Genomic DNA, 52,943 nt, shown 5'->3' on the forward strand with positions numbered 1-52,943 from the left:
TATCGCGATCGCAGCCTTCGGCTGCTAGAAAAAATAAACCCCTCCGAAAAAAGAGGGGTTTATCATCAATCTGAGCCCCGCTTCCAAGCGGGGCTTTTTTTATGCACTATTGTTCATTAAGTGACACTAAATTCTTATTAAAGTTGCATTTTTCATTAGACGAAAAGATTAAAAACTATACACAATAATTACTATCGTTTTCCCAAATACCTACTAAGCTGAAATTACGGGGTTCCGTATTTAAGGGGTATTCATGGGTATTTTTGAACACTATCAAAGTCGCTATGAAGAGCGAAAACAGGAAGAGTTCACCATTGGGGAGTTCCTTGAAATTTGTAAAGAGGATCAAACCGCTTATGCAAATGCGGCAGAACGTTTGCTACAAGCTATCGGTGAGCCTGAATTAATCGACACTGCCAACGACCCGGCACTTAGCCGCATTTTCTCAAACCGCGTTATTTCTCGTTATCCAGCTTTTTCAGAATTCTATGGCATGGAAGAAGCCATAGAACAAATCGTTTCTTACCTTAAACACGCCGCACAAGGTCTTGAAGAGAAGAAACAAATTCTCTATTTGCTCGGCCCAGTGGGTGGCGGTAAATCGTCTCTGGCAGAGAGACTTAAAGAACTGATGCAACACGTACCTATTTACATGCTGAAAGGCTCGCCTGTTAACGACCATCCATTCTGTCTGTTTGATGTCAAAGAAGATGGCGACATTTTACAAAAAGAGTACGGCATTCCTAAGCGCTACTTAAAAACCATTATGTCGCCGTGGGCACGCAAACGCCTGCATGAATTCAATGGCGATATTACCCAGTTCAAGGTGATTCGCGTTTATCCATCAGTGCTCGACCAGGTGGGTATCGCTAAAACCGAACCCGGTGACGAAAACAACCAAGATATTTCATCTTTGGTGGGTAAAGTTGATATTCGCCGCTTAGAACAATATGCACAAAACGACCCTGATGCTTACAGTTATTCAGGTTCACTATGTAAGGCCAATCAGGGCTTAATGGAATTTGTGGAGATGTTCAAAGCACCGATTAAAGTGCTGCATCCACTTTTAACTGCTACACAAGAGGGTAACTACAACCCAACAGAGGGCTTCTCTGCCCTTCCCTTCGATGGGCTTATACTTGCGCATTCAAACGAATCTGAGTGGCAATCGTTTAGAAACAATAAGAATAACGAAGCCTTCCTAGACCGTGTCTATATAGTAAAAGTACCGTACTGTTTGCGAGTACGTGAAGAAATTAAGATCTACAAAAAGTTACTAGACAGCAGCGAGCTTAACGGCGCGCCCTGTGCGCCAGACACGCTAGAGTGTTTAGCGCAGTTTACTGTGTTATCGCGCTTGAAAGAGCCAGAGAACTCCAGTCTGTTTTCTAAAATGCGCGTGTATGATGGCGAGAGCCTGAAAGACACCGACCCGAAAGCCAAGTCTTATCAAGAGTACCGCGACTACGCCGGTGTCGATGAAGGCATGGAAGGGTTATCCACCCGCTTTGCATTTAAGATTCTCTCCAGGGTTTTTAACTTCGATCATCAAGAAGTGGCGGCAAACCCAGTCCATTTGTTTTATGTACTGGAGCGTCAAATTGAACGGGAGCAGTTCCCTCAAGAAACCGCTGATAAGTATTTGGAGTTTTTGAAAGGCTACCTCATTCCTCGCTACGTGGAATTCATTGGTAAAGAGATTCAAACGGCTTACTTAGAATCGTATTCTGAATATGGGCAAAACCTGTTTGACCGCTATGTAACCTATGCTGATTTCTGGATCCAAGACCAAGAGTATCGCGACCCAGAAACCGGACAGCTGTTCGACAGAGCGTCACTGAATGCTGAGTTAGAAAAAACAGAGAAGCCTGCAGGAATAAGTAATCCGAAAGACTTCCGTAACGAAATCGTTAACTTTGTTTTGAGAGCCCGTGCAAATAACGGCGGCAAAAACCCAGCATGGACCAGTTACGAGAAACTTCGCACCGTGATTGAGAAGAAAATGTTTTCTAACACGGAAGACTTACTGCCGGTTATTTCTTTCAACACCAAAGGCTCTGCAGAGGAGCAGAAAAAACACGACGACTTTGTAAATCGTATGACCGAGAAGGGATATACGCAAAAACAAGTTCGGTTGCTGTGTGAATGGTACCTGCGCGTACGTAAAGCGTCTTAGCGCTAAACGCATGTGGTGCTGAAGCGCGTGTAATGCGTGCTTCAGCACGGGTATTTGTAGTTCACAACAAGACAAGCAGGTGTGTATGGCGCATTTTATTGACCGAAGGTTAAACAGCAAAGGTAAGAGTACGGTAAACCGCCAGCGCTTTATTAAGCGTTACAAACAGCAGATAAAGCGCGCTGTTTCTGATGCAGTGGGTAAACGTTCTGTTACCGATTTAGATTCTGGCGAGCAAATTAGCATTCCAGCCAGAGATATCTCTGAACCTATTTTTCATACCGGCCGCGGCGGCAGTAGAGATATTGTCCACCCCGGCAACGACCAATTCACAGCGGGTGATAAAATTGATAGGCCGCCAGGCGGCGGTGGCAAGGGCGCAGGCGAAGGCGACGCTAGCAATGAAGGCGAAGGCCAAGATGAGTTCGTATTTTCTATATCTAAAGACGAATATTTAGACCTACTTTTTGAAGATTTAGCGCTTCCCAACCTAAAGAAAAATCAATTTGATAAAGTCACCCAATACGAAACCTATCGCGCAGGTTATCAGACCGATGGCGTGCCAAGTAATTTAGATATTGTTCGCTCACTCAAAGGCTCTGTGGCAAGGCGTATTGCCTTAAGCGGAAGTGATAGAAATAAACTGAGAGAGCTTGAAGAAAAACTTGCACTGCTTATAGAAGACAAGCACGACAATACGTTAGCCATAAATGCATTAAAAGAAGAAATTGAAGCACTTAAAGCCAAAATAGCCCGAGTGCCTTTTATTGATACTTTCGATTTGCGCTTTAAGAACTATGACAAGCGTCCGCTTCCCTCAAGCAAAGCCGTAATGTTTTGCTTAATGGATGTATCTGGCTCTATGGACCAAGCCACCAAAGACATGGCTAAACGGTTTTATATCTTGCTGTATCTCTTTTTGACGCGAACCTACGAAAACGTAGACGTGGTGTACATTCGTCATCACACGCAAGCGAAAGAAGTAGACGAGCACGAGTTTTTCTACTCTCAAGAAACCGGCGGCACTATTGTTTCAAGTGCATTGAAGCTAATGGATGAAGTCGTTCGCGAGCGCTACAGCGATGGAAACTGGAATATCTATGCAGCACAAGCGTCAGATGGCGATAATTGGGCTGATGACTCGCCGCAGTGTCGTGACTTGCTTACCGCTAAACTGCTACCCGCAACCCGTTACTATGCCTATATTGAAATAACCGAGAGGCAGCACCAAAGTTTGTGGCGAGAATACGAGAAAGTGGCCGCCACTCACGACAACTTTGTATGTAAGCACATACAAACACAGGCCGACATCTATCCTGTGTTCAGAGAGCTATTCAAACGCTCTGAACAAGATGCGCAGCAAGGAGCCTAATATGACAACCGACGCTATGGCAAAAGAAAACAGCAAGCCTGAAACTTCAAAACGCCACTTATTAAGCGATGGGCCCGACTGGACGTTTCCACTTATCGAAGAGTATGAGCAACATATCGATCGCATCGCCAAAAAATTTAAGTTAGACACCTATCCCAATCAAATTGAGGTGATCACCGCAGAGCAGATGATGGATGCTTACGCCAGCATCGGCATGCCGCTTAACTACACGCACTGGAGCTTTGGAAAAAAGTTTATTCAAACTGAGCAACAATACCGTCGTGGACAAATGGGGCTGGCTTACGAAATCGTCATTAACTCTGACCCCTGCATTGCGTATTTAATGGAAGAGAACACCATTACCATGCAAGCGCTCGTTATGGCTCATGCGTGCTACGGTCACAACTCATTCTTCAAAGGCAACTACTTATTCAAAACCTGGACCGATGCCAGCTCTATCATCGACTACCTAGTATTTGCTAAAAACTACATTGCTAAATGCGAACAAAAATATGGATTTGACGAAGTCGAAAATATGCTCGACTCGTGCCACGCGCTAATGAATTACGGCGTTGACCGATACAAACGCCCGCAGAAAATTTCGTTACAGGAAGAGAAAAACAGACAAGAAGAGCGCGAGGCCTACCTGCAATCGCAAGTGAACGAGCTTTGGCGCACCCTGCCAAATAGCCCGCATAGCAAACACAAAGAAAAAATTCGTTTTCCACAAGAACCGCAAGAAAACCTGCTTTATTTTATTGAAAAAAACGCACCTTTACTTGAACCTTGGCAACGTGAAATTGTGCGTATTGTACGGAAAGTTTCGCAGTATTTTTATCCGCAAAAACAAACCCAAGTAATGAATGAAGGATGGGCCTGTTTTTGGCACTATCACATTCTAAATGAGATGTATGACGAGGGTTTGGTCAGCGACCGCTTCATGATGGAGTTTTTGCACAGTCATTCAAGCGTCGTTATGCAGCCAGAGTACAACAGCCCTTATTACTCTGGCATCAATCCGTATGCGTTAGGCTTTTCCATGTTCATGGATATTAAACGAGTGTGTCAGTCCCCCACTGAAGAAGACTATAAATATCTTCCAAGTATTGCGGGAAAAGACTGGCTTGAGACCGTGCATTTCGCCATGGAAAACTTTAAAGACGAAAGTTTTATCAGTCAGTTTTTATCGCCTAAAGTTATTCGCGACTTTAAGTTATTCGCCCTTGAAGATGACACCACCAAGCCCTTTATTGCGGTGAGCGCTATTCATGACGAAATGGGTTATCAAATTATTAAAGAGAAGCTGTCTGCTCAATACAATTTGAGTAATTTAGAACCCAACATTCAGGTACATAACGTTGATGTGAGGGGCGATCGTTCGCTTACTCTTCGCTATATTCCTCAGCGAGGAATTCCGCTAGGCGATTCAAAAGATGAAGTTATGCGCCACCTGCACAGGCTGTGGAAATTTGATGTACGTTTAGAGCAAGACAATGGTGATGATGGTATTGACGTGATATCAGAGTGTAAACGTGCACCGCAGGCGTAAGCCTGCGGTCAGCCCTCAGAACAAGATTTTAAGCCGCCTTTGCACTTTCCATTTCTTTTCTGGAACACAGTAACAATGACAGTGCGCCTATTGCTGCAAAAACGGCTGCGGTAACGAACGTCTCATAGGCGTTAGTGCCTTGCTGCCACTGCTGCCCTGCCATGTAGTTTCCAAATGCGCCACCTAATCCAAACGCTATACTGATGTATACCGCTTGCCCTCGGCTTTGATACGCCTTCGGCAGGAACTGATGGATAAAATGCACCGATACTGCATGCGTTAAACCAAAGCTTAACGCATGAATAAGCTGACTCAACACAATCACCATAAAGGTATCAGCGAATGCCGCCATGACATACCAGCGAAGCCCTGTCAGTGCGATGCTCACAAACAATAAATTCCACACGCCAAACTGGCTAATCAGACGGCGGGCAATAAGAAATATCCCCACCTCGGCAAGTACCCCAAGCGCGATAAAGATGCCAGTTTGTTGGCCGCTGTAATCAAGGTCGCGCATGTAAAGTGCGAAAAATCCGTAATACGCACCAAAGCTAATTTGCAAGCACGCTGAAGCGAATATAAAGATGGCGAAAGGTTTTTGTTTGGCGTATTTCCAAATACTTCCCGCCGTAGACGTTTCAGGTGCAGCTTCTTTGGGCGCACGTATGAACAAGGTACTGATGAACAGTAACGCGAGTACGCCAATACTGGCGTGCACTGGCGTGTCGGTAGAAAAAATATCTAGGGCTTTACCCACACCTACCGTCAAACAAATAAAGCCAACGCTCCCCCATAGCCTTACCTGCCCATACGTGGCATTGGTTTTCGCCACCGTGTTCATCGTGATAACTTCAAGTTGAGGCAACACCGCTGTCCAGAACATCATCATCAACCCGAAAGCCAACGTAAGCCCCCAAAAACTGGTGAAGTAAAACACCGAACTGAAAGTTAGTACGGTGAGCAAGCAGCCTAAACGCATTACGCCAATGGCATTACCCGTTTTATCGGCCACGCCAGCCCATAGGCCTGGCCCTAAAATACGCGCTAGCGTTATAACAGCAAAAAGTTCACCGATTTCGGCAGAGGAAAATCCCCGCCCATCAAGGAAGATACCTAAATAAGGCACAAGCACGCCAAGCTGACCGAAGTAAAGCCAGTAGGTGATAGCAAGAATAAAGAGGCCGGTTTTGCTGCTTGCTGGGCTCGCCGCAGTATTGTTGGCATCGTTTAGGCCATTTGGTGACAATTCACATCTCCATATGCAAAAACGCCACTAGCGCAGAACCGGCAGTGGCGAATGATAGAATTAATTAGCGCAACATGCGCTCATGCTGCGTGTATCTTTAATCCGCGTTAACGTCGCAGTCTTGGCATTGCGGTCTTGCGATTTAAAAAACTGCTATGCCTGACCCGCAATTGGTTTCGTGGTCGACTGCACACCGGCATTTTGCGCGCGGTGGCGTAGCAGATGATCCATCAATACCAGTGCCAGCATGGCTTCAGCAATAGGTACAGCACGGATACCCACACACGGGTCGTGACGACCTTTGGTGACGATATCGATTTCTTCATTGTCTTTATTGATAGTTTTACCGGGAACCGAAATACTTGAGGTCGGCTTAAGCGCCATGTGTACTTCAATATCCTGACCGGTAGAGATGCCGCCTAGCACGCCACCTGCATGATTAGATGTGAATCCTTCAGGAGTAAGCGTATCGCGGTGTTCACTGCCTTTTTGATTAATAACATCAAAACCATCACCAATTTCCACGCCTTTCACGGCGTTAATTCCCATCATGGCGTGGGCGATTTCAGCATCTAGCCTATCGAAAACAGGCTCGCCTAGGCCTACAGGCACATTCTTCGCAACAACCGATACTTTCGCGCCAATGCTGTCGCCTGACTTTTTAAGGTCTCGCATGTACTCGTCCAGCGCGTCTAGCTTAGACTCATCAGGACAGAAAAACGGGTTAGTGTTGGTTACGCTGTGATCAACCTTATCTACTGTTACCGGCCCAAGCTGAGACAAATAGCCTAATACCTCAATACCGTGCACTTCTTTAAGGTACTTTTTCGCAATACCACCTGCGGCTACGCGAATAGCCGTTTCACGTGCAGACGAACGACCACCACCGCGATAGTCACGGCTTCCGTACTTTTGATCGTAGGTATAGTCAGCGTGGCCTGGACGAAAGCGGTCCTTGATATTGCCGTAATCTTGGCTTCGCTGATCTTTATTTTTAATTAATAAACCAATACTGGTGCCAGTAGTTTTACCTTCAAATACGCCAGATAAAATTTGTACTTCATCGTCTTCTCTTCGCGCCGTAGTATAACGAGAGGTGCCGGGCTTACGTCTGTCTAAATCAACCTGAAGATCTTCTTCAGTGATCTCAAGTCCTGGAGGGCAACCGTCTACTACACCGCCAATTGCAATGCCGTGGCTTTCACCAAACGTGGTTACAGTGAAAAGTTTTCCGAAGCTGTTACCTGACATAATTAACTATTAATCCTTACTACTAAAATACTGTACTAGTGTGTCTTTGCGCACGGCGAAAATACCTGAACCACCGTTATCGAATTCAAGCCAAATCACTTCTAACCCGGGGAACCTTTCGCTCATGTGCACTTCGCTATTTCCAACTTCAACGAATAACCAGCCACCGTCATTAAGGTAAGTTGGCGCCTCTTTAAGCATGATATCAACCAGTTCCAGACCGTCTTCACCTGCGGCAAGGGCAAGCTCAGGCTCGTGGTGATACTCTTCAGGCAAGTCAGCCATGTCCTCTGCGTCAACATAAGGCGGATTAGACACGATAAGGTCGTATTTCTGCCCTTCTAAACTTGAAAACAGGTCAGACTGAATGGGATAAACACGGTGACTAAGACCATGCTCCTGAATATTAATATCGGCCACTTCCAATGCATCTGTGCTGATATCAACGGCATCTACCTGCGCCTCTGGGTATGCATGAGCAAGCGCAATAGCAATACACGCACCGCCCGTGCACATATCAAGAATACTGTTAGGCGTCGATTCTACAAATGGCGCAAACTCTTTTTGAATAAGTTCAGCAAATGGAGAGCGAGGAATGAGCACTCGCTCGTCTACGTAGAACGGCATACCGCAGAACCAGGCTTCGTTTGTGATATAAGGTAATGGCATGCGAGTTTGCACGCGCTTTAAAACAAGCTCTGCAATCTTCTCTCGCTCGCTTTTCGTTAAGCGAGACGTCATTACGCTGTCCCCAACTTGTTCCAATATAGGATGAGGCAAATGTAAGGCTTGCATAACTAGGCTTGTCGCTTCATCCCATGCATTGTCAGTACCATGACCAAAATACAAAGCCGCATCGTTAAAACGGCTGGTTGCCCATCGTGTCATATCTAACAGGGTATGCAGATCTTCAATGGCTTCTTCGAGGTAAAACTTATCGGTCATGGCGTTTGGGTACATCAAAAATTTCAAAGCTGGTATCATACCCAAACTTCATACCGATTCACATAATTAACTACGTACCGAATCTTTCTATTCGTTATAATTTAGGCGTTTTGAATCGTTAAACTCGAGTGTATTAACCCAAGCTATCGTTGATGAAAACCTTCAAAAAAGAACTCAAAGCCTTAAAGAGGCAGCTTTCTGAACCTCATCGCCATAAAAGTCAGGCGAGACAGGAGGGTGCCCGGAATGGAAATATGTCTACGAATACCGAGGAAGAGGCCTTTTCATTTGCCGATGCTATGCAGGGAGTGACGCCTTTATCACAGGATAAAGTTGAGCCTGATAAACAAGTTGAGTTATTTAAGAAGTCGCAGCAGGTAAAAGGTAAACACCTAAAACACAGCAAGCAATTAGCGGCAAGCTTCGACTTTTCTGATATGTATCAGGCAGCATTGCCTCAGGAAGGGCCAATGCGTTTTTGTCAAGAAGGTGAGTCGACGCATATTTTAAAGCAGCTGCGCCGCGGCGACTACTCGCCAGAAATGACCTTAGATTTACATGGCCTTACCCGCGAGATGGCGAAAGCCGAGCTTGCCGCACTTATTCACACCGCAAGAAAAGAACTGATAGATTGCGTGTGCGTAATGCATGGCTTTGGTCAGGGCGTATTAAAAGCCGCCCTGCCCCATTACTTAGTTCAGCACCCACAGGTACGTGCGTTTCATCAAGCGCCACTTGAATATGGTGGACAAGCAGCGCTACTGGTACTCATCGACATACCGCTTCAAAACAACAAGCGTTAATTTTCGCCTGAGCAGCCATACACGGTGATTTATTTGTCTTCATCTGCACTGTTGTGCATAAACAAATAAGTGTAATACATCATCATCGCTACAATAATGCCTATTCCTAGTAGTGAGCCCCATACCACGGGGTCTTTCATCATAGTCCACAACATAAGTAATCTCCTCTTCAACTAAGTGAATAGTAGAAGAGGCGTTAGATAGAGGATGTGATCCAGATCAAATTCGATTTCTAGTCGTTAGCTGTCGGCCTAATTATTTGATCCAGGTCAACATACAGTTAATACCAATCCGCATATTTGTCGCGCCATCACAATTGGGGCTTTGCCATACTTAGTTGTAACGATTGAATATGTTCAGGTTTCCCTCATAACCAAGCAACGCCTCCGCATTACGGCACAGCTGCTCCATCGACTCACTAACTTGTATATCAAAATTGGGGGGTGTTGCTCGAAGACTGTGTTGAAAGATTTTGGCGTTTACATGGTTCGCAAGCAAAAGAAAACCCAAACATCCATACGTTCTCAGAAAGGGAAGCCGTGAGCAAAGTTGAGATGCGGCAGTATGTGTAATCGTTAAACTTTTGTCGGGAATAGATAGAATTACCCACTTATCAAGTTTCTGACCCTCTCTTGCGATATTCCTAAACCATCCGTCGACAACGCTATCGTCGTATACATTGCTTGGTATATCAAATAGAACATTGTTGACGTTGAAAAAACGGTATTGATGCTGACTACCTACCATGGCTACCTCCTGTTATGCCTTCATTCAATTGGTAGAGTGGAGCACTGAGCAAAGATCAGTTTTGACAGGGCGAATTCGCCTAGTTAGGACTGTTATGGCTATCGTCTGGCATTATTGAACTGATTAACATTGTGGGCCTGCAGACAAGCAAGTACTTTTTCACTCAACCACAGTGTTGCCTGAGCAGTGTCGTCAAAGTATTCGAATGCTAGTGTTGAAGATTCATAAACACGAGACCAAAACTTCTTTTGCATTGCCACACCTTCTGGTTCATGAAGCACCACTGCCGTGGCAATTAGCCCCAATGCTACGGCTTTACTAACAATTTCTTGCCCAGCGTTAGTAGCCTCCATGGGCGCAAGTGCCAGACCATGCACATTTACTAAGCTTCCCCAACACGGTGTATCAATATTCTTTCTTTGTGCGCCAACCACACGCTCATACTTTTGCATGAACTCAAGATTAAACGGACCTACTAAGTCAATATGTAGAATATTTTGCTCTGCTTGAAAATGAGCGTGAACCTCTCCATGCGCACTAAACTTGTCTATATCCATACGTTCCTCCACTTGAAAAGTATAGAACAAGATCAGGGCCAGATAAATTTGTTGCATATTGAGGGATAGAATTAATTTACAAAAAGGTATTGCAAATCATTCTCATTTACACTATCTTGTAAATGCCTGTTCGACGTTGGGTAAAAAACGGTCTTGGCTTAGCGTCGCTGAGGGATAGACGCCCGTCTATCCCTCAATTTTTTTCTTCAATACATTTTTCTACTTATTTTAATCAACGTTCATAGACGCATAAAAAAAGCGACTATCACGTCGCTTTTTCTCGCTTCTTTAATTTAGCTAAACAGCTTCATAAACCAACCTTTTTGAAGATCTTCCTCGCAGGTTTTAAGTTGCGTAGCATAGCGCAGCGAGCGCGCTTTAACTTTTGACGCCACTTTCTTAAGCCACGGCTTTCTATCATAGCTTCTGCGTTTGTACCCGCCCCATCCTTCGTGATAGTTAAGGTATTGCGCGTAGGCATCCCATTTAGAAATACCGTTCACTTTTTGCGACTTGTAAATAAACCATCCCATAAAGTCGATAGCGTCCTCGAAATCATCACGATCTGCACCACTGTTATCTGTTTCTCTCATATAGTCAGACCAGGTAGGTGTTTTCGCTTGTGAATAGCCATAAGCCGAACTAACACGCCCCCAAGGAATAAGCCCGAAGAAAACGTAATCACGCGGTGGAAGCGCATCGTGGCGGAAGGAACTTTCTTGATACATCATGGCCATTGGAACATGTATAGGCACACCCCATTTATCGCGGGTATCAGCAGCTGCATCATACCAATCGTCCTTTTCGTAGAATATTTCGCACAAATTACTGATGTCTTTAGGAGGCGTAGTTGCACACCCAGCGATAAACAGCGGAAAAAGAACGATGAGAGTTGATAAAAAAACAACCAATTTTTTGAACTTTTGGTTCATAGCTTGTCTTAACTAATGTTCTAGTAAAATGTGTGTTTCCCTGGAACCCTTCGATGCCTGACCTATGTCAGGCATTTTTTTTTGCTGGGGCCTCAGCGAAATAATCACGAATAAATGTATCAAAGTCTTTAACATCAGCAGCTTCTATTTCTTTTTGAGCAGCAAACGACACGTCAGCTTGGGCAGCAAAACCAGCAGCATCCGTATCCGTGTATTCAAAAGACTTCATCTCAGCTTGATAAGCTTGTGCCAGTTCTAAGCCCAACACGCCATTATCTTTGTCACTTTCTAGCAAAGTAGCAAGTAGTTTACCTGACGGTGTTAGCGCCGGATCCGCCACTTTTTCAGCCTCGACGTTCACCGCTTGTGTATAACGCGACGTATCATTGGCTAAATCGAGTAATTCGGCCGCTTGCTCGAAGGACTTAAACAGAGAGGCACACCATTTAGGTAGTGAAATATTTTCTCCGCCATTTTGCAGGAGCAAATCAGGGTTTCGCCCTTCTAACACCACTTTATTCATATTCTCTTTAGCTTCTTTAAGCTGCGCTTCGTCAAGTTCTGCACTTGGCATTAGTAAGCACGCCACTAAGAAAACATCTAAGAAATCGAATTGCGTCTGTGAAATACCAATTGCCGAAAATGGATTTACATCTAGAGCGCGCACTTCAATGTAGCTGATACCGCGTCTAACCAAAGCGTCTGTTGGCTTTTCCATTGACTGAGTGGGCTGCTTAGGGCGTATAGGCGAGTACAGTTCATTTTCAATTTGAATGATGTTGCGACTTAACTGTTGATAATTGCCCTCTTCGCCTGCAGCAAACTGGCTGAACCGGGATGACGGCGTATTCATCGCATCGCGCAGCAAGGTGACATAGTTGTCTAGCTTGTTGTAACAAATCTTAAGCGACGATTGCTCTGCACTTGTGTAGCCTAAATCACTCATGCGAAGTGATGTCGCGTATGGCATGTATACCGTGCCCTTACCTACCTTTTTAAAAGGTAACGCATGCTGCTTTCCTTTTAAAAACGATCCACATAATGCAGGGGATGCACCGTACAAATAAGGAATAAGCCAACACAACCTGCGGTAGTTGCGGATAAGCCCAAAATAATCGGCTGAAGTCTGCTCTTGAGAATGTTCTTTTCCGTTCAGTTCAGCCCATAGCTTCCAAAACGTTTCGGGAAGAGAAAAGTTGAAATGCACGCCGGCAATTGCCTGCATCATACTGCCGTAGCGGTTTTTAAGACCAATGCGATATACACGCTTCATCTTGCCCACATTTGACTCACCAAAATAGGCGATGGGAATGTGCGCTTCATCATCTATAAAGCATGGCATACTTAGCGGCCATATTTGCTCTTCACCAATATTATCAATAACGAATTTATGGATATCTTTTAACTGAGAAATCGTTTTGGCAGCACTGTTTTCTGGCGGCGTAATGAATTCAAGCAACGATTCAGAAAAGTCTGTGGTGATTGAATCATGGGTTAGCGCAGATCCCAGCGGTTTAGGATGGGGTGTTTGTGCCAACGTACCGTTCGGGTTTATACGAAGGGCTTCGCGCTCAACACCGCGCTTAATATCTTTTAGCGCAGCAAGAAATTCGGGTGACTTAAGCGCAGCAATGCGCGCTTCAAAACGGGATGAGTCTACAGTCAAAATGGTGGTCCGTTATGTCAATATAGCCCCCTGTTATGGGGGGCAATAATGTAAATTCAACAAAAATCAATCTATCAGTTTAACGTTTCTCGGGTATTACTCTCTACTGATAACTCGATAATTGGCATCGATAGCGCGTTTAACTGAGGCAAAATTTTAGCTTTATCGCCTACTACAATAATTTGCATCTTATCAAGATTCAAATATTGCTTTGCCAAGGTATCCATCGTTTTCTCATCAATATTGTTGATAATAGCAAGCTGCTCTTCACGATAGCCTTTATCAAGACCATAGCTAAGCAATTGCCTTAAAAAGCGCGCTTTACTGGTAGGTGTTTCAAATTCAAGTGCGTCGCTTAACGTAAAGGCATTGCGCATGAACGCAATTTCTTCCTCGGTTACACCTTCAGTGCGGTAGCGATTAATCTCTTTTAAAATTTCAGCGATACCTTCACCTGTGTTAGCAGCAGTGAGGTCGGTACTTGCTTCAAACCAGCCAAGGGTTTTGCCACCAACGAAACCACTATTTGCTCCATAGGTGAAGCCTTTATCTTCTCGAAGGTTCAGATTTATGCGGCTATTAAATGCTCCCCCTAATGGGAAGTTCATAAGGCGAGACTTAAAGTGATCGCCTGTCGCATCAAAAGGTAAGCTTCTATCAACAATAAATACTACCGACTGAACCGCTTCTGGGCTATCCACTAGGAAGATTTGGTTTTCTTCGTACTTGGGAAAGTCGCTGTAATCAGCAAATTCATAGGTATTCCCCTTCCACTGACCAATAAAGTCTAGTGTATTCACCATGTCTTTTTTCGGTAAGTTACCAACAACGACGATACTCGCTTTATCTGGCGAATAGTAATTGGCATAAAACGTTTTAACATCTTCCAACGTGATATTCTGCACAGTTTGCAGCGTGCCTTCATCCGGCAGGCTGACACGATTCTCTTCACCAAACAAAACGAGGTCACGCGCGCGGCGGGCTAAGCTAGACGGCGTTTTCGCTTGTTGCTGCAAGCCTTGTACAACACGCTCTTTCATGCGGTCAAAATCTTCTTGAGTGAACGCAGGGTTGAACAGCTTTTCTTTTAATAGCGCTAGGGTTTCATCTAAATGCTTGGTTAAAGTAGACACGTAAACCTGTGAGTATCTACCTGCAGTACTAAATCGGATAGCGCTACCCAGTTTTGCAAGTTCGCTAGCTAATTCTTCATTGCTGTAATGCTTTGTAGTTTCATTCATAAGTAACGCGGTTAAGTAGGCCGTACCCGCTTTACCTTCAGGGTCTAGCAACATGCCGCCATCCATACCTAATGTAAGCGTTACCGTTGGCGTTTCGGTGCTGGTTACGCCAAGTATTTCAATGCCGTTAGCAAGTTCAGATTCCCAATAATCAGGAACTTCCACAACCGGTGCCTCACCGGCTTTCGGCATTACGCTTCTATCAAAGCTAGGGGCGGTATTGGTAGATAGGGCACTGGAAAAGGCTTCGTCATCAGACACATCTACCGTATCGATTTCAATATTTCTCACCGGACGTTCAAAGGTCTGCTTAGCCGCAGCGAGCTGAACCTGCCCTTTGGGCACCACGCTTAATACAACGCTATTGGCGTCTTTAATATATTTGTTGTAAACACGCATCACGTCTTCAGCAGTTACGGCGTTGTAGCGCTCAATATCTTCAGCAATCAAATCTGGCGTTTGGTAAAAGGTTTCGTTAGCAGCGAGGGCTGACACTTTGCCAGATACACTTTGTAAACCAAATACCGTACGCGCTTCAATTTGCCCTTTTGTACGCGCTAAATCATCTGCCGTTACACCACGTGTTTCAAACTCTTTAAGGGTTTCATTCAGTACGTTCTGGAGAGTAGAAAGCGAGGTGACTTTTGCTGGATTAGCCAAAGCGAGTAGCTGAAATTCACAGGCAAGTTCGCGGCAAGGGTGAGACACCACGGCTTGCACCGCCATGCCTTCTTTCACTAGGTTTTTGTAAAACAGTGAGGTTTTTCCACCGCCTAAAATATCGGCCAATACGTCCAGTGGCGCTTCGTCTTCATGGCGACCATACACTGTAGGATAAGTTATTTGCAGAAGCGGAAGATGAACTTTATCTTCTAACGTTACATAACGGGTTTCGTCTAGCGTTACTGGCTGAGGCTCAGGCTCTTCTACTTTCGGTCCTGTTGGGATTTCCCCAAAGTACTTATTCACCCACGCTTTGGTTTTGGCTACGTCGATATCGCCACCAATAGTTAGGACCGCATTGTTCGGGCCATACCAGCGCTTAAAAAAGGCTTTTAGGTCATTGACGTCAACGCGGTCTAAATCTTCTACATAGCCGATAGTCATCCACGAGTATGGATGCCCTTCGGGATATAACGCTTCACCATTAAGCTCGAAACGCAATCCGTAGGGCTGATTGTCCACACGCTGCGCACGCTCGTTTTTAACCGTTTCTCTTTGGTTTTCAAACTTAGTTTGGTCTACGGCTTCTAACAGATAGCCCATTCTGTCAGATTCTAGCCAAAGGACTTTCTCCAATTGGTTAGCCGGTACGGTTTCAAAATAGTTTGTGCGATCGGTATTGGTTGTGCCGTTTAAGTTACCGCCCGATTCCGTAACAACCTTAAAATGCTGCTCATCGGCAACGTGTTTTGAGCCTTGAAACATCATGTGCTCAAAAAAGTGAGCAAAACCCGATTTACCTACCTCTTCTCGCGCAGAGCCAACGTGATAGGTAACGTCAACATGAACCAGTGGATCAGAATGGTCTTCGTGGAGAATGACGGTAAGTCCGTTTTCTAATGTGTACTTTTCGTAAGGAATAGACACGGTGTTCGACGAATCAGCTACTGTGTTTAGTTGGTTATTCGTCTTCTCTTCCTGTACGTGCTGACACGCTGTTACTGCAATGACGCCTATGGTCATAACGAAGGTACGTAGGGTCAGTTTTCCTGACATGATGATTCCTTTTAAATTACTACACATTCTTCACTCTGCCTTTTCACTCTATATTCACTGAGTGGTACTTGGCTTATTGGGTGAAAACAGAGGTTGCTATCTCTATAGCGCAAGCGAATTTTCGAAGACTACCAGACTTTTTAGCGCTTTACTTGCTTCGACTTTGCTATGATTGTATTAATTTGTGTATTTCTGAAATACACTTACACTTCATAGTCTTTTGTAAAATAGGCTTTAGCCAGTTGAATTCGCTAAGTGGTACGAATGAACTGACAAACGGTTTCCATTTGGAATAGAAATAGCCCAATAGAAGTTGCGAAATAAAAAGGATAGTTGCATGGATCAGTCAACAACAGTAGTCGATATTGATTTTGGAATGTCACAGCTAAGTGGAAACAAAAAACTGTTGTTCACCCTACTTGGTAAGTTTACAGACGAATACCGTTCTCTTGATGCTGACTTGCAGGCGCATGTTGCTAAGGGCGATTTTAATGAGGCTTACTCTCTTGTTCACACACTAAAAGGCGTGACAGGAAACCTAGGGCTTTTTGCTTTGCACAATGCGAGCAAGCCTGTAGAAAGCGGCTTTAGAAACGACAAACGCGTTGCTGAACAATACCCTGCTTTTATCGCAGTACTAGATGAAACCATTGCTGCGGTTGATGCGTTGATCAAAGAGCCAGAAGTCACAGCTTCTGCCCCGGCACCGGCGAATGGAGCAGCAGCTGAGCAAGCGCGAAAACAGTTAATGACAGCGCTGAAAGCGAGCGAGTTTATCGCCCAGGACAAACTGGATGAATGGCTAGATGCCCTTGCCCTACCTCAAGAAAAGCGCTCGGCTATTATCGATGCGGTAGACGAACTTGACTATGAAGAAGCCATTTCAGAGTTAGAAAATAGCTAGTGCAGCCGATCCCCGTTCTCTTTGAAAATACAGACCTCATTATTGTTAACAAGCCTATTGGCATTGCTATGCACGATGCCACTAATGAGGCAGATGTTAGAGAAAATATTGCCGAAAACGGCGAACCAAAAAAAATAGACGGCATTGTCACCCGATTAAAAAAGCAGTTAGCCGTAACAGAACTGCATCTTTGCCACCGCTTAGATACGGGCACGTCGGGCTGTTTATGTCTTGCTAAAAATGCAGCTGTAGCCGGAGAAATTGGCGAGCTTTTCTCATCAAGACGCGTCAGCAAATATTACTTGGCTTTAAGCAGCCAAAAGCCCAAAAAAAAGCAAGGCACGATAATGGGCGACATGAAAAATCGTCGAGGCGGCCAGCGGATTTTGCTAAAAACCTCAGAAAACCCGGCTATCACTCAGTTTTTCAGTAGCGCGGCTAAGCCCGGCACACGAGGCTTTATCGTAAAGCCTCACTCGGGGAAAACCCATCAAATTCGTGTGGCGCTTAAAAGCATTGGCGCACCTATTTTGGGTGATACACTTTATGGGGGTGAGACATCAGACAGGCTGTATCTTCATGCATGGCATTTGCACCTACCTTTGTCTTCTGGTGAATTATCGGTTACGGCACCTTTCGATACAGGTGAAGTCATAAACGAAGCCGATGTGCAGACTTGGTACAACGGGCTTAATGCGCCTGAGACTTATCCATGGCCTTCCCTGCCCGCACGCTTTCTGCCGGCGTGCTAGGGGAAAACGCGAACGGCCTAATAGGTGCTAACCTAATAGGTGCTAATAGTCATAAGAAAATAGAAGCTACTTTCAATGTTTAATAGGTGCTAATGGGTAAACTACATATAGTTGGCGGCGGTGCCATAGGAAGCCTGATTGCTGCAAGCGCCCAGAAAAATGGCGTGCCGTATGACTGCTACCCCAGAGACATGAAAACCATGCCCTCTTGCGCACACTGGCAAAACGGCCAAACCACTGCGCTAAAACCTGCGAAGCCTTCACCTATCGTGTTACCTAAAAGTGATGTGCTGATAATCCCCTTAAAAGTATATCAACTTAAAGCAGCCCTATTGCAATGGCTTCCCTATCTCACACAACAACCTACCGTTGTGCTGCTTCACAACGGTATGGGCGGACTTGAGATCGCAAGAGATTTACTAGGCGGCGATTATCCGTTGCTTCTTGCTACAACCAGTCATGGCGCGTTAAAAGTAAGCGCGTCGAGCGGCGATTTTCATGTTAAGTATACTGGCGTTGGCGCAACGCAAATTGGCGCGCCTAATGTAGATAAGCCATCACCTCAAACATTGGCCGCCCTCTCACAAATAGCGCCACAGCTAGCCAGCGCAATTGCGACGTTAGATAACGCACTTCCGCCGGTGCAATACCAAAATAATATTCTAAGAGCATTGTGGACGAAGCTTTCCGTTAATGTTGTGATTAACCCACTAACGGCGCTTCACAATATCCAAAATAAGCACATTGCTAAGCCTGAATTTGAACAAAGCCGTATTTCAATTTGCAATGAGTTTACTCAGGTAGCGGATGCTTACGGGCTAGATTTTGATGCACTGTCAGTTCATGAAAATGTGCTGTCTGTAGCCAAGGCGACCGGAGAAAACTACTCAAGTATGCATCAGGATGTTGCTCACGGTAGACAAACAGAAATAGACGCCATCAACGGTTACATTGTAGATATGGCAACAAAAAAGGGTATTCCCGTTCCCGAGAATACCCTTTTAGTAGAGCGTGTTAAGGCGCTGAAGCTTTAACAGCGCCGAGCACCTAAATCACGCAATTTAAGGATTAAGATTATTCTTGTTCACCCGCTTCTTGCGCGTCTTTTGGCGCCTGAGGCTTCATGTGTGGGAACAAGATAACATCTTTAATTGTTGAGCTATCAGTAAATAGCATAGCTAGACGGTCAATCCCGATACCTTCACCCGCCGTTGGCGGCAAGCCATATTCAAGGGCGCGGATGTAGTCATCGTCAAAGTGCATGGCTTCATCGTCGCCAGCGTCTTTCTCTTCAACCTGCTTTGCAAAACGTTCCGCCTGATCTTCTGGGTCGTTAAGCTCGCTAAAGCCATTCGCTAATTCACGTCCACCTACAAAGAACTCGAAGCGGTCGGTAATGAATGGGTTGTTGTCGTTACGGCGCGCAAGCGGCGATACTTCCCACGGATATTCTGTAATAAACGTAGGTTGGATAAGCTTCTCTTCTGCTGTTGCTTCGAAGATTTCGCAAAGGTACTTACCCGCACCCCAAATGCCATCAACTTCAGGCTCTTTAATGTGAAGCTGTTTTGCCATTGCTTTAAGCGCGTCAAGGTTCGCCTCTGGGTCGCGAATAGCTTCTTCGTTAGCTTCTGGCCAGTACTTAAGAATAGCTTCGCCCATACTTAAGCGGTCAAACGGCTTACCAAAATCGTATTCAACTTCAGACGTTACGTTACCTTCAGCGTCTTTAGTTGTGTTTTTGATAATGCTTGTACCAAGAATATCTTCTGCCAGCGTGCGCAGCATATCTTCGGTAAGGTTCATCAGGTCGTTGTAGTCTGCATACGCTTGATAGAACTCAAGCATAGTAAACTCTGGGTTGTGACGGGTTGATAAGCCTTCATTACGGAAGTTACGGTTAATTTCGAACACACGCTCAAAACCACCAACCACTAGGCGCTTAAGATAAAGCTCTGGTGCAATACGCAGGTACATATCGATGTCTAACGCATTGTGGTGAGTCACAAACGGCTTCGCTGTCGCGCCGCCAGGAATAACCTGAAGCATCGGTGTTTCTACTTCAAGGTAGTCACGAGCGGTAAGATAATTGCGAATACCGTTTACGATCTTGCTACGGATCATGAACGTTTTGCGCGTTTGTTCACTTGTGATCAAATCAACGTAGCGCTGGCGATATTTCGTTTCTTGGTCACTCAAACCGTGGAATTTTTCTGGCAACGGACGAAGTGCTTTTGTTAGCAACTCGTATTGCTCCATGTTCACGTAAAGGTCGCCTTTACCTGACTTATGCAGGTCACCCGCCACGCCAATAATGTCGCCAATATCTAGTGCGCCATATTTTGCTTTAAGGGCTTTTTGCGTGTCTTTATCTGCGTATGCCTGAATACGGCCAGTCATATCTTGAAGCAACATGAAAGGACCACGCTTTGCCATAATACGGCCAGCGATGCTTACTTTGTTACCCTGCTCTTGTAGCGTTTCTTTGTCGAATTCACCGAACTTAGCTTGAAGCTCATCCGCATAGTTTTCGCGACGGAAGCTGTTTGGGAAACCGTTTGCACGGCACTGCTCGCGAATAGCGCTTAGCTTAGCACGGCGCTCTGCAATCAATTTGTTATCGTCTGTTTGTTGGTCAGTCATAACCTTTCACTTCGTTGTTCGGTTTACAGCCCAGATTTCAGGCTGGCTTCAATAAATTTGTCCAAGTCGCCATCCAGCACGGCTTGAGTGTTGCGTGTTTCCACGCCAGTACGCAAATCTTTAATGCGGGAGTCGTCCAAAACGTAAGAGCGTATTTGGCTTCCCCAGCCGATATCAGACTTGCTGTCTTCCATCGCTTGTTTTTCAGCGTTTTGTTTTTGCAGTTCAAACTCATAAAGTTTGGCTTTTAACTGCTTCATCGCCTGATCTTTGTTTTTGTGCTGCGAGCGGTCGTTCTGACACTGCACCACAATGCCCGTAGGTTCATGGGTAATACGTACCGCTGAATCTGTTCTGTTTACGTGCTGGCCACCCGCGCCCGATGCGCGATAGGTGTCTATACGTAAATCAGACGGGTTGATTTCAATATCAATGTCGTCATCAATTTCAGGATATACAAACGCAGATGAAAACGACGTATGACGGCGGTTGCCCGAGTCAAACGGCGATTTACGTACTAAGCGGTGTACGCCTGTTTCTGTGCGTAGCCAGCCAAACGCATATTCGCCCTGAACGCGCAGCGTAGCACTTTTAATGCCCGCGACTTCACCTTCCGACACTTCAATAAGTTCCGTTTTGAAACCGTGCGCTTCGCCCCAACGCAAATACATGCGCAGCAGCATATTGGCCCAATCTTGTGCTTCTGTACCACCAGAGCCCGACTGAATATCAATATAGCAGTCGTTTTCGTCGTTAGGGCCAGAAAACATGCGGCGAAACTCAAGCACTTCTAGCTGCTCAATTAAGCCTTCAAGCTCACTTTGGGCCTCAACGAAGGTATCTTCATCTTCGGCTTCAACGGCCAATTCAACGAGACCTTCAACGTCTTCAGTTCCCTGATCGAGCTTGTGGATCGTCTCTACGATTTGCTCCAAGGCCACTTTTTCTTTGCCAAGGGCCTGCGCTCTGTCTGGCTCGTTCCAAACGTCAGGACTTTCTAATTCTCGGCTAACTTCTTCTAAACGCTCTGACTTTGCATCAAAGTCAAAGATACCCCCTAAGCGCTTGAGTGCGCTCGCGGATATCTTTTATCGCATTCGTAACGGGGTTTATTTCAAACATAGTCCGCTTATTTCGTTAAAAATTTAAGACCGCGGATAGTACCGAATTTGAAGGAATTTTGATAGGGGTTGGCGCAAATATTGCGACACTGAGCTTGTGCTAATTTTCGTATGGATTTTAAGCACCTTCGTTGAAGCGAGTATTTTCACCGTTCAATGGCGCGCACATACTGTTGGGTAGGCTGTCTTAGCCCATACAAATAGAGTAAATGTTTGAAAAAGCAGCCTTCAGCTGCACTAGTTTGGAGCATTATTGCTTATTGTCGCGTGCGTTTAGTGTGCGAATTGATTGGAAAATCTTTTAGGAAAAGTATGTCGTTCAATAATTTGTCTTATGCCGTTATCGGCGTACTTCTCGGTCTTTTTGTATTGGCCTTGGGTCAACTCGTCGATTGCCAGAACCTTGCGGGGGCAACGATGGCGTTGCAGTGCCCCAACGGCACGCCCATTTCTAAAATGTGGCTTGCCACGTCAATGCTAATAGCGGGAAGCGGAATTTTCACTTGGCTATATCGCAATCGTAAATATTAACCGTAAAGTGCAGAAATGACTCGGTGAGTATCAACGGTGTTAACACATCACTGCGTATAACTGTTACGTAATGAGTCTAACTGCTGACTGACGAAAGTAAGATTTAGAACGAACAACATGTTTTAAGTGCTGTTCGTTCTGGTAAAAAAAGAGCCATGCTCACTTTTAATGGATTGCCCCTTTTTCCTGAGCAAAGTGTTTTTTACACACCCGCTGGAATTTCCGGCTATTTAGCAAAAGAATAATCTGTGTAGCCCTTCTCACCACCACCAAATAACGTATCGGGGTTGTGCTCATTCAGCGGTACATTATTCGCCAGTCTGTAGGGTAAATCTGGGTTCGCCACGAAAGGTCGACCAAAACCAATCATATCTGCCCACCCTTCAGTTAGAGCTTGTTCGGCACGCTCTGTGTCGTACTTTCCGGCATAAATGAGCAGACCGCTATAGGCTTCCCGAATAGCCATCTTGAATGATATTGGCATTTGCGGCGCATCATCCCAGTCGGCTTCAGCAATATGCATATAGCCAATCTTGAAACTATTAAGCATGGAAGCAATAGCAAGATAGGTCTCTTCGGGATTGTCGTCGACCGTCCCGTTTAATGTTGTTAGGGGCGCCAAACGTACACCTACTTTATCAGCGCCAATTTCCTCAGACACAGCCTGCACCACTTCTTTCAAGAATCGAATACGGTTCTGTACACTTCCGCCGTATTCATCAGTTCTTGTATTACTTTGAGAATCAATAAACTGGTTAAGCAAGTAACCATTAGCCGAATGCAACTCAATGCCATCAAATCCGGCATCTACGGCATTGCGCGCCGCAACGCGATACTCTTCCACCACGGCTTTTATATCTTCAATGCTCATTTCTCGGGGCATGACCGACTCAACAAAGCCAGGGTTGCCGCCTTCATCAACAAATACTTTTACGCCTTTTGCTTGAATCGCCGATGCGCTAATTGGCTGCTGCCCCTCTGTATTTGAAGGATGGGATACGCGGCCCACGTGCCAAAGTTGCGCAAACATCACACCACCCGCTTCATGGACTTTATCTGTTACCAACTTCCAGCCATCGATTTGCGCCTTGGTATAAATACCCGGCGTCCACGCATAACCCTTACCGAGTGCCGAAATTTGTGTGCCTTCACTCACAATAAGCCCTGCACTTGCGCGCTGAGCGTAATATTCAGCCATAAGGGTGTTGGGCACATCTCCCGGCTGCGTTGAGCGGGAGCGGGTCATTGGCGGCATAACAACCCGATTGTTCAGCGTTTTTCCAGACAGCGATAGGGTTTCAAATAATTTCATAATACAGTCCTTTGAACTTTATTCTTGCAATTTACACGTTTAGATAACGGTAAATATAAGGCCCTATAGCTGGCTTAGAACCCGTACTTTTAACAAAGCACTTTTGCATTTTTCACAAAAGTACCGGTGTATTTCGACGACGTTATCCCAAATTTCATGCATCTCCTCTTGACGCAGAAAAAATTAAGCTTACACTTGTGCGCTGAGTTAGCGTACAAGTGTAAGCTAAAATATTTTCATCCTTTTTGTATTTAAGATATTCCGACGAAATACAGGTGTGATTTCTACATTGAGACTATTACTAGATAAATTCACTGATCGCATTTTTCACCATGCCTCTTGGAAGGGCTACTGGGAAGTGCTGATGCAGCAAGTTAGACCCGCGTGGCGCGATGGGTATTTCAGAGCTAGGGTCGTGACCGTAAAAAAACTGAGCACGGATATGCTCGAGGTGTTACTTATACCAGAGAGGTCTTGGCCAACGCATGTTGCAGGGCAACATATCGCAATAACCATAGAAATTAATGGCAGGCTCACCACTCGCGTGTTTACCATAGCGAGTGGTGCTAACACCCGACAAAAAGAAAAGCAGATTCGTCTTGTAACCAAGGTTAAAGCTCAGGGCGCATTAACACCTTATCTTCACTCTTGTGTGCCTAATCAATGGGTAAATATCTCAGCCCCTATGGGGGAATTTATCTGGCCGAAGGTTGAAAAGCCCCTACTTATGATAGCGGGCGGCTCGGGTATAACTCCTTTCATTGCCATGCTTGACGATGCCGTCAACAACGCGCAGCTAAACCATACACCGGTACACTTACTTTATTTTGCTAAGCCGGACGAGCATGTATTACTCAATGAATTATCAGCGTTCAGTCAGCGCTGTGAGCACTTCACCTATGATATTTTGAGCAAGCAAAAAGACGGAGACGTAGAAGCGCATCTGTGTAACTTTGCCAATGCACACTGGTTAGTGTGTGGTCCACATGCCATGTTCGAGCAAGTTGAAAGTTATGCAAAAGCGATCAACGTGCCTGTTTCGAGCGAGCACTTCGCTGCGCTTCCTGTGGTGAGCAACACCAGCCTTACCGAAATCGAAACCTTTTCCCTGGTACACAATGGCCAATCTTTGGCTATCGACAATCAGCAAACCCTACTTATACAACTTCAGCAAGCAGAACAACCTGTGACTTATGGCTGTGGCATGGGAATTTGTCATCAATGCCAATGTGTTAAGAAACGGGGCGTAGTGAGAGATACCCGCACGGGTGAGCTTTCAGATAGCGCAGAGCAACTTATTCAGCTGTGTGTATCACAAGCCGTTACTGATTTGGAGATTCAACTATGAACACCAGCGTTGCAATAGACAACCAACACCGTGAAGAAGCCATCGAACAAGCGCATGCTCCGATAAGTGGAACCAAAGCAATTCGGTCAACGAGCACTAAAGAGAAACCGAACTACGAGTTACTTGCCGCTCAGCTTGATGAAATTAAAGCTGACATTAAACGAAAAGTGGGTGCTGAAGATGCGGCCTATATCCGACGTATTATTCTTGTTCAGCGAATTTGCGAGTGGAGCGGACGGATACTTTTAATGTTGGGGTTCATTCAACCGCTGCTCTGGGTTGCCGGCGTATTGAGTTTAGCTACAGCAAAAATTCTCGATAATATGGAAATAGGCCACAACGTAATGCACGGCCAGTACGACTGGATGAACGACAAACACATTAATTCGAAAGGCTATGAGTGGGATATTGCCTGCGATGGTGCGAGCTGGAATCGCGTTCATAATTACGAGCATCACACGTATACCAATATTATTGGGAAAGACAGAGACTTTGGCTACGGCTTGCTTCGTTTATCTAACGATTTTAGATGGCGTGTAAAAAACCTATGGCAGTTTGCGACTTACATCGTACTTAGTGTTTTATTTCAGTGGGGTGTGTCGTATCACGAAATGGCCGCTGAGCGGGTCTTTTTTGGGAAGAAGAAAGACAACCGAAAGAATCAGGTTACTCATAGTGAACTAAAGAAGCGCTTTTTTAGCAAGGGCGCACGTCAGTTGGTAAAAGATTATATGCTATTTCCTTTGTTAGCTGGGCCGTTATTTTTATGGGTATTTACCGGTAACCTTATCGCCAATTTGTTACGCAATTTATGGACATCTACCATTATCTTTTGCGGCCATTTCACTGGTGATGTGGAAACGTTTAAACAAGAAGATTGTATTAATGAAACCCGAGGGCAATGGTACTACCGACAAGCGCTTGGCTCATCGAACATAAAGGGCGGAAACCTGTTTCACGTGCTTACTGGGCATTTAAGCTTTCAAATTGAGCACCACCTGTTTCCAGATATCCCAGCCAGACGCTACCGAGAGATGGCACCCAAGGTAAAAGCCGTATTCGAAGAACACGGCATGCACTACAACACTGGCGGCTTTTTAAAACAATACGCCAGCGTGTTAAAACGCATTATTCGCTACTCTTTCCCTTAACCAGTTGAAACCCTAACCAGCCGGCCATGGCGCTTGCGCTGGTTAGGCACGTGCCCCACGCCCAATCAATCAACATGATAAACAAAGTAAAACCTTCAATTATGCTGTACGCCGTTAAATTGTAGGCGCCATAACTGGCCAACCCTAGAAGCGCGCCATCGATCCCTGCATAAAGTAACGACTTATCTCTGTTCGCCACCACAGCAAGTACAAACACCACACATCCATACATGAGGTAAAAAACCACCCAAGGCCACGTGATAAATTGACTTCTAAGTAGAGGAGCCATTTCACTTTGATACCAGCCATCCGCAATAACGCCAAGCCACAAGAAGTCGAGCACACCAAAACACACAAAGATTGCAATTAACGACACGACGATGTTTTTCGCAAAGCGAATGATGTTGGAAAGCATGGAACCTATCCCTGTAAATAAGCAAATTGCGGATGCAAGTGATTTAAAATATGAATACGCAAGTGTTGCACAATAAGCGCACCGCGAGAATGCTAAACCTTAAAAAACAAATCCACACTTTACTTAAAACTTACACTGGGTGCTGCAACTAAAGAGGCGTTTGAATCTCAAAGTGACGTGGTTCAAATAAGCGTTAAATAAAATGAATAAAACACTATTAGTAATAACGACCTCTTTGATTGTCAGTGCGTGCGCTCAAAGGCCACCACCTTTAGACATGGATGAAATATTTTTTGAAACGAAGATCAAGCAAGACGGTACCAAGCTCTTCGCCTTTAGCATTCCGTTAATGCAGCATCGTGACAGTGCCAAAGGTGGCGGTAAAGGTGGCCGTGGTCAGGGAGGCGAACGAAGTGGTCGTGGCGGTCGCCAAGGACAGGAAAGTCGCGAAGGCTCGTCACATAGCAGCGATAGAATGACTGAGCAACTTTATACATCTCTAGATGAGAAACTGGATGAGACCGGTTATTGCCAAACGGGCTTTCTAGAAATAGATACACACCAAACCGAAGATAGGCTTCACCTATTAGGTGAGTGCAATGAAACGGCGAGCGAACTGGACAAAATCGAGTTCCCCAACGTTAATTAACCCGCGTTGTTGTGAAGCGCATTGCCGATGGCGTGCGCTTCATTCAACGTTCGTTTGCTAAACAACCTCTTAGTCAACACACAAGGTATGCTCCACAACGCCGTTAGACACATAGGCTCTACAGCCGAATAAGTCCGTACTTTCTAAACACACGCCGCGCGCCTTTTCTCCCGCTTCCATATTATTGTTTTCCGTAACACAAGCCACTTCGCACTCGCTGCTGTCATTACACGCATTACCGGCATCGTTTGCTGGGAGCACACAAGCATGCGCCTGCTGTCGGCCTACTTTCTTCCAGTTACCACCGTGTTTATCGCACACTTTTTCAGACTCAATGGAATAGGCCTGCTGCACCAAAGGCAATGAGGTATCAACGACTTGCTCTAATCTTTCGACGTCTTCAACACTCGTGATTGGCTCATCAATAGGTTCTGGAGGCTGAGCGCCACAAGCAGACAAGGCTGCACACACGCCTGCTATTAACCAGATCCTAAAACGCTTCTGTGCTCTACTGCTTGCTTGTTTCATTTTTTCTCTCAATTTATTTTACTTTCTAAACCACTACTATTTAAGCCCTACACTACTTAAGACCTAATTTAATTAAGACCGCTGCTACTTATGACAACCGCTATTAGATAAGTTCTTATTTTGTCGATAAATCCTTATTTGCTTATTGCGCTATGCCTAATAAATTATCAAACCTATGAAATTTTAGTGCTACCTCGACGGGTCTCTACATACACTTCGCAAAACTAGCAGTATTTACGGACGCTTTATGACACTAAACCAAACCGAAAACATGGTCACCGCATTGCTCACTTTTAGCTTCGCAGTTCTTGGCCTAACATTTTTATTGGGTGCAAACCCCAATGCACTTATCGCTACATTTAATTTCTACTCGTTAGACACTGTGTTGAGCGAGAGTGCCCTTGGTGCTTTTTCTGGTATCGCATTGCTGTTACTACCGTTAATGACCATTGCAGCACGTTTTAACCTTGTTTCAGCAAAAGCAGTAACACTATATGCCGCTTTTGTAACTGCCATTCCATTGCTGACGTTATTATCACCAACAAGATGGATGGCCGATTTAGGGGGCTTCCCGATTATTGGCAGCGGTCAAGGCATCATCAAGTACTTCGCAGTATTACCGCTTTTCCTATTCTTGTTTTATCGCGAAAAATTTTCGCACAAGCAACTGACATACCTCAACTTTGCTCCTGTAGCCATGGTCTTATTATGGATAGGAGGCATGAAGTTTTTCGAGTTTGAAGCTAATGCAATTGTGGGGCTAGTTGAAACATCACCGTTTATGTCGTGGCTATATACTGTGTTTAGCGTACAGGGGGCATCGAATGTAATTGGTGGATTTGATGTCCTCTTTGCATTGCTATTGGGCGCGGGCATCTTTTCTAAGAACAAGCCGGTGATCATTGCGAGCGGACTGGCTTGTTTATCGGTTTTTCTGATAACACAAACGTTTTTGTTTACTGTGCCGGATACCTTTAACAGCACGACTATTGTCAACCGCCTAGGTCAGTTCGTTATTAAAGACCTTTGGTTTGTCGCTAATCTTGCTGTGGTGGCTTACTTTACGCTGTTCGAAGCAGTTTCACGAGAACGCGAAGAAACGCAGTTGAGCCAATCGCCACAGTAAGGCTTTACGGCAAAGCCAGGTCAAAGATGTTGTAGTAATTAACCACTACCTCACTTATCGTTTATTCGAAAATGGTCACTTGGTTGCGGCCATTTTCTTTTGCAGTGTAAAGTGCTTGGTCGGCATGGGTTAACATTCTGTCGTGATCTCTCGCGCCATCTGCACTTGCTACACCAATACTGATTGTGACTTTCAGCGTTTGCGCTATAAAACTGAAATCATGTGCTGCCACAATTTTTCGAACATGATCCATAGCAACCCTTGCATTTACCAAGTCATATTCGGGTAACAACACAGTAAACTCTTCGCCGCCCCACCTTGCACATTTAGCATAATGCGGAACTTCGCGATTTAATATACGGGCCACCTCAGTAATGACTTTATCTCCTACTAAGTGAGAGTACTGATCATTTACCTGTTTAAAATGGTCGATATCGATAACGGCAAGACATAGAGGAGATTGTTTCGCTTTAGCCTCTTCAAAATATTGTACAAGCCAGCGGTCGAATGCTCGTCTATTTGCAATGCCGGTGAGATCATCGTGAGTTGCTTGGAACTCGAACCGCTTAGTTTGTAATTCTAGTGATCTGGTTTGTTCATCGACCCTTTGTTTTAAAATCATTTCTGATTTTTTCAAGTGATGAAAACGTACTTTATAAAGTGCATAGATAACAAAACAGAAGAAAAGAAAAACCGAGAATTTAAAAGCAAATGTCTGATAAATACTGGGTAACACGCGAATAGAAAATGGTGACGTAATCTCTTGCCAGGGACCACCAATATAACGAGCACGTACTTTAAACTGATAACGACCAGGTGCTAAATTAGTGTATTCAGTCATTCTAAATTGATGACGGTTAACCCAATCTTGGTCATATCCTACTAACATAGCCTGATACTCTATACGCGAAGGCATAGCGAAACCCAACCCTGCATACTGAAACGCAACTCGCGTGGTTAACGGCGTTACGTCTACTTCCCTTTTATCCGTATCAAATTGCTGGTCAGCACCGTCCAGTAGTACCGCCTCTATACTTACCGGAATAGGGAATTCACTCAACATGGCAAGGTTTGCAGGCGTTACTGTGGCAAGCCCTTTCGCAGTAGGAAGCCAAACATTTCCGTCTACATCGACAAACTGAGATGGCTGTGACCCACCATTGATTTGAATACTCGCCAGGCCATTTTCTTCCTTAAAATGCTCAAATTCCAATAATGCACTTGGATGTGTCAGACACTCCTTAAGACTTGATAGTGAAGTGAGAATGACCCCTTGGTTTGAACTTAGCCATACACCGCTGTTGTGATCTATACCGATCGAAAACAGTTTATCTACGGGAAGCCCCTGCGACTTTTCGATTACACTAAGTGCCTTAGTAGCATTGTCAAAATACGCAAGGCCTCGATCGGTTGTAATCCAAGTTCCCTTTTCAACAACGCTAAAACTGAACGCGTGCTGCGCATCTGAATGTTCAGGAAACGAAACTACGTGCACAATACCCTGTTGGATATAGGCGAGCCCTATCCCTGTAGCAATCCAGATTCGTCCTTCACGATCTTCTGCCAAGCCCATCGAAAAATGGGCAGGTAGCCCATTTTGTTCATTGAAATGGCTTAGCTTTCCATCTGGCGTTTGTTGAACTACACCTTGCGCCGTGGCATACCAAACACTGTTATCACTCGCTAAAAGAATGGCCCTTACTTCATTACTCGGTAACCCTAAATGTCTATTGAGGTACGGAGTAAGTTGGTCGTTTTCATATCGCAGTACACCTTTTGTGTAGGTGCCAACTAACGTTACCTCTTCAGTTACCGCTGCCAAACTCAGTACAGAAAAAGCTTCACCCGTAGTAAGCGATGCGCTGGAAAACGCATCATTGGAAAATATATCTAATCCAGCACTTCCACCTGATAAGAGTTTGCCATCAGACGTTTGCAAAACAGTTCGCAAAAAGTCTCCACTCATTCCTTGGCTTTGCGAGAATGTGGTAAATAGCGCACGACGCAGCCTAAACAAACCACCATTAGTGCCAATCCAGATATTTTTTTCCAAATCTTCAAGCAGTGAAAAAACGCGGTTATTGGGAAGACCTGCAGTTGCATCCAGTTTTTCTAGGCCTAGGTCACTTAGACGATAAAGGCCATGATTGATGGTGCCTACCCAAATGCTATTTTGATGATCAAGCAAAATACTACTAATTGATTTGTCGGCAAGTGAGCTGTGAAGTAGCGCGAAGGTACCGTTTCTTTGCTGCCAAACACCGTGTTCCGTGCCAACTAAAACACGTTTTTTGCTATCAAGAGCGAGAGTAAATGATGGACCAGAGAGTATGTTGTGGTCGGGTACAGCTAGCTGAAATTTATCGTTTATGTATTTGAATAACCCTTGGTTTGTTGCAAACCAGATTACGCCAAATCCATCTTCGATTATGCGGTAAGCACTCGAATTTACAATGTATTCTTTTTGCGTGCCGTCAGGCGTTCTCATTGCAATCCCCGTGTCTTCCAGCGCAAACCACAACACGTTATTACTGTCTCTGAATGCATGATTAACCATTGAAGACAGAGGTGCTTGAGCATGCCACTGCTCTGCGATAAGCGACGTTACACCGCCTCGGTTTCCTGCCACCAGTAGCTCGTCGCGGGGCTTGTTGTAATACAAGCTTCGAATGCCGGAGTCTGGTAATCCTGTTTGCGCGCCGCGGGTAAATACAGTGAACTGCTGACCATTAAACCGAGCAACACCTTCCCAAGTACCCGCCCATAGATACCCATTGGATGTTTGTGCTAATGCGTGAATACTATTGTGAGGAAGCCCGTCTTTCGTTCCCCACGATTGAGGGAAATACCGGTTGAGCGGCATGAGCTGAGAAGACTCTACCGAAAAGCCATCTATGGGTATCACCCACAGCAAACACATCACAAAAGTGAGAGACACAAACTTCAATGGCTTCTCGGTACATTATTAGATAGACGATGTAATAATACCTCTATCTATTAACTAACACAAAAATTGTGGTTTTTAGTTATCTTCGGTCAACGACAAGCTAATCCAGACTAACCTGTGATCTGAGCTGGCTTCGCGGTCTTTAACTAATCGATATAGGTCACTGGTTTTTGCAGGCCAGAAAACGCCAGCATCGTTCACATCGAAACCAAATCGAGATGGCAAAACATAGTCAGCTCTGGCTCCCCAATAGGCAGTAAAGCGGTTACTAAACTCTGCACCTGACGCGCCTGCACCACCTGCGCTTGTTGGAATGATGTCGTTATTAACTAACGGGTGCTCGGTCAACTGTTCAATCACACCCTCGCGATGTTTATCTCCAATATCCGCCGCGTTAAAATCACCAACAAGTACAAAACGCGCGTTCTCTGACAGGCTGACTTTCTCGCCATTATCATCGTAAATGTAGGCCCCTTTATCCGGAGAAAGATAATCTGCCATAAGCCTAATTTCGTCAAAGTTGCGTTTGCCGTTGCGATCCTCGCTTCCATCGAAATTAGGTGGTGTTGGATGCATAGCAAGTATGTGTACGGTTTTACCTCCTACTTTCACCGGCACATCCCAGTGAGACTTAGAACTCAACCTTAGCGCGGCCCACTCTTCTACGTCGTACCATGGCTTGCCCTTATCAGTACTTCCGCTCTCATCGGGAATAATAGGAACCTGTGGATGAGGCATGTGATGCCATTTAAACGTCTGAAAGGTGCGAATACCATCAACATCAATAGGGTATTTTGACAAAAGCGCCATGCCATATTGCCCGGGATAAAGCCCAAAACCATATGCATCGCCACCAAAACCTTCTGCTTTGCCATTGTTATCTAAGTCGAATTTCGTGGGCTCCCCTGTGTTAACTGTGGCCACATACGTATATGGGTAATCCACAGGATCAAGGCCGCCTTGTGAAACATTCAGGTAGTTCTTAACAAATGCTTCTACCCCTTTACGCTTATCTGCAATGTAGTCAAATTCATTCAACATCAAGATATCGGGGTTAACGCGTTGAATAATTTCAGCAATGTTTTTAACTTGGCTATGCTCACCCGTTGAAAGAACGTGTTGAAGTACCTGATCGCTTGGCTTCATACCCAACGCTTTGTAGTTAGTGGCTTCCATACTTACATTAAACGTTGCGACTTTAAGCATTTGCTCTTCTTGCGAGCTAGCCAGCGTAGATACGAATAATGCGGGTAAAAGAGCTATCGCACAGAAAAGCGCCCTATTTTTCATGTTGTTACCTGTAAGTAAAAGCGAAATGCAAAGATAGCAACTTTAGCGGCTTATCTGAACTTTTTTGTTTTAATAAAGATCGTTGTATCAACAAGATGGTAATGCTCTCGCTCTTGCAGAAAAAAAGAAATTTATTTTCATAAATGAGACCTATAAAAGAAATATTTTTTACTATAAAGCACCAATACTAAAATAATAGAATCAAATACTCGCTCTTAACTGATATTCTAATTTTGTTTTATACAGCTAGCGTCAAGCGAACTACGCTTAACGTTTCGCATTTTGGGTGAATGAGAGAAAGTTATGAAAAGCTGGGTTTCAAAAGCGATCAATATTATCAATGCAGATTATCAACGTTCGGCTGATACGCACTTAATCAAATTAGAGCAGATCGCCTTTAGAGATATTGATATCTATCTTAAAGATGAAAGCACCCATCCAACAGGCAGCCTAAAGCACCGTCTAGCCCGGTCCCTTTTTCTGTACGCCCTTTGTAATGGAAAAATTGTAGAAGGAACTACTGTAGTAGAAGCCTCGTCAGGCAGCACAGCGGTGTCTGAAGCTTATTTTGCTAAAATGATTGGCGTTCCGTTTGTTGCGGTTATGCCTAAATCTACCGCCCAAAGTAAAATCGCGCTTATTGAGCGATATGGCGGGCAGTGTCACTTTGTAGATTGCCCTACGCAAATGCACAGCGAAGCAACCAAAGTAGCTCACGAGCTTAATGGTTATTTTATGGATCAGTTCCTTTTCGCAGAGCGCGCTACAGACTGGCGAGGCAATAACAATATTGCTGAGAGTATCTTTGAGCAAATGAAAGCCGAGCCCCACCCTATTCCACACACCGTGGTTATGAGTGCAGGTACAGGTGGAACATCAGCTACCATAGGGCGTTACATTCGCTACAAAGGTCTCTCTTCTCAGCTTGTCGTGGTAGATCCAGAATTCAGTGTGTTTTTTGATAGCTTCAAAAACAACGATCATACACTTACTGCTACCCGTGGTAGCCGCATAGAAGGGATAGGACGCCCTAAAGTGGAAGCCTCTTTTCAACATGACGTTATAGATGACATGATTGCCGTTCCCGATGCCGCCAGTATTGCAACCATGCATTGGTTAAACAACACCATGGGAATTAAAGCCGGCCCGTCTACCGGCACTAACCTATGGGGCGCATTAAGTATTGCTGAACAAATGAAGCAGCGAGGAGAAGTGGGATCGATCGTAACGCTTATGTGCGACAGCGGAGAGCGGTATGGTGAAACTTACTATAATGCTGGTTGGGTAGAAAAGACCATTGGCTCACTCGCTGAATACACCACCAGACTAGAGGCCATCGGAGCCCCTGCTTAAATAGCCTGTTTCTGCTGTTTAAAGTGCTGGGGCGTTATGTATCGCGCAGCACTTTATTCAAAGCGTTTATCTCTATACATTGGCGATATACTTCTCATTGATAAAGCGCACAAAATTATGATCAAAATAAAAAACGTTGTTAGCTGTACAGTTGCATTCGTCACAGCGTTTGCTGCACACACTGCCTTTGCTACCAGTACATCGACTGTTGAAATTGCAAACACAAGCAACACTAGTACTAACCAAACCGCAGACGCGACCGCCAACGCTGACGACCCTAACAACAATTACGAAAGCGTTTTTGCTAACCTCGCGCTTCATTGTATTCATCAAGAGTTTCCAAATGTAGTGAAACACATGATGAATAACGGCGATGACGTTAAGGCACCCAATCAACTATACCCTTCATTTTATGGTTGTTTAGACTGGCACTCGTCGGTTCATGGCCATTGGCTTTTAGTAAGAATGCTAAACACTGCGCAAGATGCAGTGGATAAGGATGAGATCATTGAAAAGCTCAACATCAGCTTCACGCCTAAAAATATCCAAGGTGAATTGACGAGCCTTAAGCGTGAAAACAATGCCTCATTTGAACGCCCCTATGGTCTTGCTTGGTTCCTGCAGCTAACCGCTGAACTACGTCAATCTTCCCTTCCTGAAGCAACAAAATGGCTAAATACTTTACGTCCTCTCGAGGACGAAATTGTAGCCAGAGTAAGCGCATGGTTACCCAAATTAGCTTACCCAATCCGAACGGGTGAGCATAGCCAAACCGCCTTTGCTTTTGGCTTAATGTTGGATTGGACGAAAACAGCAGGTAATAAGGAGTTTGAAGCGCTGTTAACGTCCAGGGTGAAAGACTACTATCAAGACGATACACAGTGCCCTCTTGCCTACGAGCCTTCGGGACAAGATTTCTTATCACCGTGTTTGGCCGAAGCTGATTTAATGCGAAGAGTAATGTCTAAAAAGGACTATAGCCAATGGCTTTCAGCGTTCTTTCCAAGCCTCACAGCTAGAACATCAAATTGGCTAGCTCCCGCTACAGTGACTGACAAGACGGATGGTAAACTCGCTCACCTAGACGGGCTGAACATCAGCCGAGCGTGGATGATAGAAGGCATAATGCAAGCTTTGCCTGAAGGTGACAAACGCTTACCTGTGCTTAAGAAAGCATTAAGTTCACATCGTGAGGCCGGGCTCAACGCGGTGTTTGGTGACATGCACTATATGGGCAGCCATTGGCTTGGCAGCTTTGCCAGCTACTTAGAAACACAGCGCGGTTTGAATTAACTTATATCCTACTAAAGTGTGAGATGAATGAGCACTAAAGTGCTATTCGTCTCACACGCCTACCGTGGCATGCTCATTCTATGGTGATATGAATAAAGCGCAGCTATGGAAATTTTACTTGTTGATGATCACGCAATAGTGAGAGAAGGCTTTTCTACACTGTTATCTTCGGTACTCGAAGGCGCTGTCGTCACCAATGCAAAAAATGCGCAGCAAGCCACAAATGCACTTCGTGCCAACCACTTCGACCTCATTATTTTAGACATTAATTTAGGAACCACCAGCGGACTCACGCTAGCGGAATATATTGTTCAGCGCTGGGAGCACGCAAAAGTACTTATGTTCAGCATGTTCGATGATATTTCCATCATCGATAGAGCTATGAAACTAGGGGCAATGGGGTATGTTAGTAAACAAAGTGAACCTGATGTACTGATAAGCGCGGTGACATCTATCATTAAAGGCCGCCGTTATTTAGAACACAATACTGCCATTGAGCTCGCTACATTCAACCTGTCACATTCTGGAGGCAACTTAACAGATCTGACACAAAGAGAGTTGGATATATTTCTTGGTATAGCCAACGGTCTTTGCCGAAAACAGGTCGCTGAAAGCCTCAATATTTCTGAAAAGACGGTCTCAAACGTTATCACCCAGCTCAAGCGAAAACTTGAGCTACAGACAAATGCCGAGTTTGTTCACCTTGCCATAAAGCAGGGTTATATCAAAATTGCCAGCTAAACAAGCGCCACTAAACAAGGTCGGGAAAACTTCCCTGTACTTTCGTATCTCTTTTATACCCCTTTGGTACTGACTTTGTCTCATGATAAAGATATCTCATTTAAATCAACATATTAGCGTTTTTATTACACTTCAATCTAAGGGAATTTTTCCCGCATTTTGAAGGACGGAATCCGTTTATCAGGGCCTCTACTTAGTTACATACTGTTAACACAACATCAAGGTAACAGTGGAAATAAAACTATGGCTAAGTTCTATTCAAAGGCTTCATTGGCCTTAAGCGTAATTATTGGTTTAGGTACGAGTTCACATTTATATGCGGACGATGGCGTGACATGGGCAGACATTGAAAATGATGCCAAGACGCCTGAGAACGTACTGATGTATGGTATGGGTCCAGAAGCTCAGCGTTACAGCGGACTTGATCAAATCAACAAAGAAAATGTACACATGCTATCTCCGGCTTGGGTGATGAGTTTTGGTGATGAAAAGCAACGGGGTCAAGAGTCCCAAGCAATCGTGTACGACGGTATTGTCTATGTAACCGGTAGCTACTCCCGTATCTACGCCTATGAGGCAAAAACAGGTAAGAAGTTGTGGGACTACGCCCACCGCCTTCCAGAAGGGATTCGACCGTGTTGTGACGTGGTAAATCGCGGCGCAGCAATTTATGGTGACTTAGTCTTTTTCGGTACGCTGGATGCTGGCGTTGTTGCCCTTGACCGGCTAACGGGCAAAGTAAAATGGAAGAAGCGCTTTGAAGACTATCGTGCAGGCTACACCATGACGGGGGCACCTACGATTGTTAAAGACCAAAAGTCAGGAAAGGTCATGCTTATTCACGGTTCATCAGGTGATGAGTTTGGTGTTGTAGGAAAACTGTTTGCACGCGATCCTGAAACCGGTGAAGAGATTTGGATGCGTCCATTTGTTGAAGGGCACATGGGCAGATTAAATGGTAAAGACAGCACACCTACTGGTGGTTCATACGAAGTGACAACGTGGCCGAAGGATGAAAACGGCGAAATGGTTGAGGCTTGGCACCACGGTGGTGGCGCACCATGGCAGAGTGCAAGCTTCGATGTTGAAACTAACACCATCATTATTGGTGCAGGTAACCCCGCTCCTTGGAATACATGGAAACGCACCGCCAAAGGCGGCGATCCACGAGATTGGGATAACCTTTATACTTCCGGACAAGTGGGTGTAGATGCAACCACTGGTGAGGTTAAATGGTTCTATCAACATACACCTAACGACGCATGGGATTTCTCTGGCAACAATGAACTTGTTCTATTTGACTATTACGATAATGGAAAGCTCATAAAAGCGACGGCTCATGCAGACAGAAATGGCTTTTTCTATGTAGTTAACAGACAAAACGGTGAATTCATCAGAGGCTTTCCCTTTGTAGATAACATTACGTGGGCCACACATATAGACCCTGACACGGGTCGCCCAGTTGAAGTAGACGGACAACGCCCACCACTGCCTGAGCCGGGTGAAAAACGAGGAAAGTCAATAGAGGTATCGCCTCCATTCTTAGGCGGCAAGAACTGGAACCCGATGGCCTACAGCCAGAATACCGGCTGGTTCTATATGGGCGCAAACCACTGGAAAGAAGACTACTGGACGGAAGAAGTGACCTATAAGAAAGGTGCAGCTTACCTAGGACAGGGTTTTAGAATTAAGCGCATGTATGACGACCACGTGGGCGTACTTCGTGCCGTAGACCCCATTTCAGGTGAAATTAAATGGACACACAAAGAGGAACTTCCTATGTGGGCTGGGGTACTGGCGACGAAAGGCGGACTCATTATTACCGGAACGGGCGATGGCTATGTCAAAGCTTTCGATGAGGAAACCGGTAAAGAACTTTGGAAGTTCCAAACGGGCTCGGGCATCATTTCATGCCCTATAACCTGGGAAGAGGATGGTGAGCAATACATCGGCTTAGCGTCAGGGTATGGTGGTGCAGTACCTCTATGGGGAGGAGATATGGCTGAACTCACCAAACCTGTCGCGCAAGGTGGTTCGTTCTGGGTATTTAAACTTCCTAATCACAATAAAAAGCAAAACGTAGCTAAACAATAGCTTTATCTTTGCAACAAACCAAACCGAGAGGCGGTGAAAACGCCTCTCGGCATTAAGGATCTCTCATGCGCTTACGTTTTCAAGCAACCAAACAACTCCCCATATTATTAGTTGTCCTATATTCAGCAACTGCCAGTGCCATTCCCGATTTCGAAGATGACGTGGAAATTATCAACGGATGTGAAATAAAACCAAAGACAGTGGTAGCGATACAGACTTAAGCGGTGCTGATTTGAGCCATGCAAATTTGCACGGGGCAGTATTCACCAACGTTAAGTTCAACAAAACAGATTTAAGGCACGCCAACTTAAGCTATGCGACGTTTAAGAAAAGTAACCTAAATCACGCTGATTTAGCTACCGCCAACTTAAAACACGCAGATTTACGCAGCTCAAAAGTTCGCAACGCTAACTTAGAAGGCGTAGATGGCTGGGCGCTGTTCGGTCAAGGGGTTGATTTCACTAACTCCAACTTTTCAGGTGCTAACCTGGACCAAGCGCGTTTATCAGGTGCGACAATGGTAAACACCAATTTACGTGCCGCGCGCTTAGAGCGGGTTTGGATGAACAAAGCAAACTTTGAAGGTGCTTCACTGATTAACGCCAATATTCAGGAAGCAAAACTGAACGATGCAAGTTTGTATCGAGCGAACCTAACCGGCACGCGCATCCACTACGCAACATTTCAGGGCACTTTCATGGACGAATGTATAAACTGTCCTATTAACTGGTAACTGTGATTGGGTGGAAAGAAAACATTGAGCCGTTCGATATAGCCAGCGCCCATTACCTTCGCTAACACCCATTCATACTTACTTTCTTAATATCCCCACTTTTGCTCCCATTCATCTAAAAGAGGGGGACATTCAGAGAAAAGCGTTGGGTAGTTCTCATACTTTTGCATTGAAGACTTATACACTGGTTGACTAACTTGATAGTAGCTCGGTGTTTGGAACAAAGGCGAACTATTACTTTCTAAGGTCTTAGCCTCCCCTTCTGTCAGCCCTGAAAACTGATATATGGACGCTATAGAGGATTCAGGGTCAGCAACAACATTTTCATATTTAATGCTTATTGCTCTGTCACTTAAAATTGGTTCCATTTTTTCCCAGCACGTGAAGACTTTATTATAAGCCTCAGCGAATTGCTCAACGGTGTACAAGTTTATTTCCTCGAACTGTAAACAACTCAACGCAATTGCCTTCGGGTTACGTAGGCAACAAAGTACTTTTGCGTTAGGAAACAAGGTCAACATTGCAGGTAAATAAGGGAAGTTAAGCGGCATCTTATCTACGATGAGTTTACTGCTGTCAACACTAGGAGAATAAGCCGTTAAATGCTCAAGATAGTCATTTGCCAAAGCGTCTAGTTCACTTTGGTTTGTACTCTTTATACCACCCGTCTCAGGGTCAACAATATCGCGTTCAACCATCTGATTATAAAAGGTTTCTACGGCATCTGTTTCTTCTAATAACTCAACATTCGCATTTTTAAGTAACAAACTTTCTATCAATGTCGTTCCCGAACGAGGAAATCCAACAATAAAGAGAATGTTTGTGCTGTTACTTGACGTGTTAACGATAGGAGAAGGTGATACATCAAAACCATTGAGCAAGACGCCAGAGGACAAATCTGAGAATTTACTGGAATGAAGGTTATTCACGTTATGTGCGATAAACCTGATGACCTCTTCGGCATCGCTAAAACGCTTGAGCTTTTCAAGGGTTCTAATCTTCTGGTAAAGATGAGGAAGGCTTTTTGGTTGTTTTACTAAGAAGTGCTCGTTAATTCGCAGCCCCTCTTCAAACTCTCCTTTTGCGAAGGCCAACAGCGAACGTTTTAACTCGTGTTGCTCCTTGTCGCCTTCAGCTTGAATTGATTGAATTTTGCCAAAAAATTTCTCAGCTTCAGCTAGCTCACGCCTGTTTTCGTTAATATTAAAGGCCAGCTCTAGTAACTGAATGTTATCGGTGTAATCAAACTTTCTATTGAGGACATCAAGGTTGTCTTTAGTGGCATTGAGTAGCCAAGAAACATAGTCTAAATACGTCAGTAACTCTTCTTTATCCGATGAATCAGCGAGGGAAAGTGATTTTTCAAGATGACGCTTTGCATGAACGTAACGCTTCGACTCCAATGCTGACAACGCCAAAAAATAGTGGATCGAATAAGAATCTGAGTACGTTGAACTTAGCATATTAGTCTGCTTAGCTAATTCTCCTCTCGAATGAATTCTGTAACATGCTTCTGTATACAGTTCAGCGCTAAGTTTATCGCTTAGATGAAGATCCTCTCTTTTAATATGCGCGACCAACTGAGACCATTTTTCCTGCTGATAAAGACACTTACTCAGGCTTTGTCCGTACTGAATATTTTTAGGATTTTTTGTTATTGCTTTTTCATATGCTAGCTGTGCTTCTTCATATCGGCCAAGCTCAGACATTAGATTTCCAAGTGCATGAAGAGCAACATGGTAGTTTGGATTAATTGCTATCGCTTTTGAAAGCTGCTTTTGTGCGTCATCATACCGCTCAGCTTCTTTTAGCAATAGCCCATAATTATACGCCACATCAGTGTTTTGAGGATAATCAGACTGAAGGCTTTCAAATATTTCAAACGACGTAGTAAATTCAGCAACCTTTCCTAGTGCCGTAGCATATACCATTTTTGCCATTGGATGCTGCTCATAGACAGGAGAAAGCGTCGATATGACTCGGCTAAATTCACCGGCACCGAACGCCTGCATTGCTTGATTTATTATTTCTTGAGTAAGTTTCATGAATATTTTATTTTTGGAGATATGTGCGTCTGTAGCAGATTTTGCAGTAATGATTTGTCTATAGTAACACGCTAAAAGTTGAATTTAAGCACTCTCAACTAACCGTGCACGAAACTAAAACCTCGAACATTCACCGAAGACTAGCCACGTGTAGATACTGCAATTACAAGGTGGCCAGTCTTTATTTAGTAGGCTTCATATTTGATTACTACTTTCAGCTATTTTACTTTGGCGGCAAGCTCAGCAGTTTCTTTACCCAAATTTTTAAGCTGCTTAATCGTCTTTTCATCCGTAATTGCGCCATCTTCCATAAGCGTATTTACCTTCGCAATAGCTTTTTGGTTCGGCAGCACCATAGTACCTAGATTTTCAAGTAACATTCTTAGTACCACCAGCACGCGCATGCCGCCTAGCCCACCAGCAGACGCAGCCATAATTCCAGCCACCTTACCGCGATATGCTTGTAATGGCTTTTCGCCTTCCCCCATGCGCGATGCCCAGTCGATGGCATTCTTTAGCAGTGCGGGATAGCTTGAGTTGTATTCTGGTGAAGCAATAAGAAAACCATCATGGCTCATTAGCAATTCTTTGAACGCCTGAGCTTTTTCAGGCATACCAAACTCGGCTTCCTCATCTTCATTAAACAACGGCATTTGAAAGTCAGCTAGGTCTATAACGGTAACCTCTGCTCCAGCCTCACGTGCGCCCTCTGCGGCAACTTTCATAATAGCTTGGTTGAATGAACCTTTACGGGTACTACCTGCAAATGCAAGGATCTTAGTCATGTGAGTTTCCTGTCGTTAATTTAAGTAGTGTTCTAGTTGTCTGATTTATAGGAAGCTATCGCCCTATCGGTTCTAATCGAAATGTAATACCACTGTACCTGCGATTACACGCCGCGATTACGAACATTTTAAATCTCGCTGAGTACGCAATTATCTATGCCCAATGGTATAAGGATCACGATTAGCGCAAACGAGCGTAGTAGGGTTGACGCTTATGTTTCGCATAAAAAAAGGCTGACAATCAATGTCAGCCTCTTTGTTATCAATACGTATGTTGTACCGCGAACACTACATTTTTTCTAGTGTTTCGATGCCAAGTAAGGTTAATCCTTGCTCTAGCGTCTTGGCAACCAGAGCTGACAACGCTAGACGGCTATCGCGTACCGCTGGCTCAATACCGTCTTTTAACATCGGGCACGCTTCGTAGAATGACATAAATGCTGAAGCCACATCATAGAGGTAAGTACACAGTACATGAGGCGTAGCTTCACGAGATACTGTACCAATCACCTCTTCAAACTGCATAAGTAATACAGCTAGCGCGTGCTCTTGTTTCTCAGCAATATTGATATCTACTGGCATGGTGGCCATTTCCACACCCGCTTTTCTGAACAAGCTTTTCACACGGGTATAAGCATACTGAAGGTAAGGCGCGGTGTTACCGTCAAAGCTTAGCATGGAGTCCCAGTTAAACATGTAATCAGTTGTGCGGTTTTTAGATAGGTCAGCGTATTTCACAGCGCCAATACCCACCTTGTGAGCGACTTCTTTAAGCTCGTCTTCGCTTAAATCGTTGTCGCGCTCTGCGATAAGTTTACCCGCACGCTCAACGGCTTCATCAAGCAATTCGACCAGTTTAACCGTACCGCCAGTACGGGTTTTAAATGGCTTACCGTCACTGCCTAGCATCATTCCAAATGGGCAATGCTCGTAAGTTTGCTCTTCTTTCATAAAGCCCGCTTTACGGCCCACAATTTCAGTTTGCTTGAAGTGCAATGCCTGACGCGCGTCAGTAAGAATCAGCGTACGGTCAGCGTTTAACTTGCCGCTGCGATAGCGCATTGCCGCAAGGTCTGTCGTTGCGTATAAATAGCCGCCACCCGACTTTTGAACGATGTAAACCGCAGGGTTGCCTTCTTTATCAGCAAGCTCAGGTATAAACACCACCTGCGCACCTTGGTCTTCTACTGCAAGGCCTTTCGCTTTAAGGTCGCTGATTACGTTGGCCAAATCGTCATTGTAAGCCGACTCACCCATAATATCTTTTCGGGTAAGGCTTACGTTTAGCTTGTCGTACACTTCTTCTGAGTGAGCAATAGACACGTCAATGAACTTTTCCCACAGCGCCAGACACTGAGCGTCACCGCCCTGCAGCTTAACTACGTATTCACGGGCGCGGTCGGCAAAACCTTCTTCTTCGTCAAAGCGTACTTTGGCTTCGCGGTAAAAGTCTTCAAGATCAGAGAGCGCAGTTTCAGCCACTTCATCTTGTAGCTTGTCTGAAAGGTGCGCAAGCAACATGCCGAACTGTGTGCCCCAGTCGCCCATGTGATTTTGGCGAATAACATTGTGGCCCAAGAACTCAAGCACTTTAACCACAGCATCGCCGATGATAGTAGTACGTAGATGACCCACGTGCATTTCTTTGGCCAGGTTAGGCGATGAGTAATCAACAACAATGTTTTGTTCTTTTGACTTAGCAATGCCTAAACGTGGGTCGGTTAGCGACAACTCACACTGATTAGACAGCCATTCGTCATTTAAATGAACGTTGATAAAACCAGGGCCCGCCACTTCTAGCTTGCTGGCAATATCGTCGAGCTTTACAGTCTCAACAATTTTCTCTGCAATATCGCGCGGCTTTTGCTTAAGCTGCTTGGCTAGCGCCATCGCGCCGTTAAACTGATACTCACCAAATTCAGGTCGAGCGCTGCGCGAAACTGGCACCGGTGCATTTTCTACACCCATTTCTTGTAGAGCTTCAGTGAAACGGTTAACTAATAGTGCGTGTATATTCATAGTATATTGTGTCTTTGTTTAATCTTTATTAGCTTAATTTTCGCGCGTATTCTTGAACTGGATATCAGGGTAGCGCTCTTGCGCTAGCTGTAAATTCACCATAGTAGGTGCGATGTACGTCAGGTTATCACCGCCATCTAGTGCAAGGTTTTGCTCACCTTTGCGGCGGAATTCATCAAGCTTCTTCTCATTGTCAGAGTAAACCCAGCGGGCCGTGCTCACGTTAATATGCTCATAAAGTGCGTCTACGTTGTATTCTGCTTTCAAGCGAGCGACTACCACGTCAAACTGAAGCACACCTACTGCGCCCACAATCAAATCGTTGTTGGCAAGGGGTCTAAACACCTGTACCGCCCCTTCCTCAGAAAGCTGGATCAGTCCTTTAAGCAGTTGCTTTTGCTTAAGCGGATCTTTCAAGCGGATGCGTTTAAATAGCTCAGGCGCAAAGTTTGGAATACCCGTAAAGCGGTAGTTATCGCCTGACGTGAAGGTATCCCCTATGCGAATGGTTCCGTGGTTGTGCAAGCCGATGATATCGCCGGCATAGGCTTCTTCTAGTAATGAACGGTCACCAGCCAAGAAGGTTAATGCATCCGAAATACGCACATCTTTACCTAAACGGCTGTTGCGCATTTTCATGCCTTTTTCGTACTTGCCCGACACAATACGACAGAATGCGATGCGGTCACGGTGTTTCGGGTCCATGTTGGCCTGAATTTTAAATACGAAGCCACTGAACTTACCATCGGTACTTTCGATAGTCCCTTCTTCGGTTTCGCGGCCAAGTGGCGCAGGTGCCCACTCAACCAAACCGTCAAGCATATGATCAACACCGAAGTTACCTAATGCTGTACCGAAAAATACTGGCGTTAACTGGCCTTCCAAGAAAAGCTCTTGTTCAAACTCGTTAGATGCACCGCGTACAAGCTCAAGCTCGTCACGCAAGGTTTCAGCGAGGTCACTTCCTACTGCAGTATCTAACTCAGGGTTATCTAACCCTTTGATGATGCGCACGTCTTGGATAGTGTGACCCTGGCCGCTTTGATACAAAATAGTTTCGTCGCGGTGAAGGTGATATACACCTTTAAAGCTCTTACCACAGCCAATTGGCCAAGTAATTGGTGCACACAGGATATCAAGCTCGGTTTCTACTTCATCGAGCAGTTCCATAGGATCGCGAATATCACGGTCAAGCTTGTTCATGAAAGTCACAATCGGCGTATCGCGCAAACGGGTGACTTCCATTAGCTTTCGAGTCCGGTCTTCTACACCTTTCGCGGCGTCGATAACCATAAGGCATGAGTCAACGGCCGTCAGTGTACGATAGGTATCTTCAGAAAAGTCTTCGTGCCCCGGAGTATCCAGCAGGTTTACTAAGTGATCACTATATGGAAACTGCATGACCGAGGTGGTTACCGAGATACCACGCTCTTTTTCCATTTCCATCCAGTCAGATTTAGCATGCTGACCTGACTTTTTACCTTTTACGGTACCGGCAGTTTGCAGGGCGCGTCCGAATAACAATACTTTTTCGGTAATCGTGGTTTTACCCGCATCCGGGTGCGATATGATTGCGAACGTACGTCGCTTTTTAATCTCTTCTAGAAGCTTCTTATCTGACATCAATACTTATCTTCGTTATCTATTATCCCTGTAAACCAATTACTTACAGGCGCGTTTTATAACGGATAAGCAATGCTTTTCCGCGCAAATTCAGTATTGCGGTAAAACGCTTGATACGGCTTGGTAATTAATTGCGCGGATTTTAGCATTTTACTGCACGTAACAGTAGAGCGAAATTACATACTCCCTACCGCTTAATTTGCTATGCGACCACTCACTGCTTTTTTTCATGCATACACACTTTCACATCGTTAACCTATTTCAAACATTGTTGTACACACCGTTTACAACACAAGTGACAGACCCTTTTTATAAACCCTATTTATAAAAATAAGGACAACGCCCTGTGATATTGTTTCTAACTTGCGTAGCCGCGCTTATTGCTGGCTACTTTATATATGGCGCCTTTGTTGAGAAGGTATTTGGCGTCACACCAGCACGCCCCACTCCTGCACATAGCCAAAAAGACGGCGTAGACTTTGTTCCCATGTCTACACCGAAGGTGTATCTCGTTCAGCTTCTGAACATTGCTGGCGTAGGCCCTATATTTGGTCCTATTATGGGTGCACTGTATGGCCCAGCTGCCATGCTTTGGATTGTATTAGGGTGCATTTTTGCCGGCGCTGTTCACGACTATTTCTCAGGCATGCTGTCAGTTCGCAACAATGGCGAATCTGTGCCTAGCTTATCTGGCCGTTATTTGGGCCGAGGCGCTAAGCACTTTATGAACTTGTTCGCTATTGTGCTGCTTCTACTGGTAGGTGTAGTTTTTGTCTCAGCGCCCGCAGGCATGATCACAAATCTCGTTAATGATCAGACATCATGGCATGTTGAAGTTGGCACTATGGTCGCCATTATTTTTGCCTACTATATTTTGGCTACCATTGTTCCCGTAGATAAAATTATTGGTCGTTTTTATCCGTTTTTCGGAGCCCTTCTTATTTTCATGTCGGTGGGATTATTAGCCGCGGCCAGCTATTCTGACCAGCACTCGATACTTAGCCAATTCACGGCAAGTGATATGCTGACGAATTTAAATCCTAACGATATGCCTCTTTGGCCGGCGCTCTTTATCACTATCGCTTGTGGCGCTATCTCTGGATTTCATGCCACCCAGTCCCCACTTATGGCTCGCTGTATGGAGAACGAGAAGAACGGACGTTTTGTGTTTTTTGGTGCGATGATAGGTGAAGGTGTGATTGCCCTTATCTGGTGTGCCATTGCCCTTTCTTACTTCGACAATTTAGAAGGACTATCGGCAGCTATTACCAATGGTGGCCCTGGAAACGTTGTCTATGCCTCATCATTCGGTCTTTTAGGTGTTGTTGGTGGCGTACTGGCTTTTCTTGGCGTGGTTATTCTTCCTATTACGTCTGGCGACACCGCATTTCGCTCAAGTCGTCTTATCATGGCCGAGTACTTTAACGTTGAACAAAAAGGTATACGTAACCGCTTGTTCATGGCCGCCCCATTGTTTGTGCTTGGCGGTATTCTTACCCAAGTCGATTTCGGCGTTATTTGGCGCTACTTCGGATTTGCCAACCAAGCAACAGCCGTCATGATGCTGTGGACCGCATCTGCATACTTACTAAGACATAATAAACTGCACTGGATAACTACGGTACCAGCAATATTTATGACGGCCGTTTGCGTTACCTTTATTCTAAACAACGACACCTTGGGTTTCGGTATGGCGATGAATGTATCGACAACCATCGGGCTTATCGCATCCCTAATCACCACGGTTTACGTCATTCGAATTTCCAAGGGGAAAGGTGAAGCGCCGCTTGAGCCATCATCTGTGAATGTTGAAAAACCTTCCCAACCGGTAGACGCGTAACTACCTACACTAAACACGTGTAATATGATGAGCCGCCCTTTATATAGGGCGGCTATTTATTTTGTACTTTTGACATGGGTTATAATGAGGCTCATTTTTAATCGGCGGTAATATTGGCAAGCATGGAACTCATACTTTCGCTACTTCAACAAATGTGTGTGTATCTTGTGCTCGCATATATGCTGAGTAAAACACCGCTTTTTCTTCCTATTCTCAGCATTTCTTCTCATCGCAAACACCGCTACTTGGTGTATGTAGTTTTTTCTTCCTTTTGTATTCTGGGCACGTATTTTGGTCTGCAAATAGACGACGCCATTGCCAATACCAGAGCCATTGGGGCAGTTATAGGAGGATTACTAGGCGGTCCAGTAGTTGGGTTTGCCGTAGGATTGACCGGCGGCCTCCATCGTTATTCATTGGGTGGTTTTACTGATGTTGCCTGCGCTATTTCCACCACGCTTGAAGGTCTTATCGGCGGCCTCATGCACGTTTACTATGTTCGCCAGAACAAAAGTCTAGATCTTTTCAACCCATGGAAAGTTGGTGTCATTACCTTCATAGCAGAGTTGTTTCAGATGGCTATCCTGCTTACCGTTGCTGAGCCTTTTGAAAAATCTTACGCACTGGTCAGCGCTATAGCCGCACCTATGGTTATTGCAAATTCTGTGGGGGCCGCACTTTTTATCAGTATCTTATCTGACAAAAAAACGATATTTGAAAAGTACTCTGCCACTTTTTCACGACGTGCACTATCCATAGCAGATCGCTCAGTGGGCGTGCTCACATCTGGATTCACCCCAGTTAATGCAGAAAAAGTAGCACGCATTATCTATGAAGAAACGAATGTGGGTGCGGTAGCGATTACTGATAAAGAAAAGATTCTGGCGTTTATCGGAACGGGTGCCGATCATCACCTGCCAAACACCCCCATATCGTCATCAAGTACGATGGAGTCACTGAACAATAACAAAATAGTCCATTTAGATGGCGCTGAGCGCCCATATCAGTGCACATTAAACAAAAATTGTCCGCTGGGTTCAGTATTGATTATTCCACTTCACTCTGGCTCTGAGGTGGTGGGTACCATTAAGCTTTACGAACCCAAACGGAAGTTTATGTCGACGGTTACCCTGTCAATGGCAGAAGGCATCGCTCAATTACTGTCTAGTCAGATTGTTTACGGCGCGTATCAGCAGCAAAAAGATCTGCTCTCACAGTCTGAAATCAAGCTGCTGCATGCACAGGTCAACCCTCATTTCCTATTTAACGCGCTCAATACGATTAGCGCTATTATTCGTCGCGATCCCAAAAGGGCCAGAGAGCTCGTGCTAAGCTTGTCACGCTTTTTTAGAATAAACTTAAAGCAAAACACCGCGGTGGTGACACTAAAAGAAGAGATTGACCACGTTAATGCTTATCTGGCAATCGAGAAGGCGCGTTTTGCCGAACGCCTGCAGGTTGCCATCAAATGTGACGATGCTGCCATGTCAGCGCTTCTACCAAGTTTTACGTTACAGCCTCTGGTAGAGAACGCGGTTAAACACGGTATCGCCCAACGAATAGAGGGTGGGCATTTAACTTTGAATGTACGATGTACAACAGATAACCACATTCACATTCTCGTTGAAGATAATGCTGGCTTGTACAAACCCAAAAAAGAGCAACACGCAGGTTTAGGGATGGATATTGTAGATAAACGACTTATTCATCAGTTTGGTCAACAAGCAGGCCTGGTGATCGAATGTCGAACTAACCAGTTCACTCGGATGTCCTTTTCCATTCCACACACTCATTACCATTCTCATCAGGGCTAACAATGACTAAGAACTCAGCATTTCGCGCGCTTGTTATTGACGACGAACCGCTCGCCAGGGAGGAGCTTTGCCAGTTACTCAACGAAACCAATGAAGTACATGTCTTAGGGGAAGCCGCGAACGCAATAGAGGGGTTGGCATTAATTAAACAACACCGTCCGGATGTTATATTTCTTGATATAGAAATGCCCCAGCTCTCTGGCCTCGATATGCTGGCTATGCTTGATTTAGACACCATGCCTTATGTTGTGCTGGTCACCGCATTTGAACAGTATGCCCTTCAGGCATTTGAAGATAACGCGTTTGATTACTTGCTCAAACCTGTGGAACCAGAGCGGCTTGATAAAACACTTGCCAGGCTTAAAAAGAGAACTCAGCCCCAAACTGACATTGACGCCATTGCCTCCCCCACATTAGTACATATTCCTTGCGTAGGTCATCAGCGCATATTACTGCTACCCGAATCTGATATTCAGTTTGCTTATAGCGATGTGGCGGGCGTACATGTTATATCGCTAGAACAACAAGCAGACACGCAGCTCACATTGAAAATCTTAGAAGAGAGAACCGCGCTCGTTCGGTGTCACCGGCAATACTTGGTGAGGTTATCATGCGTTGCGGAAATTAAACTCTTGGATAATGGCCTTGCTACGCTTCTAATGAAGACGGGAGATTCAGTTCCCGTGAGCCGTCGATATCTCAAAAAGCTAAAGTCGTTATTAACGCTTTAATCACTCCACAAAGGCTGCATTAACTTAAAAAGGACTGAGAGAGTATGCCTGATTTTCGGGCACCGTAAGGAAATTTCCCCATTTTCCTGCTCAATGGAGAGCCTTCCCCCGTTCAATTCACGCTCAACTTGCAAAATCTCTTTCTCATCTCAATGCCATTTACTTAGCATGCTAAACAAATAAAATAGTTAGCATGCTAATTAAATTAACGGTTTTTACATGTCATTTTCAGAACCTATGCCACTTCAACTTATTGCGCTTTTTGCCCGCACTGCGCAAAAGTGCAGAAGAACTGTCACTGAATCGGTCGCTCATCTCGACCTTACAGAGTCAAGATGGCGCGTAATGATTCATATGTCATTACTTGGTGAGGGCTGTACGCAACAGATGGTGGCTGAAAGCTTGGAAATAGAAATGCCTAGCTTAACTCGCACAATTAAACAGCTCGAAACTACCGGGTTAATCAAACGCGTTACAGATACTAACGACAAACGAAGTCGCTTACTTTACTTCACAGATATGGGCAAAGGTCGAATGAATGATATCGAAAGTACATTGATGGCGCTGCGAGATGAAGTGTACGCAGGAGTATCTGAAGAAGAGTTACGCATTATGGCTAAATGTGTTCAAAAAATTGAAGTTAATGCCGCAAAATTATTGGAGTCACTTAAGTGAGTCAACGAACCCCAGATCAGGAATTTGCTAGGTACATAAAGCTGGCTTTGGTCGCTTTTGCCATCTGCTTTATCTACTTTATTATTGCAGATATACGCATGCCAATGACACCACAGGCGAGAGTCTATCATCAGGTCACGCAAATCTCTCCTCAGACAAATGGGCCGATAAACGAGGTGCTTGTCAAAAATAACCAAACCGTCAAGGAAGGGCAGGTTTTATTTGTTATAGATGAGACACCTTACCTAATTGCCCTTGAAAAGGCGCAAATTGATTTGGCAAATGTAGAGTTAGAGAATGCTCAGATAGATGCGAAAGCGGAAGCGATTAGAGCAAAGATAGAGGCTGCATCGGCGGTTTACGACGAACGCAACAGTGAATTTCAACGACTTAATTCCTTAGTTCAAACTAGAGCGGTATCTCAACAAAACGTGGACAAAGCGTACGCGCAACTTAAAAGCGCTGAAGCCGAAATTAGTGCGCTTGAAGCCGATCTAAACCAGCAAGTTGTTGCAAGAGGTAAGCAAGGTGACAAAAATCTAAAATATCTAGAAGCGGTAAATGCGGTTAAACGGGCAGAGTTGAACTTAGCCTATACCAAAATTAAAGCACCGCATGACGGCATAATGGCAAACATGCAGGTAACTCAAGGCACTTATGCTAAACAAAGTACGCCCCTTGCCTCAGTTGTCGATAACACGCTAGATGTGGTTGCAGATTTTCGAGAGAAATCACTCGCCAATGTAAAAGAAGGCATTCGCGCTAACGTCGTTTTTGATGCACTACCGGGTAAAGTATTTGAAGCTAAAGTGGAAGAATTTGAAGCTGGTGTAAGCGACGGCCAACTTGCCGCCAACGGCACCCTTGCAAGCGTTGAAAAGTCGAATCGATGGGTACGAGATGCACAGCGCCAACGTGTCCACATTAAGCTTGAAGAACAAGAAATATCGTTAAACCACCTCACCAGTGGCGCTCGCGCTACCGTGCAGATAGTTCCAGACAACCCTATTGAAAGTGTGGCAGCGAACATTCAAATTCACTTTATAAGCCTGCTGCACTTCATTTATTAGACTTAAATTATGGATTCACAGCTAAGTAAAAATGATGTCCAGCAGATGCTTAGGATCGCCTCCGGCGCCACGTTGGGCTTTGCTATATCGAAAGCGCTGGATTGGCCTAATCCGATATTTTTTACCTTGTACCCTATTTTGTTGCTTGGACTGGTAGCCGTTTTAAATGGTCACATTATTCGACAATTTCTTGCCGCAACTATCTTTCCGGCGGCGGCTGTTTTAGTGGTATACGGCTTGTTCGGAAGCCACCCATTGCTGATCACGCCGCTAATCGCCATCACTTTCGCTTTTCTGTTTTGGCAAATGAGTAAAGGTACGCTGTATTTATTCGGTGCGTTTTCCCTTGTAGGACTTTCGCTGCAGCTACACTTTGCCAGCTACAGCAGCGATGGAATAGATATCTACGCATTAGTGATATCAAACATCGGTGCAATTCTGTTGGCATTAATAATTGCATTCGCTTTGCATATTGTTTTTCCCGATGAGGAGCCGCGCACGCCTTTACCCAAAGCGGCAAAAGATAAAGCAAGTATTCGCCACGAAGTCATATTATGCACCACTGTCGCCACGCTATCGTTTGCTGTATTTCAAACCTTCGACTTAGTAGATTCGATATCAGCACAAGCAGCAAGTGTATTGATTCTTTTTCCACTGTGTTGGAAAGGAGCCACATTGAGTGGCTGGCAGCGAGCGCTGGGCACGCTAATTGGATGTAATCTTGCCCTGCTCGCCCAGCTCATTTTGCTCAACTACAGTGACACGTTGTTTTTCGCAAGTTTCAGCTTATGGATATTGGTATTTTTCATCAGCCGCCAGCATGTACTTAGCGGTGGTGGTGCTGGCACGGGCTTTGGCGTACTTACCACATTTGGCATTTTGTACGGCCAGTCACTCTCTCCACAACAGGATATTTTTTATAGTGCGCTGTATCGCTTTTCATCGGTAGTCGTAGCTATTGCACTTAGCCTGTGCGTTATTTATGTAGTACACAGTCTACTTAACAAATTCCAGCCTACACGACACCACACGTTTACTTAAAAGACCTGTAGTTATAACGCTTACCGGTTAAAATTTGTGGACGAAAAGTTGATTTGCTACTTCTAGGGCCTGTATATGGTCTCCCCCATTATTGCAAGAGTAAACATGCTGTTTTGACTAAAATGGTTTGCGTCCGTATATCCGGCTTCTCGTTGAAGTATTTTC

At 44.9% G+C, this 52,943-nt stretch carries 44 protein-coding genes; 24 read left to right on the forward strand and 20 right to left on the reverse strand.

The genetic code is table 11. The features are described from left to right. Positions 1-253 precede the first annotated feature (253 nt). The 3 genes from NO989_RS16045 to NO989_RS16055 all read left to right on the forward strand — a co-directional run bounded on the left by NO989_RS16045 (position 254) and on the right by NO989_RS16055 (position 5,097). Positions 254-2,176 carry a PrkA family serine protein kinase gene (locus NO989_RS16045; protein WP_239299792.1) on the forward strand — a complete coding sequence of 641 codons (1,923 nt, stop codon included), beginning with the start codon at positions 254-256 and terminating at the stop codon, positions 2,174-2,176. Positions 2,177-2,261: 85 nt separating this feature from the next. Then, positions 2,262-3,548, forward strand: a complete 1,287-nt coding sequence (locus NO989_RS16050; protein WP_061485149.1) for a YeaH/YhbH family protein — start codon at positions 2,262-2,264, stop codon at positions 3,546-3,548. Between the two features lies 1 nt (position 3,549). After that, positions 3,550-5,097 (forward strand): SpoVR family protein, encoded by a 1,548-nt coding sequence (locus tag NO989_RS16055; RefSeq protein ID WP_014978686.1) that lies wholly within the window; start codon positions 3,550-3,552, stop codon positions 5,095-5,097. A gap of 28 nt (positions 5,098-5,125) precedes the next feature. Here NO989_RS16055 and NO989_RS16060 read toward each other — a convergent pair whose 3' ends face one another. The 3 genes from NO989_RS16060 to prmB form a co-directional block, all read right to left on the reverse strand. Next, positions 5,126-6,343: an MFS transporter gene (locus NO989_RS16060; protein WP_039226533.1), complete on the reverse strand. Its 1,218-nt coding sequence runs from the start codon at positions 6,341-6,343 to the stop codon at positions 5,126-5,128. Positions 6,344-6,496: 153 nt separating this feature from the next. After that, positions 6,497-7,594, reverse strand: coding sequence for a chorismate synthase (gene aroC, locus NO989_RS16065; protein WP_014948759.1), 1,098 nt, complete (start codon positions 7,592-7,594; stop codon positions 6,497-6,499). 9 nt (positions 7,595-7,603) lie between these two features. Continuing rightward, positions 7,604-8,539: a 50S ribosomal protein L3 N(5)-glutamine methyltransferase gene (gene prmB, locus NO989_RS16070; protein WP_039226525.1), complete on the reverse strand. Its 936-nt coding sequence runs from the start codon at positions 8,537-8,539 to the stop codon at positions 7,604-7,606. Between the two features lie 152 nt (positions 8,540-8,691). Between prmB and smrB the strand changes: the two genes are divergently transcribed. After that, on the forward strand, positions 8,692-9,342 hold the full coding sequence (gene smrB, locus NO989_RS16075) for an endonuclease SmrB (RefSeq protein ID WP_101563808.1): 651 nt from the start codon (positions 8,692-8,694) through the stop codon (positions 9,340-9,342). Between the two features lie 29 nt (positions 9,343-9,371). Here smrB and NO989_RS16080 read toward each other — a convergent pair whose 3' ends face one another. From NO989_RS16080 to NO989_RS16105, 6 genes are all read right to left on the reverse strand, one after another. After that, the gene (locus tag NO989_RS16080; RefSeq protein ID WP_012517787.1) at positions 9,372-9,497 is read right to left on the reverse strand and encodes a hypothetical protein; all 126 of its coding nucleotides are present in this window, start codon (positions 9,495-9,497) and stop codon (positions 9,372-9,374) included. A 178-nt stretch (positions 9,498-9,675) separates the two neighbouring features. Further along, positions 9,676-10,089, reverse strand: a complete 414-nt coding sequence (locus tag NO989_RS16085) for a hypothetical protein (protein WP_014948756.1) — start codon at positions 10,087-10,089, stop codon at positions 9,676-9,678. Between the two features lie 98 nt (positions 10,090-10,187). Further along, a complete protein-coding gene (locus NO989_RS16090) occupies positions 10,188-10,646 on the reverse strand; it encodes a hypothetical protein (RefSeq protein WP_014948755.1) in 459 nt (152 codons plus the stop codon). Positions 10,647-10,939: 293 nt separating this feature from the next. Further along, a complete protein-coding gene (locus NO989_RS16095; RefSeq protein ID WP_371342875.1) occupies positions 10,940-11,578 on the reverse strand; it encodes a hypothetical protein in 639 nt (212 codons plus the stop codon). Positions 11,579-11,645: 67 nt separating this feature from the next. Next, the gene (gene gshA / locus NO989_RS16100; protein ID WP_131138032.1) at positions 11,646-13,244 is read right to left on the reverse strand and encodes a glutamate--cysteine ligase; all 1,599 of its coding nucleotides are present in this window, start codon (positions 13,242-13,244) and stop codon (positions 11,646-11,648) included. A gap of 74 nt (positions 13,245-13,318) precedes the next feature. Beyond that, positions 13,319-16,204, reverse strand: a complete 2,886-nt coding sequence (locus NO989_RS16105; protein WP_371342876.1) for a M16 family metallopeptidase — start codon at positions 16,202-16,204, stop codon at positions 13,319-13,321. A gap of 337 nt (positions 16,205-16,541) precedes the next feature. Here NO989_RS16105 and NO989_RS16110 point away from each other — a divergent pair, with 337 nt between their 5' ends. From NO989_RS16110 to NO989_RS16120, 3 genes are all read left to right on the forward strand, one after another. Then, on the forward strand, positions 16,542-17,108 hold the full coding sequence (locus NO989_RS16110) for an Hpt domain-containing protein (protein ID WP_014948751.1): 567 nt from the start codon (positions 16,542-16,544) through the stop codon (positions 17,106-17,108). Beyond that, positions 17,108-17,860, forward strand: a complete 753-nt coding sequence (locus NO989_RS16115) for a pseudouridine synthase (protein WP_371342877.1) — start codon at positions 17,108-17,110, stop codon at positions 17,858-17,860. Before NO989_RS16110 ends, NO989_RS16115 begins: the two co-directional genes overlap by 1 nt. A gap of 92 nt (positions 17,861-17,952) precedes the next feature. Then, positions 17,953-18,894, forward strand: coding sequence for a ketopantoate reductase family protein (locus NO989_RS16120; RefSeq protein ID WP_371342878.1), 942 nt, complete (start codon positions 17,953-17,955; stop codon positions 18,892-18,894). Between the two features lie 40 nt (positions 18,895-18,934). Here the strand turns inward: NO989_RS16120 and lysS are convergent, their stop codons facing one another. Both lysS and prfB read right to left on the reverse strand, forming a co-directional pair. Next, complete coding sequence (gene lysS / locus NO989_RS16125) at positions 18,935-20,503, reverse strand: lysine--tRNA ligase (RefSeq protein WP_283625549.1); 1,569 nt, start codon at positions 20,501-20,503, stop codon at positions 18,935-18,937. Between the two features lie 23 nt (positions 20,504-20,526). Then, a protein-coding gene (gene prfB, locus NO989_RS16130; protein WP_156078071.1) for a peptide chain release factor 2 occupies positions 20,527-21,625 on the reverse strand; the annotation gives its coding sequence in 2 pieces (ribosomal slippage) (positions 20,527-21,549 and positions 21,551-21,625; 1,098 coding nt in all). 311 nt (positions 21,626-21,936) lie between these two features. On the opposite strand from prfB, the gene NO989_RS16135 reads away from it, so the two are divergent. Continuing rightward, entirely contained in the window at positions 21,937-22,155 is a 219-nt protein-coding gene (locus NO989_RS16135; RefSeq protein ID WP_039222898.1) for a hypothetical protein, read from the forward strand. A gap of 226 nt (positions 22,156-22,381) precedes the next feature. On the opposite strand, the gene NO989_RS16140 is transcribed toward NO989_RS16135, so the two are convergent. Then, positions 22,382-23,467 carry an alkene reductase gene (locus NO989_RS16140; protein ID WP_156086099.1) on the reverse strand — a complete coding sequence of 362 codons (1,086 nt, stop codon included), beginning with the start codon at positions 23,465-23,467 and terminating at the stop codon, positions 22,382-22,384. A 289-nt stretch (positions 23,468-23,756) separates the two neighbouring features. On the opposite strand from NO989_RS16140, the gene NO989_RS16145 reads away from it, so the two are divergent. Both NO989_RS16145 and NO989_RS16150 read left to right on the forward strand, forming a co-directional pair. Beyond that, on the forward strand, positions 23,757-24,815 hold the full coding sequence (locus NO989_RS16145) for a flavin reductase family protein (protein ID WP_231506437.1): 1,059 nt from the start codon (positions 23,757-23,759) through the stop codon (positions 24,813-24,815). Further along, positions 24,812-25,966, forward strand: a complete 1,155-nt coding sequence (locus tag NO989_RS16150; protein ID WP_371342879.1) for a fatty acid desaturase — start codon at positions 24,812-24,814, stop codon at positions 25,964-25,966. Before NO989_RS16145 ends, NO989_RS16150 begins: the two co-directional genes overlap by 4 nt. Here the strand turns inward: NO989_RS16150 and NO989_RS16155 are convergent. Continuing rightward, positions 25,944-26,381, reverse strand: coding sequence for a DUF2177 family protein (locus NO989_RS16155; RefSeq protein WP_014948742.1), 438 nt, complete (start codon positions 26,379-26,381; stop codon positions 25,944-25,946). The genes NO989_RS16150 and NO989_RS16155 overlap by 23 nt on opposite strands. Before the next feature lie 277 nt (positions 26,382-26,658). Here NO989_RS16155 and NO989_RS16160 point away from each other — a divergent pair, with 277 nt between their 5' ends. Next, on the forward strand, positions 26,659-27,030 hold the full coding sequence (locus NO989_RS16160; protein ID WP_187447660.1) for a hypothetical protein: 372 nt from the start codon (positions 26,659-26,661) through the stop codon (positions 27,028-27,030). A 69-nt stretch (positions 27,031-27,099) separates the two neighbouring features. Here the strand turns inward: NO989_RS16160 and NO989_RS16165 are convergent, their stop codons facing one another. Beyond that, complete coding sequence (locus tag NO989_RS16165) at positions 27,100-27,558, reverse strand: hypothetical protein (protein ID WP_156086095.1); 459 nt, start codon at positions 27,556-27,558, stop codon at positions 27,100-27,102. 247 nt (positions 27,559-27,805) lie between these two features. Between NO989_RS16165 and NO989_RS16170 the strand changes: the two genes are divergently transcribed. Further along, on the forward strand, positions 27,806-28,684 hold the full coding sequence (locus NO989_RS16170) for a DUF417 family protein (protein WP_371342880.1): 879 nt from the start codon (positions 27,806-27,808) through the stop codon (positions 28,682-28,684). A 61-nt stretch (positions 28,685-28,745) separates the two neighbouring features. Here NO989_RS16170 and NO989_RS16175 read toward each other — a convergent pair whose 3' ends face one another. Next, the gene (locus tag NO989_RS16175; protein WP_371342889.1) at positions 28,746-31,604 is read right to left on the reverse strand and encodes a diguanylate cyclase; all 2,859 of its coding nucleotides are present in this window, start codon (positions 31,602-31,604) and stop codon (positions 28,746-28,748) included. A 102-nt stretch (positions 31,605-31,706) separates the two neighbouring features. After that, entirely contained in the window at positions 31,707-32,921 is a 1,215-nt protein-coding gene (locus NO989_RS16180; protein WP_371342881.1) for an endonuclease/exonuclease/phosphatase family protein, read from the reverse strand. 303 nt (positions 32,922-33,224) lie between these two features. Here NO989_RS16180 and NO989_RS16185 point away from each other — a divergent pair, with 303 nt between their 5' ends. The 6 genes from NO989_RS16185 (at position 33,225) to NO989_RS16210 (ending at position 39,135) form a co-directional block, all read left to right on the forward strand. Then, positions 33,225-34,274, forward strand: a complete 1,050-nt coding sequence (locus NO989_RS16185; protein ID WP_014975963.1) for a PLP-dependent cysteine synthase family protein — start codon at positions 33,225-33,227, stop codon at positions 34,272-34,274. Positions 34,275-34,310: 36 nt separating this feature from the next. Next, positions 34,311-35,567: a DUF2891 domain-containing protein gene (locus NO989_RS16190; protein WP_371342882.1), complete on the forward strand. Its 1,257-nt coding sequence runs from the start codon at positions 34,311-34,313 to the stop codon at positions 35,565-35,567. Positions 35,568-35,672: 105 nt separating this feature from the next. Continuing rightward, positions 35,673-36,308 (forward strand): response regulator transcription factor, encoded by a 636-nt coding sequence (locus NO989_RS16195; RefSeq protein WP_014975961.1) that lies wholly within the window; start codon positions 35,673-35,675, stop codon positions 36,306-36,308. A gap of 243 nt (positions 36,309-36,551) precedes the next feature. Further along, complete coding sequence (locus NO989_RS16200; RefSeq protein WP_371342883.1) at positions 36,552-38,402, forward strand: methanol/ethanol family PQQ-dependent dehydrogenase; 1,851 nt, start codon at positions 36,552-36,554, stop codon at positions 38,400-38,402. A 65-nt stretch (positions 38,403-38,467) separates the two neighbouring features. Then, entirely contained in the window at positions 38,468-38,623 is a 156-nt protein-coding gene (locus NO989_RS16205; protein WP_371342884.1) for a hypothetical protein, read from the forward strand. 11 nt (positions 38,624-38,634) lie between these two features. Next, positions 38,635-39,135, forward strand: a complete 501-nt coding sequence (locus NO989_RS16210; protein WP_371342885.1) for a pentapeptide repeat-containing protein — start codon at positions 38,635-38,637, stop codon at positions 39,133-39,135. A gap of 86 nt (positions 39,136-39,221) precedes the next feature. On the opposite strand, the gene NO989_RS16215 is transcribed toward NO989_RS16210, so the two are convergent. The 4 genes from NO989_RS16215 to prfC form a co-directional block, all read right to left on the reverse strand. Continuing rightward, the gene (locus NO989_RS16215) at positions 39,222-41,180 is read right to left on the reverse strand and encodes a sulfotransferase (RefSeq protein ID WP_371342886.1); all 1,959 of its coding nucleotides are present in this window, start codon (positions 41,178-41,180) and stop codon (positions 39,222-39,224) included. A gap of 218 nt (positions 41,181-41,398) precedes the next feature. Then, on the reverse strand, positions 41,399-41,965 hold the full coding sequence (locus tag NO989_RS16220; protein ID WP_014975958.1) for an NADPH-dependent FMN reductase: 567 nt from the start codon (positions 41,963-41,965) through the stop codon (positions 41,399-41,401). A 288-nt stretch (positions 41,966-42,253) separates the two neighbouring features. Then, positions 42,254-43,984 (reverse strand): arginine--tRNA ligase, encoded by a 1,731-nt coding sequence (argS, locus tag NO989_RS16225; protein ID WP_371342887.1) that lies wholly within the window; start codon positions 43,982-43,984, stop codon positions 42,254-42,256. A gap of 33 nt (positions 43,985-44,017) precedes the next feature. Further along, positions 44,018-45,607 carry a peptide chain release factor 3 gene (prfC, locus tag NO989_RS16230; protein ID WP_014948726.1) on the reverse strand — a complete coding sequence of 530 codons (1,590 nt, stop codon included), beginning with the start codon at positions 45,605-45,607 and terminating at the stop codon, positions 44,018-44,020. Positions 45,608-45,953: 346 nt separating this feature from the next. On the opposite strand from prfC, the gene NO989_RS16235 reads away from it, so the two are divergent. The 6 genes from NO989_RS16235 to NO989_RS16260 all read left to right on the forward strand — a co-directional run bounded on the left by NO989_RS16235 (position 45,954) and on the right by NO989_RS16260 (position 52,778). Then, positions 45,954-47,447, forward strand: a complete 1,494-nt coding sequence (locus tag NO989_RS16235; protein ID WP_061485116.1) for a carbon starvation protein A — start codon at positions 45,954-45,956, stop codon at positions 47,445-47,447. A gap of 122 nt (positions 47,448-47,569) precedes the next feature. Beyond that, a complete protein-coding gene (locus NO989_RS16240; RefSeq protein ID WP_039233207.1) occupies positions 47,570-49,261 on the forward strand; it encodes a sensor histidine kinase in 1,692 nt (563 codons plus the stop codon). Positions 49,262-49,263: 2 nt separating this feature from the next. Further along, positions 49,264-49,992 (forward strand): two-component system response regulator BtsR, encoded by a 729-nt coding sequence (btsR, locus tag NO989_RS16245; RefSeq protein ID WP_168532364.1) that lies wholly within the window; start codon positions 49,264-49,266, stop codon positions 49,990-49,992. Between the two features lie 219 nt (positions 49,993-50,211). Beyond that, positions 50,212-50,667: a MarR family winged helix-turn-helix transcriptional regulator gene (locus tag NO989_RS16250; RefSeq protein WP_014948722.1), complete on the forward strand. Its 456-nt coding sequence runs from the start codon at positions 50,212-50,214 to the stop codon at positions 50,665-50,667. After that, the gene (locus tag NO989_RS16255) at positions 50,664-51,737 is read left to right on the forward strand and encodes an HlyD family secretion protein (RefSeq protein ID WP_371342888.1); all 1,074 of its coding nucleotides are present in this window, start codon (positions 50,664-50,666) and stop codon (positions 51,735-51,737) included. Before NO989_RS16250 ends, NO989_RS16255 begins: the two co-directional genes overlap by 4 nt. A 9-nt stretch (positions 51,738-51,746) precedes the next feature. After that, positions 51,747-52,778, forward strand: coding sequence for a DUF2955 domain-containing protein (locus tag NO989_RS16260; protein ID WP_049585763.1), 1,032 nt, complete (start codon positions 51,747-51,749; stop codon positions 52,776-52,778). The last annotated feature ends 165 nt before the right edge of the window (positions 52,779-52,943 follow it).

Source organism: Alteromonas sp. DY56-G5 (assembly GCF_041414725.1).
Classification (GTDB): domain Bacteria; phylum Pseudomonadota; class Gammaproteobacteria; order Enterobacterales; family Alteromonadaceae; genus Alteromonas; species Alteromonas macleodii.

What these genes read in the sequence shown, in the direction of transcription:
- NO989_RS16045 (WP_239299792.1), top strand. Translation starts at nt 254, where the DNA reads ATGGGTATTTTTGAACACTATCAAAGTCGCTATGAAGAGCGAAAACAG.
- NO989_RS16050 (WP_061485149.1), top strand. Translation starts at nt 2,262, where the DNA reads ATGGCGCATTTTATTGACCGAAGGTTAAACAGCAAAGGTAAGAGTACG.
- NO989_RS16055 (WP_014978686.1), top strand. Translation starts at nt 3,550, where the DNA reads ATGACAACCGACGCTATGGCAAAAGAAAACAGCAAGCCTGAAACTTCA.
- aroC (WP_014948759.1), bottom strand. Translation starts at nt 7,594, where the DNA reads ATGTCAGGTAACAGCTTCGGAAAACTTTTCACTGTAACCACGTTTGGT.
- prmB (WP_039226525.1), bottom strand. Translation starts at nt 8,539, where the DNA reads ATGACCGATAAGTTTTACCTCGAAGAAGCCATTGAAGATCTGCATACC.
- smrB (WP_101563808.1), top strand. Translation starts at nt 8,692, where the DNA reads ATGAAAACCTTCAAAAAAGAACTCAAAGCCTTAAAGAGGCAGCTTTCT.
- NO989_RS16080 (WP_012517787.1), bottom strand. Translation starts at nt 9,497, where the DNA reads ATGTTGTGGACTATGATGAAAGACCCCGTGGTATGGGGCTCACTACTA.
- NO989_RS16085 (WP_014948756.1), bottom strand. Translation starts at nt 10,089, where the DNA reads ATGGTAGGTAGTCAGCATCAATACCGTTTTTTCAACGTCAACAATGTT.
- NO989_RS16090 (WP_014948755.1), bottom strand. Translation starts at nt 10,646, where the DNA reads ATGGATATAGACAAGTTTAGTGCGCATGGAGAGGTTCACGCTCATTTT.
- NO989_RS16095 (WP_371342875.1), bottom strand. Translation starts at nt 11,578, where the DNA reads ATGAACCAAAAGTTCAAAAAATTGGTTGTTTTTTTATCAACTCTCATC.
- NO989_RS16105 (WP_371342876.1), bottom strand. Translation starts at nt 16,204, where the DNA reads ATGTCAGGAAAACTGACCCTACGTACCTTCGTTATGACCATAGGCGTC.
- NO989_RS16110 (WP_014948751.1), top strand. Translation starts at nt 16,542, where the DNA reads ATGGATCAGTCAACAACAGTAGTCGATATTGATTTTGGAATGTCACAG.
- NO989_RS16120 (WP_371342878.1), top strand. Translation starts at nt 17,953, where the DNA reads ATGGGTAAACTACATATAGTTGGCGGCGGTGCCATAGGAAGCCTGATT.
- lysS (WP_283625549.1), bottom strand. Translation starts at nt 20,503, where the DNA reads ATGACTGACCAACAAACAGACGATAACAAATTGATTGCAGAGCGCCGT.
- NO989_RS16135 (WP_039222898.1), top strand. Translation starts at nt 21,937, where the DNA reads ATGTCGTTCAATAATTTGTCTTATGCCGTTATCGGCGTACTTCTCGGT.
- NO989_RS16140 (WP_156086099.1), bottom strand. Translation starts at nt 23,467, where the DNA reads ATGAAATTATTTGAAACCCTATCGCTGTCTGGAAAAACGCTGAACAAT.
- NO989_RS16150 (WP_371342879.1), top strand. Translation starts at nt 24,812, where the DNA reads ATGAACACCAGCGTTGCAATAGACAACCAACACCGTGAAGAAGCCATC.
- NO989_RS16155 (WP_014948742.1), bottom strand. Translation starts at nt 26,381, where the DNA reads ATGCTTTCCAACATCATTCGCTTTGCGAAAAACATCGTCGTGTCGTTA.
- NO989_RS16160 (WP_187447660.1), top strand. Translation starts at nt 26,659, where the DNA reads ATGGATGAAATATTTTTTGAAACGAAGATCAAGCAAGACGGTACCAAG.
- NO989_RS16165 (WP_156086095.1), bottom strand. Translation starts at nt 27,558, where the DNA reads ATGAAACAAGCAAGCAGTAGAGCACAGAAGCGTTTTAGGATCTGGTTA.
- NO989_RS16170 (WP_371342880.1), top strand. Translation starts at nt 27,806, where the DNA reads ATGACACTAAACCAAACCGAAAACATGGTCACCGCATTGCTCACTTTT.
- NO989_RS16175 (WP_371342889.1), bottom strand. Translation starts at nt 31,604, where the DNA reads ATGTGTTTGCTGTGGGTGATACCCATAGATGGCTTTTCGGTAGAGTCT.
- NO989_RS16180 (WP_371342881.1), bottom strand. Translation starts at nt 32,921, where the DNA reads ATGAAAAATAGGGCGCTTTTCTGTGCGATAGCTCTTTTACCCGCATTA.
- NO989_RS16185 (WP_014975963.1), top strand. Translation starts at nt 33,225, where the DNA reads ATGAAAAGCTGGGTTTCAAAAGCGATCAATATTATCAATGCAGATTAT.
- NO989_RS16190 (WP_371342882.1), top strand. Translation starts at nt 34,311, where the DNA reads ATGTATCGCGCAGCACTTTATTCAAAGCGTTTATCTCTATACATTGGC.
- NO989_RS16195 (WP_014975961.1), top strand. Translation starts at nt 35,673, where the DNA reads ATGGAAATTTTACTTGTTGATGATCACGCAATAGTGAGAGAAGGCTTT.
- NO989_RS16200 (WP_371342883.1), top strand. Translation starts at nt 36,552, where the DNA reads ATGGCTAAGTTCTATTCAAAGGCTTCATTGGCCTTAAGCGTAATTATT.
- NO989_RS16205 (WP_371342884.1), top strand. Translation starts at nt 38,468, where the DNA reads ATGCGCTTACGTTTTCAAGCAACCAAACAACTCCCCATATTATTAGTT.
- NO989_RS16215 (WP_371342886.1), bottom strand. Translation starts at nt 41,180, where the DNA reads ATGAAACTTACTCAAGAAATAATAAATCAAGCAATGCAGGCGTTCGGT.
- NO989_RS16220 (WP_014975958.1), bottom strand. Translation starts at nt 41,965, where the DNA reads ATGACTAAGATCCTTGCATTTGCAGGTAGTACCCGTAAAGGTTCATTC.
- argS (WP_371342887.1), bottom strand. Translation starts at nt 43,984, where the DNA reads ATGAATATACACGCACTATTAGTTAACCGTTTCACTGAAGCTCTACAA.
- prfC (WP_014948726.1), bottom strand. Translation starts at nt 45,607, where the DNA reads ATGTCAGATAAGAAGCTTCTAGAAGAGATTAAAAAGCGACGTACGTTC.
- NO989_RS16240 (WP_039233207.1), top strand. Translation starts at nt 47,570, where the DNA reads ATGGAACTCATACTTTCGCTACTTCAACAAATGTGTGTGTATCTTGTG.
- btsR (WP_168532364.1), top strand. Translation starts at nt 49,264, where the DNA reads ATGACTAAGAACTCAGCATTTCGCGCGCTTGTTATTGACGACGAACCG.
- NO989_RS16250 (WP_014948722.1), top strand. Translation starts at nt 50,212, where the DNA reads ATGTCATTTTCAGAACCTATGCCACTTCAACTTATTGCGCTTTTTGCC.
- NO989_RS16260 (WP_049585763.1), top strand. Translation starts at nt 51,747, where the DNA reads ATGGATTCACAGCTAAGTAAAAATGATGTCCAGCAGATGCTTAGGATC.